A 57,671-nucleotide genomic window follows, 5' to 3' on the forward strand; every position below is an offset into this window, starting at 1 on the left:
GGGCAGTCTGAAATCGGCGCTCGCCTCGCTGCCTGCCCGAACCCGGTCCGATGTGCTGTCGGACCCCGGTGATGACGCCGCCGTTCTGCAGATCGGCGCGGCGCGGCAGGTCCTGACCACCGACCATCTGCGCGGCTTCACAAACGACCATGCCCTGCAAGCGCGGATTGCCGCCATTCACGCACTTGGGGATTGTTGGGCCATGGGGGCACAGCCCCAGTCGGCGCTGGCGACGCTGATCCTGCCGCGCCTGTCGCCCGAACTGCAAAGCCGCTGGATGGCGGAGATCATGGCCGAGGCTGCGCACGTGTTTGCCGCAGAGGGGGCCGAGATCGTCGGCGGCCACAGCTCCATGGGCGATGAGCTGACCATCGGGTTCACGGTAACGGGGCTGCTGGACGGGCCTGCGATCACGCTGGCGGGGGCGCGGCCCGGGGATCGGCTGTTGCTGACGAAACCGCTTGGCACGGGCGTCATTCTGGCGGCGGAGATGCAGCTTGAAGCACCGGGGCATGTCGTGGCGGGGGCTTGGGCACAGATGGCCACAAGTTCGGGCAATGCCGCGCGTATCCTCGCCCCGCATGCGACCGCAATGACCGATGTGACCGGCTTCGGGCTTGCCGGGCATTTGTGGAACATCTGCGAAGCGTCGGGCGTCGCGGCCCGGCTGGATCAGGCCAGCGTCCCGGTTCTGCCCGGCGCGAACGACCTGCTGGCCACGGGCCTGCGGTCAACCATTCACGGGGCGAACGAAGCGGCGGTTCTGGGGGCGATCAATGGGCTTGCCGACCCGATCCTTTTCGATCCGCAAACCTCGGGTGGATTGCTGGCAGCGGTGCCGGCCGACAAGGCGGATCAGGTGTTTCGCGCCTTGCAGGATATCGGGGTTCCGGCTGTCGAGATCGGAGAGATCACCGAGGGGTCATCCCGGATCGATATCGCCTAACACCCGCGCCAGCCGGTCGGCCAGATCCGGCAAGGCGTCCTCGGTCAGCTCTGTGGCCTCGACCACAGCGGCGGTTGGCGCATCGTCGCGCTTGCGGGCGCGGGAATAGGCGGGATCGTAGTGGTGCACGACCAGCCCTTCTGCAAGCGCATGCCAGTTCTGCGCCGCGATCATTTTTCCCCACTCTGCCACACGCTCTGCCCCGACAAGGGCCCGCAGACCCTCCAGCAGGCGCGTCAACTCGTCGGGATCGGCCAACAGGTCCGCATAGGCGCGCGCCAGATAGGCCGCGCGGACCGGCACGGGGGCCCCGATCTCGACACGAGGCGCGCGGATCATGGCGTGCCATAGGGCCGGCGGCAGGCGCAGCGCGCCGATGCGGGCCGATTCCGCCTCCACCACCACGGGCCGGGCCGGGTCGAGGCCCTGGAACGCGGTGATCAGCCCCGATTCAAAACCCTTCTGGGACGGCTGCCCGCAAGTGACCGCCCCCAGGATCGACCCGCGATGACCGGCCAGCCCCTCAAGGTCCACGACCTGCACCCCTCGATCCTTCAGGAGGGGCAGAAGCGCGGTCTTGGCGGTGCCGGTATTGCCGTCGAGCCGGATCAGCCGGAAGGGCAACCCCTTGTGGTAAAGCGCATCAACCACCGCGCGGCGGTAGCTGCGATAGCCGCCCTCCAGCACCTCCACCCGCCAGCCGATCTGGCGCAGGATCGTCGCGAAGGAATTGGACCGCTGTCCGCCGCGCCAGCAATAGACCAGCGGTTGCCAGCCGCCGGGCTTGTCCATGAGCTGGCTTTCGATATGCGCCGCGGCATTGCGGGCGACCAAAGCCGCGCCGATCTTGCGGGCATCAAAGGGGCTGACCTGCTTGTAGATCGTGCCCACACGGGCGCGTTCCTCATCCGACAGGACAGGCAGGGTAATTGCGCCAGGCAGGTGGTCCTCGGCGAACTCGGCGGGCGCGCGCACGTCGATCACGGCATCGAACCCGTGCCACGCCCCATCCCACAGATCGCCCAGATTGACGCTCACGCTGCCTTGTCCTTTGCCCGTGGTCTCAGATCTCTTCGCCGTTCATCTTGCGGAACCGCTGGATCAGGCTGGAGGTGTCCCAACGGCCACCGCCAAGCTGCTGCACCTCGGCATAGAACTGGTCGACAAGCGCCGTGACCGGCAGCGAGAGGCCCATCTCCTTGCCCTGTTCCAGCGCGATGCCCAGATCCTTGCGCATCCAGTCGACGGCAAAGCCATGCTCGAAATGATTATCCACCATCGTTTCGGCGCGATTGGCCAGCTGCCACGACCCGCCCGCGCCCTGGGAAACCAGATTGGCCACCTTCTTGGCGTCGAGACCCGCCTTCATGGCAAAGTACAGCCCCTCGGAGATGCTCTGCACCGCGCCCACGATACAGACCTGATTGACCATCTTGGTGATCTGGCCGGACCCGACAGGTCCGAAATGCTCGATCGCCTTGGCATAGGCATCCATCACCGGAACCGCCGCCGCATATGGCACGTCATTGCCGCCGCACATGATGGCGAGCTGGCCGTTCTCGGCCCCCGCCTGCCCGCCCGAGACCGGCGCATCGACCCAGGCGATGCCTTTTTCGGTGCCAACCTCGGCCAGCTCGCGCGTCACGATGGCCGACACCGTGGTGTGATCGACGAAGATCGCGCCCTCTTTCATGCCCGCAAACGCCCCGTCCTCTCCCAGGACCACGGACCGCAGGTCGTCGTCATTGCCGACACAGGCCATTACGAAATCGCAACCGGCCACGGCTTCGCGCGGGGTCGCGCCATGGGCGCCGCCATGCTGTGCTGCCCATTTTTCCGCCTTCGCGGTGGTGCGGTTATAGACTGTCACCTCATGCCCCGCCGCCTGCAGATGCCCCGCCATCGGGTAGCCCATCACACCCAGACCCAGAAACGCCACTTTCGCCATGTCTCATCCCTCCTGATGCGGCGCGCGTGCGCCTTTTCCCCTTCATCGCGGGATATCGCGGCGGGGGCAAGCCCGGCCCGGCTTGATATCCGTCAAGGTGCCGCGCCGCGCGACACCCTAGCCTGCCCCGGACCGCAGAGGACCACGCGCCATGACCCAGCCCGCCCCCACCGGCCTGACCAGTGCCGAGGCCGCCCGCCGCCTGGCGGAGCACGGCCCCAACCGGCTGGCCGAGGCGCAGGCGATTTCGCCTCTGCGCATCTTCGCGCGCCAGTTCACGGGGTTTCTGGTGCTGGTGCTGATCGCGGCCATGATCATCGCAGCGGCGCTAGGCGAGGTGATTGACGCGCTGGCCATCGGGTTGGTGGTTGTGCTGAACGGCGTCCTTGGTTTCGTTCAGGAATGGCGGGCCGAAACCGCGCTTGCCGCGTTGCGCCGAATGCTGGACCCCAAGACGCGGGTGGTGCGCGACGGTCAGCAGCAGATGATCGAGACATCGGCCATCGTGCCCGGCGACCTGGTGGTGATGGAGGCAGGCGACCGGGTGCCGGCAGACATTGCCCTTCACATCGCGTTGCAACTCAAACTCGATGAAAGCGTGCTGACCGGGGAATCCCTGCCCGTCGACAAATCGGGCGAGGATGCGACGGTCCACATGGGCACCTCGGTCGTGGCAGGCCGGGCCGAGGGGATCGTGACCGCCACCGGCAGCCGCACCCAGTTCGGCCAGATCGCGGAACTGACGGGATCGGTTGGCGAAAAGCAGACCCACCTGACCCGGCAACTGGGCGTTCTGGCCCGGCAGATGGGATTCGCCGCGATCGCGCTCGGCGCGGCGGTCATCACGGCGGGGCTGGCTGTGGGGCAAGACCTGCTGGACATGTTCATGACCGGCCTGTCGCTGGCCGTCGCCATCGTGCCGGAGGGCCTGCCCGCCGTCGTCACGATCACCCTGGCGCTCGGGGCTGCGGCCATGGTCCGCCATCACGCCTTGGCCCGGCGCTTGCAGGCGGTCGAGACGCTCGGCGCGGCATCCGTCATCTGCACCGACAAGACCGGAACCCTGACGGAAAACAAGATGACGGCAGCAAGAGTATGGTTGCCAGACGACCGGGTCTTGAAGGTCTCTGGCACCGGCTACGACCCATCTGGCAGGATCGAAGGGCGGGACGGCCCCCTGCGCCATGGCGCTGACCCGGTTCTGTCCGAGCTGCTGGACTGCGCGATGGTCTGCAACCATGCCAGCCTGCGGCAGAAGGCCGGGCAGTGGCAGATGGTGGGCGAACCCACGGAAGGCGCGTTGATGACGCTGGCCTACAAGGGGTGGGCGCCCCTGCCCGACCCGGCCTGCGTGTTGTCGGAACAGGCGTTTTCGTCCGAGCGCAAGCGGATGAGCGTGGTCTCCACCTGCAATGGCGGCCCGGTGCTCTACGCCAAGGGCGCGCCCGAGGCGATCCTCGACGTCTGTTCCCATGTGGCGGGGCCGGACGGCCCGGTGCCCATGACCGACCCTAACCGACAGATAATCGAAACCGCCTATGCGGACATGGCGGGCGAGGGGCTGCGGGTCATCGCGCTGGCCTCTGCCCCCGTCGCGGGCGAGGGCGCGGCGGAGGAAGACCTGACCTTTCTGGGCCTCGTGGGCCTGATCGACCCGCCCCGGCCCGAAGTGCCCGCCGCCGTCTCTGCCTGCCGGTCCGCCGGTATCCGTGTGATCATGATCACCGGCGACAGCCCGGTCACGGCGCAGGCCATCGCGCGGCAGGTCGGCTTGCCGGTTGCGCAGGTGGTGACGGGTGACCGGGTGGACGCAGCGAGCAATGACGACCTGCGCGCCTTGCTGGCGCAGGACGTGGTCTTCGCCCGTACCGCGCCTGCCCACAAGATGCGGCTGGTCGAGGCGTTGCAGGCCGAGGGTCAGATCGTGGCCATGACGGGCGACGGAGTGAACGACGCGCCCGCCCTGAAACGCGCCGATATCGGCGTCGCCATGGGCATTCGCGGCACCGACGTGGCCAAGGACGCCGCCGATCTGGTGCTGCTCGACGACAATTTTGCCACCATCGTTCGGGTTGTCCGCGAAGGGCGGCGGCAGTTCGAGAACGTGCAGCGCTTCGTGCGCTATCTCCTGTCCTCCAACGCGGGCGAGGTCGTGGCGATCCTTGTCAACCTCTACCTCGGCGGCCCTCTCATTCTGCTGGCCACCCAGATCCTGTGGATGAACCTCATCACCGATGGCGTGACCGCCGTTGCGCTCGGGCTGGAGAAGGCCACCAAGGACCAGATGGAGGACCCGCCCCGCCCGATGAAGGCAGGGATCGTCGGGCCTGCGGGGCTGGCCATGATCCTCGCCTTCGGGGCCTATGCGGGCACCGCCGGGCTGTGGGTGTTCTACACGCTCTTGCCGCAGGGTGAGGACCTCGCCCGCACCGCCGCCTTCACCGCCATCGTCGTTTTCGAGAAGATGAGCGTCTTCGCCTTCCGGTCGTTCCGGCAACCCTGCTGGAAGATCGGGCTGGTCTCCAACCCGCTGCTGCTGCTGGCGCTTGTGGCGATGCTGGCCGCGCAGGTCGCCGCCGTCTACTGGCCGCCCCTGCAACTGCTGCTTGGCACCGTGCCGCTCGGGGTCGCGCACTGGCAGATGATCGGCCTTCTGGCCCTGCCGCTGGTCCTGATCCCCGAGGCGGTGAAATCGGTGATGGTGTGGCGGGGCCGCTAAGGCCCCACCCGTCAGCTTGCCGCCGCCAGAAGCGAGGCATTGCCCCCCGCCGCCGTGGTGTCGATGCAGACATGCCGTTCCAGCCGGCACATGGCGGCCAGATCGGCGCGGGAGGCAAGCGGGATAAGCCGCCCCTCGCGCGCCGCCAACGCCGTGCGGATCGCGCGGGCAGGCTCCTCCGGCCCATCATAGGCAACGACGGCGAAGCCTTGCAGATCGGTCAGCGCCTCGGCCTGCAACACCCCGTCGATTTCCGCACCGGGGGCCACGGCCACGGCCTTGCATCCCGCCCATTCGGCAATGCGCACCTGTTCGGCCGCCGCTTCCTCGGTCGGGCCAAGGCACAGGACCGTGCCGCGCGGGAAGATCGACAGGCGGTTCGATTCACCCGTGGGGCCCGGCAGGCTCTCGGTGTTGCGTCGCTTCAGCGTGTCCGTCACCGCCCTGTCCAGCGCCGCCTGTACCTGCACGGGGTCCGCACCCTTGCCGCCCCGCGCAGGCGCCGTGGGGGTGCTGACCGCACGGAACCGGGCCACATAGGCAGGCCCGCCCGCCTTGGGCCCGGTGCCCGACAGCCCCTCGCCCCCGAAAGGCTGGCTGCCCACGATGGCCCCGATCTGGTTGCGGTTGACGTAGATATTGCCCGCCTTCACCGCCTCGGTGATGTGCTGCACGCGGTCGTCAATGCGGGTGTGCAACCCGAAGGTCAGGCCGAAGCCCTTGGCATTCACGTCGGCAATCACCCGGTCGATCTCGGTCGCCTTGAAAGTCGCAACATGAAGGACCGGGCCGAACACCTCTTTCTCCATCTCTGCGATGCCGTTGACCTTGATCGCAACCGGGGCAAGGAATGACCCCTCTTCTGGCGCTGCAACCTCGTGCAACACCCGACCCTCGGCACGGGCTTTCGCCACGTATCCCGCAATATCATCGCGCGCCGGGACCGAGATGATCGGTCCCACATCGGTGGCCGGATCCCATGGGTCGGCAACCGTCAGCTCATCCATCGCGCCCTTCAGCATCTTCAGGAACGATGGCGCGATATCCTGCTGCACGTAAAGGCAGCGCAGAGCCGAACAGCGCTGGCCTGCCGACTGGAAGCTGGACGCCACGATATCGCGCACCGCCTGTTCCGGCAGCGCGGTGGAATCCACGATCATCGCGTTCAGACCACCCGTTTCAGCAATCAACGGCGCATGCGGCGCGACCTTGTCCGCCATCGCCCGGTTGATGCGCTGCGCGGTGGCGGTCGAGCCGGTGAAGCACACCCCCGCCACGCGGCTGTCGCCCGTCAGCAGCCCGCCGATACGGCTGCCCTTGCCCGGCAGCAGTTGCAGCGCGTGGACGGGAACGCCCGCCTCATGCATCAACCGCACGCCGATGCTGGCCATCAGCGTCGTGGTCTCCGCCGGTTTCGCCAGCACCGCATTGCCCGCCGCCAAGGCCGCCGCGATCTGACCGGTAAAGATGGCCAGCGGGAAGTTCCAGGGGGAAACGCAGGTGAAGATGCCTCGCGGGGCGTCCTCTGTCGCCTGCTCCGCGTAGTAGCGCAGGAAATCCACCGCCTCGCGCAGCTCGGCCACGCCGTCCATCAGGGTCTTTCCGGCCTCTCGCGTCAATACCGCGAAGATCTCGCCAAAATGCTCTTCATAAAGATCGGCGGCTTTCAGCAGCGCGGCCCGGCGATCTGCCGCTGGCGCGTCCCAGATGCGCGCGGCGTTGAGCGCGGTCTCCACATCCGCCTCCGTCGCCTCGGACACGCGGCCCACGATATCGCCCGGCTTGGCGGGGTTCACCACATCCATCGCGGCCTCGCCCTGCACCGGCCCGGCCAGCAGCGGTTCGGCCTGCCACTGACGATCCGCGAAAGGCGCGCGCGCGGCCTCAATCGCGGCAAGATCATCGCGGGAATGCAGGTCGAACCCTTTGGAATTGCGCCGCTTTCCGAAAAGCTGCGGCGGCGCGATGACACCCGGCGCAGGGGTTTTCGCGGCTTCCTCCAGTTGCTCGAACGGGTCGGCACCGACCACCTCTGCGGGTACATCCTCGTCCACGATCTGGTTGACGAAGCTGCTGTTCGCCCCGTTTTCCAGAAGCCGCCGGACGAGATAGGCCAGCAGATCCCGATGCGCACCGACCGGCGCATAGATCCGGCAGCGGGTGGCGTTGCGCTTGTGCAGGATGTCATGCAGCGCCTCGCCCATGCCGTGCAGGCGCTGAAATTCGAAGGCGTCGAAATCCTCGGCCATGTCGAGGATCGCCGCCGCCGAATGGGCGTTGTGGGTGGCGAATTGCGCATAGATGCGGTCGGAATAGCCAAGCAATTTCCGCGCGCAGCACAGATAGGCCACGTCGGTCGCCGGTTTGCGGGTGTAGACAGGGAAACCCGGCAACCCCTCGACCTGCGCGCGCTTGATTTCCGTGTCCCAGTAGGCACCTTTCACGAGGCGGACCATGATCTTGCGGTCAAGCTCACTGGCCAGCGCATGCAGCCAGTCGATCACACCCGGCGCGCGCTTGCCATAGGCCTGTACCACCACGCCGAACCCGTCCCATCCGGCGAGGCTTTCGTCGCGCAGAACCGCCTCGATCACGTCGAGCGAGATATCCAGGCGATCCGCCTCTTCCGCGTCGATATTGAGGCCCATACCGGCGGATTTGGCATCCTGCGCAAGCTCCAATACACGGGGGACCAGTTCGGTCATGACCCGATCCGACTTGTTTTCCTCATAGCGCGGATGCAGCGCCGACAGCTTGATCGAGATGCCGGGATTGGCGCGGATGTCATCATGTTTGGCTTCGGTTGCCAGCTTGGCGATGGCCTCCTTGTAGGCGTCAAAGAAATGGTCGGCGTCATGGGCCGTCATCGCGGCCTCACCCAGCATGTCATAGGAATAGGTGAAGCCCTGCGCGGTGCGGGTCCTGCCGCGCTTGACGGCCTCGCCGATGGTTTCGCCCAACACGAATTGCTGGCCCATTTCCTTCATCGCACGACCCACGGCGACACGGATCACCGGCTCGCCCAAGCGCTTCACGGCCCCGCGCAGGGTCGCGGTCAGGCCGGGTTCGGCGTTTTCTTTCAACACCTTGCCGGTCAGCATCAGCCCCCAGGTCGACGCGTTGACCAGTGAAGACGTGGAGCGGCCCAGATGCTTGCCCCATTCCGACGGTGCGATCTTGTCTTCGATCAGTGCATCCATGGTGTCCGCGTCGGGCACCCTGAGCAGCGCCTCGGCCAGACACATGAGCGCGACGCCTTCTTCGGTCGACAACCCGTATTCGGCCAGGAACACCTCCATGAGGCCCGGTTTGCTGTCATTGCGGATGGCATTGACAAGCTCGGCTGCAGAAGCGGCCATGCGGGCGCGGGCGGCTTTGTCGGGCGCGTGGGCGCGGGTCAATCGGTCGATAAGCAGGGCCTCATCGGCCAGGTGGTCGGCACGGATGGCCTGACGCAGATCGGCAAGGGGAGACATGGCGAACCTCAAGGTGAAGGGATGGCCAAATCTAGCATCTTCGTCAAAGTCAGGTTGCCTTTCCTTGTTGAATAATCCGACGGATCGCCCTATTGCGGTGGCAATTTGAGGCCGAAAAATCGCAAGAGGGCACATGGAAAGTCAACTTGACCGCTTCGACAGAAAGATCGTTTCCCTGCTGCTGAGCGACGGGCGCATGCCGGTCACCGAGATCGCCCAGAAGATCGGGTTGTCCAAGACACCGTGTCAGATGCGGGTGAACCGGCTGCGCAAGGATGGGGTGATCCGGGGGTTTCGGGCGGTGGTGGATCCGGCGAAGCTGGGGCAGGAGCATGTGGCCTTCGTGGAGGTGCGGTTGACGGATACGACGGAGGATGCGCTGAAGGCGTTCAATGCCGCCGCGCTGAAGGTACCGGAGATCGAGCAGGCACATATGATCGCAGGCGCCTTCGACTATCTTCTGAAGGTGCGCACACGTGACATCCGTGACTATCGGCGGGTTTTGGGAGAGGTGATTTCCACCCTGCCCTTCGTTGGTCATACTTCGACCCATGTCTCGATGGAGGCAGTGAAGGATCAGGCGTTCTGACCTGAGATCAGGGGGGCGCCGGGCGTACACCACTTGTACACCCCCCGTACACCCCTCGTGCAGACAAAGCCCGGATTCCGGAGACGGGGCCGGACCTGTTGCAAGACCTTGCCGCTTGCGGGGGAAGAGGTTTCGAAACCTCTTTGAAAGGGCCTTCGAAGGCCCTTCCCCCGCGCGGGGTGAGAGGTGGGCGCATCGGATCGGAGGGGATCGGGGTTGGCCTGCCATCACTGGCGGTTGAACTGGTGGATGGGGAGGGATGCCTCCGGCGGAGGTATTTGTCGCCAAGATGAAAGGCGGGGCGCGTTAAGGTTAATCGGTGGTGAAGGCGGTTCAGATCGGCGATGACGCTTCGGGAGGGGCGTGGTTTCGCCTGGAGAGTTGACGTGAGACCTGCAGCCTGCGGACCAGATCCGCCACCCTTGCGGCGTTATCCGGCGCGCGAGTGCCGTCGGGGCCTATGAGGTTGTTTTCGAAACCGATGCGGGCTTTGCCACCCGCCCTGATCGCCGCAAGGAGGCAGGCGGTTTCGCCGGGACCGAAGGCGCAGGTGGCCCAATCGGGAATATCGGGTAGCGTTCGGACAGCGCGCAGGAACCCGGTCAGCATGTCCGGGATGGCGGGCTTCGGTGGTTGGTAGCGGCCGAGCACGAAGAGCAATTGCAGGGGCGTGGGGATTGCGCCTGCTGCCACGCGCTGTGCCAGACGCGTCACGTCGGCGGGGCTATAGAGGATATGCTGCACCGGGATGCCGGCCTCTGCCGCCCAGTGATAGAAACGGCTGGCATCCGGGTCGTGACCGGAGTCAGGCCACATTTCGCCAAGCGCAACAGAGACACCTTCGGGGCGCACAGCCCGGACCACGGCGCGCTGATCGGCGGGGCTGTAGCGGCCTGCGGCCTCGGTGGTGATCTGCACGGGCATATCGGGAACGGCGCGGGCCATTTCGGCGATGAGTTCGCGGTAAAGCCCTGCGTCGAGGCTGTGGCCGCCCTCCGCATCACGCACATGGGCGTGGAGCGCGCCTGCGCCTTCGGCATGGGCGGCGCGGGCGGCGGCGACCGTCTCGGCGATGGTCATCGGCAATGCAGGATGGTCGGCCTTTGTCTTGCGGGCCCCGTTGGGGGCCAGCATGATCTGCGGCAGCGATGCGAGGCGGGTCATTGGTTGAGCGCGGTTTCCACGGAGCGGGAAAGCTTGCCCACCAACTCGCCGATCTGATCATCGGAAATGATGAAGGGGGGCGCGAGCAGGATGTGGTCACCTTCGCGCCCGTTCACGGTGCCGCCTGCCGGATAGCAGATGAGACCCTCGGCCATGGCGGCCTTCTTGACCTTCAGGTGCAGCTTTCGGGCCGGATCGAAGGGGCGTTTCGTGGCCCGGTCCTCGACCAGCTCCACCCCCCGGAAGAGCCCGCGTCCGCGCAGGTCACCAACATGGGCGTGCTGGCCGAAAGTCTCGTGCAGGGCAGCCTGCAGCACCTCGCCTTGCGCTTTGACCCGGTCGCAGAGGTTGCGGGAGACGATGGCATTGACCACAGCCTGACCGGCAGCGGCGGCGAGCGGATGGCCGTGATAAGTATGGCCGTGCTGGAAACTGCCGGAGCCCTGTTCGATGGCCTCATAGATCTTGGAGGACGCGAGCATCGCGCCGATCGGGGCGTAACCCGCGCCGAGACCCTTGGCGATGGTGACGATATCGGGGGAAATCCCATCTGCCTCGCAGGCAAACAGGTGTCCGGTCCGGCCCATGCCACACATGACCTCATCGAGGATCAGCAGCACGCCATACTGGTCGCAGATCTGCCGGATGCGCGTGAAATAACCGTCTACCGCCGGAACCGCGCCTGCGGTGGCGCCCACCACGGGTTCGGCGATGAAAGCCATGACGGTTTCCGGCCCCTGGCGCAGGATTTCCTCTTCCAGCGCATTGGCAGCACGCTGGCCGAAATCCCATTCGCTTTCGCCCTCCTGCCGCTCACGATATTCGAAGCAGGGCATGATGTGGTGGGTTTCCACCAGAAGGGGCGCGTATTTTTCCCGCCGCCAGGCATTGCCGCCCGCCGCCAGCGCACCGAGCGTGTTGCCGTGATAGCTCTGCCGCCGTGCAATCAGCTTGTGGCGCTGTGGCTGGCCGGTTTCGAGGTGGTATTGCCGGGCGAGCTTGATCGCGGCTTCCACCGCCTCTGACCCGCCGGAGAGAAGGTAGACCTTGTCGATGCCTTCGGGGGCATGGGCGATCAGCAGGTCGGCCAGCGCCTCTGCCGGTTCGGAGGTGAAGAAGCCGGTATGGGCAAAGGCGATCTTGTCCAGTTGCGTATGGATGGCGGCGCGCACGTCGGCGTCCGAATGGCCGAGGCAGGACACCGCCGCGCCGCCCGAGCCGTCGAGATAGGCGCGGCCTTCTGAGTCATAGATATAGCAGCCTTCGCCGCGCACAGCCGTGGGAAGGGGTCCGGGGCCACGCCCGAACATGTGGGATGTCATCGGTCTATTCTCCGCGGACGACGAAAACGGATTGGGTGGCATGGCGCACGACGCGGGCGGCGTTGGGGCCAAGCAGGTAGTCTTTCAGTTCGGGCCGGTGAGAGCCCATGACGATCACATCGGCGCCGACGCGATTGGCGGCCTCGATGATCTGGTCGTAGACGCGGCCATGCAGGACATGGGGATGCACCTCGATCCCGTCAGGGACATGCTGGTTGACGAAACCGGTCAGCCGTTCGCCCACCTCGTGCATTGCCTTTTCTTCGAACCCTTCGGGGAAGTAGCTGCCCACAACGGACATGCCGAAATCGGGGACGACGGTGGCGATATGGAGCGTTGCGCCCTCGTATTGCGCCAGCTTCACCGCGGCGGGCAGGGCCTTGGACCAGGTGGCCTCGTCGGACAGGTCGATGGGCAGGAGGATGGATGTGAACATGGGTCTGGTCCTCAGAAAGCCGGTTTGGTCTGGCGGCGGCGTTGCAGAAGGATAACCAATCCGAGCAGCAGCAGGGCCGGGATGTAGAAAATCTGTGCGGGCAGGCGGTCGGCGGCGGTCTGGACCGAGGCGAGGCGCACGGGTTCATCGGCGTAGAAGTCGAAATTGGCCAGGGTCTCGGCGGTTTCCGAACCAAACATCGGTTCATCGAGCCGCACCACATCGCCATCGGGGAAGAGCAGCAGGCCGCTGGCGTCGATGCGCTCTGCCGCGCTGCCCTCGCCCTCGATCTGCATGACGAGGGTGGTGGAGGTCATGTCGCCGGTGTTGAAGTCCGGCCCCTCGATCAGCAGGCGCAGGGACGATCCGTCATGGGCGGCCTCGACGGCGGCTTCGAACTCGGCTGGCGGCACATCGCGGAACGGCGGTTGCACCATGTCGAGCCAGACATTCGGCACGAAGAGGGTGAAGGCCACAAGGAGGAGCGCGGCGCTTTCATGGATATGGCTTTTCGCCAGGAAATAGCCCTGGGTTGCGGCGGCAAAGAGCAGCATCGCGAAAGTGGCGATGACGAAGATGAACGCCGCCTGCCCGAAGCCCGCCCAGGTGCCCAGATCGACGCCATAGAGGATCAGTGTCGGGTTGAAGATGAACAGGAAGGGCAGCGCCACGGTGCGCAAGCTGTAGAAGAAGGCGGTGAAGCCGGTCTTGATCGGATCGCCCCCGGACACGGCGGCGGCGGCGAAACTGGCCAGCCCGACGGGTGGTGTCACATCGGCCATGATGCCGAAATAGAAGACGAAGAGATGCGCCGCGATCAGGGGCACAATGAGCCCCTCCTGCGCGCCGAGCGAGACAACGACCGAGGCCATGAGGGAAGACACGACGATATAGTTGGCGGTTGTCGGCAGGCCCATCCCGAGAATGAGCGAGAAGATCCCGACGAAGACCAGCATCAGGATCAGGCTGCCACCCGAAAGCTGTTCCACGAGCCCGGCCAGTTCGGTGCCAATCGGCGTCTTGGTGACGATGGCCACGATGATGCCTGCGGCTGCCGTGGCAACGCCGATACCGATCATGTTGCGCGCGCCTGCGATCAGCCCGTCGATCAGGTCATCGAAGCCCCCCTTCAACTCGGCCATCATCTGACCGCCCTGCCCCCGGAAAATCGCCTTCAGGGGGCGTTGCGTGATGATGATGAAGAGCATCAGGCCGGTAGCGTAGAAGGCCGATTTCGCGGGGCTTTGGCGTTCCACCATCAGGAACCAGACCAGCACCACGATGGGCAGGATGTAGTGCAGACCAGTCGCATAGACCTCTGCCACCGTGGGCAGTTTGATCTCCTTGGCATTGGGATCGTCGACCTCCAGATCCGGGCGCTTGGCCGCGATGGAGACGAGCCACAGGTAAAGCACCGCCAGAACCGCCATCATGATCGGGCCGGACAGGGCGGGCGTTGCGGCCTTGAGCGCGCCGACACCGTAGATCAGCGCGGTGAACCCGGCACCCGCGACGGCGAAGCCGATGAAGAACTTGACGATCATGCCGGTGAAGCTCTTGGCCTCTCCCAAGGCTGGCATGTCCTTTTTCAGCGCCTCCAGATGCACGATATAGACCAGCGCGATGTAGGAGATCACCGCCGGGATGAAGGCGTGCTTGATGACCTCGACATAAGAAATGCCGATGAATTCCACCATCAGGAAGGCGGCGGCGCCCATGACGGGTGGCATGATCTGGCCGTTGACCGAAGAGGCGACCTCGACCGATCCGGCCTGTTCATTGGTGAAACCGACCCGCTTCATCAAGGGAATGGTGAAGGTGCCGGTGGTGACCACATTGGCGATGGACGAGCCGGAAATCAGGCCGGTCATGGCAGAGCCCACAACCGCCGCCTTGGCAGGCCCGCCGCGCAAATGGCCAAGCCCCGCGAAGGCCAGCTTGATGAAGTAATTCCCCGCGCCCGCCTTATCGAGAAGCGAACCGAAGAGGACGAAGAGGAAGACAAAAGCGGTGGAAACGCCAAGCGGAATGCCGAAGACGCCAGCAGTATCAAGCCAAAGCGCGTTCATCAGCGAGGTGAAGGAGATGCCTTCATGCTCAATCAGTTCCGGGATCAGCCAGCCCTGCCCCATGTAGCCATAAAGCGCGAAGACCGATCCGACGATGGTCAACGCCGGGCCAAGCGCGCGGCGGCTGGCCTCCAGCAGGCACATCATGCCGATCGCGCCGACGATCACCTGTGTCTGTGTGGGCAGGCCGGATCGGGCGGTCAGCGCCAGTTCATCGGAGAACCAGAAGACGTAAAAGGCGGTGCCCCCTGCCGCCAAGGCCAGCAGCCAGTCGACAATCGGAATGTGATGGCGGGGCGAGGATTTGAAAGCCGGGTAGGCCATGAAGGCCAGCAGAACGGCGAAAGTCAGGTGGATTGGCCGGGTCTGCGAGGAGTTGAGGACCGGCAGATATTCCCCGAACCAGAGCTGCGGTTGCGCAATCCAGAGCTGGAAGAGCGACCACGTAAGGGCCAGGCCCGAAATCAGCAGCGCGATGGAACGATTGGATGGATCGCGTGCACCGCTGTCGGTGCTGGCGACCAGATCCTGTAGTTCCTCGTCAGAGAACTGGCGCCCTTCGCGCCCCTCGGTCGGTTCGGTCATCGCGCCACCCTCATCACTTCCTTGAAACGGAATTCTTTTTGGGCCCCGCGGCACGCAGTGGCACCGCGGGACAGATCAGATGGGGCCGATCACTCGATCAGGCCAGCCTCGCGGTAGTAGCGCTCGGCACCGGGGTGCAGGGGCGCGCTGAGACCGTCATTGGCCATTTCCGCCGGGTCGAGATTGGCGAAGGCCGGGTGCAGGCTGCGGAACTGGTCGATGTTTTCCATCACCGCGCGGACGATTTCATAGACCACGTCATCGGGCACATCGGCGGAGGTGACGAAGGTCGCGCCGACACCGAAGGTCATCGTGTCTTCGTCATTGCCGCGATACATGCCGCCGGGGATGGTGGCGGTGCGGTAGAACGGGTTTTCCGAAACCAGCATGTCCACCGCGTCGCCGGTCACGTTCACGAGGACAGAGTCACAGGCGGTGGTGGCTTCCTGGATGGACCCGGAGGGATGGCCGACGGTGTAGACCATCGCGTCGATGTTGTTGTCGCACAGCGCCTGGGACTGTTCCGCGGCCTGAAGCTCTGACGCGATGGCGAAGTCGTCCATCGTCCAGCCCATGGCCTCCATCAGCACTTCCATCGTGCCGCGCTGACCGGAACCGGGGTTGCCCACATTCACGCGCATGCCCTGCAGGTCCTCGAAGCTCTCGATCCCGGCATCGGCGCGGGCGACCACGGTGAAGGGCTCGGGATGCACCGAGAAGACGGCGCGCAGGCCCTCGAAGGCGCCCTGCTCTTCAAAGCGCGAGGTGCCGTTATAGGCGTGGTACTGCCAGTCGGACTGGGCCACGCCGAATTCCAGCTCACCGCCACGGATGGCGTTGATGTTGTAGACCGAGCCGCCGGTGGATTCGACGCCGCAGCGGATGCCATGCTCGGACCGGCCCCGGTTCACCAGACGGCAGATCGCGCCGCCGGTCGGGTAGTACACGCCGGTCACGCCGCCGGTGCCGATGGTGACGAAGGTCTGATCCTGTGCCGATACAGCGCCCGCACCAAATGCAGTCGCGGCCGCCACGACGGCGCCAACCAAGTGTTTGTTCATGAATTCTCTCCCAATTGATCCGAAGTGAAACACGGATGCGGGTCAGGTGAAACAAATCATTGAAATTCGTCAAGACATAAATCAAACGTTCCAGAATGAAACAGTAACGGTCCCTTCGACATGACTCTCGACGATCTCAGGCAGGCTTTGGCCGAACAGGTTCACACCGCGTCCCCCAAGGTTTCACGCCTTGCTGCATGGGCTTTGGATCATCCGCAGGAGATGGCATTTCACTCGGTCCGGGCGCTTGCGAAACGGGCCGATGTCAATGCAAACACGGTGTTTCGTCTGGCCGTAGCGCTTGGGTTTTCCGGTTACGAACCTTGCCGAACCGCGTTCCAGGCGGCCCTGAGAGGCGAGGGTGGCATGTACGGATCGCGGGCAAAACAGCTCCGGTCCGGGGGAACGGTGGCCCTGACCGCCCGGATTCGCGAATCAGCCCACAAGAACCTCGACGCGCTGTTTTCCGAGGCGAATATCCAGCGGGTGAGCGAGGCGGTGGACCTGCTGGAAGCGGCAGAACGGATTTTCGTTGTCGGGGTGCGCAGCTGTTTTTCGCTGGCCCATTACCTCAGCTATTCGGGGCGCATGGCCTTCGACAGTTTCGCACCGCCCCTGAACGAACCGGGCGGCATTGCCGATGCGATCACGTCCACCGGACCGAATGACGTGGTGATCGTGATCACCTTCTCGCTCTATTCCTCCGAGGTCGTGCGCGCCTATGAGGCGGCTCTGGCGCGCGGGGCGCGGGTCATCGCCATCACCGACAGCTATGTTTCGCCCATTACGCGGGGGGCTGATGTGGTCTTTTGCCTGCCGATGGACGGGCCGCAGCCCCTGCCCTCGCAAGGCGCGTCCTTCGCTTTGGCCGAGGTTCTGGTGGGCGAGATGATCGCGCGCAGCGACACCGCTGCTCAGCGGATCGCCGATTACGAGGACCGGATGCTGGAATTCGGCGGTTACGTGCAGACCGCGCCCGGGGCGCGACCCGACGGCTCAGGCTGAGCGTTTGCCGTAATAAAGGCCGACCACATGCTCGGCCTCGGCGAAGAACAGCCAGCGCGAGGTCACAAGGCCCGCCACGTGGCTGATGACCGCGAGCAGCCCCAGCACATGGCCCGCGCCGGGGATGATCAGCAGGACAACCGGCAGGCCATAGCCCAGGGTCAGCGCGATCATGCGCAGCTTGCGGGAATGCTTGCGGCCCACCACATGCACGAATTCCTTCAGCAGGTAGTTTGTGCCGGTATGGGGCGGCTCGAAGGCCCGGATATTGCCCGGCGTGCCGAGACCCGTGGCCGTGGCGAGGTTTGTTCCCGACTCCTTCAGTGCACTGTCGCCCACCTGCCAATGGGCGACCTGCACGGCGGCGGCCAGGGCCAATAGCGCGGCGGCGGCGGTCATCTGGCCCGCCAGCAGCGCGCCGCCCGCGATGGACAGTGTCAGCAGGTGCACCGGGGTCAGCGGCTGGTTCCAGCGTGGCACGGTCCTGAGCTGGCCGTAGATCATCGAGGTGGAATAGACCGTGAGCAGCGATAGCGCCGCGCCGATCCAGCCAATCACCGTCAGCCGGGTGTCTAGGAAGACGGCGCAGAAGGCATAAACCGCCATGACCAGAAGCGCCGCGACCGACAGCCACGCCTCTCGGCTGAGCCAGCTGGTTTTCCATTGGGTAAACGCCTTCAGCGCGCGCTGCGGATTGCCCAGGTGGAAGGTGGAGGCCAGCAGCCCGCCCACGGCAAGCGCATAGGCGATGGCGTAGAAGACGAAGGCGACCCAACCGGTGACAGGCGGAAAGCCGAGGCCGAGGAACAGGAGCAGCCCGAAACCGAGGCCCGAGAAGCTGGTGAAGATGATGACGGAAGGTGCGGGATGCATCAGAGGCGCTCCAGTGCCTTGTCCAGCCAGCCGAGGAAGCCCTTGGGGTCTTCGGCCACCGGTTCGAGGAAGGGGGCGAGGATGTCGAATTCCTCAGCGCGGTCCTGTTTGGGACGCGGCGGCAGGTACTTGTTGACGGGCTTCGTGCCCTGTTCGGGCATCAGGTCCATCCCGCCACGTTCGGCTACCAGTTTCGACACGTCGCTGTCGGGATCGCCCAGGTCGCCGAAGTGGCGCGCGCCCGCCGGGCAGGTGCGCACACAGGCGGGCTGGCGGTCCACCTCTGGCAGGTTCTCGTTATAGATGCGGTCCACGCAGAGCGTGCATTTCTTCATCACCCCTTCCAGCGCGTCGAGTTCCCGCGCGCCGTAGGGGCAGGCCCAGGCACACAGCCCGCAGCCGATGCAGGCGGTCTCGTTCACCAGAACGATCCCGTCTTCCTGCCGCTTGTAGCTTGCGCCCGTGGGGCAGACGGTGACGCAGGGCGCGTCTTCGCAATGAAGGCACGACTTGGGGAAATGGACCAGCTGCGCGGGGCCTTCGGCTGGCGTGATCTCGTAGCTGTGGACCCGGTTGAGGAACGTGCCCGCAGGGTCGGCGCCGTATGCGTCAACGTCGGACAGAGGCGCGCCGTAATTCTCGGTGTTCCAGCCCTTGCAGGAAATCACGCAGGCATGGCAGCCGACGCAGGTGTCGAGATCGATCACCAGCCCGAGTTTCTTTTGCGTGCTTGCGGGAAGCTCGGTCATGCGGCCTGCTCCTTGCGGATGTCTTGGATAAAGGCGGAGAGGTCGGCGGCGAACCTTTCCGGGTCTTCGAGGAAGGGGGCGTGGCCGATGCCCTCATAGGGCAGGTAGCGGCCATGGGGCATGGCCTTGGCCGCGGCTTCGCCCGTTTGGGGGGAAACGACCGTGTCGGCGGTTCCGTGGATCACGAGGCCCGGGCAGGTCATGGCCGCATAGGTCGGGCGCATGTCCCAATTGGCGGCGAAGAGCGCGCGGCGCGCGGTGGCCGGGCAGAGCATGTTGGCCGCGACCATGCGGCCATAGGTTTCCCGGTCGAGCGGCTGCGCCGTGCAGGCATCGACGAAGCGCACCGTGGCGGGGATGAGGCGGGCCAGATCGGTGGTGTAGAGATCGCGGTCAAGGCCGGGGCTATCCGCGCCGACCATCCAGTCTTCCCGCGCGGTACCGATGGCAAGGATACCGCCCGCCAGCACCACGCCAGAAAGGTTGCCATCGCCATGGGTGGCAAGGTAGCTGGCGATGACGCGGCTGCCATAGGACCAGCCGACGAGGGTGACATTGCCGAGGTCATGCAGCGCCATGACGGCGGCGACATCGTCGGCCCAGAGGTGCGTGTCGGTATAGGCCGCCGGGTCTTCGGGCTTGTCGGAGGCCCCATGGCCGCGCAGGTCCATGGCGACGATATGGAAGCGGTCCTTGAGCCTGTCGATCAACGGATCCCAGCACAGGGATTGCTGCGCCCATCCGTGGATCAACAAGATCGCAGGGTTGGCGGGGTCCCCTGCCGAATAGGTCGCGATGCGGGTGCCGTCGCTGCTGGCGATTTTCGCGGCGCTCATTTGCCCACCTTCCACGCGAGGTTCTGCGGCCCCTGCCCCACGGGTGATTTGATCGGCGGATAGGCGGGTTGTGCCTCTTCAGGGGCGGCGACCTTCTCGATCTTCACGCGCAGGTCGAACCAGGCGGCCTGACCGGTCACGGGGTCGGAATTTGCCCAGCGCATGCCGTCGCCCTTGGGGGGCAGAAGCTCGTGGATCAGGTGGTTGAGCAGGAAGCCCTTGGTGGCCTCCGGTGCGTGTTCATCCAGCGCCCAGGCCCCTTTGCGCTTGCCGATGGCGTTCCACGTCCAGACGGTGTTTTCGTTGAGTGCGGCCATGTGGGCCACGGGGACCACGATGGAGCCATGGGCCGACGTGACGCGCGCCCAATCGCCCTCGCAGAACCCGTTCGCCTCCCAGATCTTTGTGGGCACGTAAAGCGGGTTGCGGCCATGCAACTGGCGCAGCCACGCGTTCTGGGTGCCCCAGGAATGATACATCGCCATCGGCCGCTGCGTCAGGGCGTGGACCGGGTATTCCTCGGGGTCGACATGGCCATCCTCGAAGGGCGGATACCAGATCGGCAGTGGGTCCATGACCGTCTTCACCCTCTCGCGCAGGTGTTCGGGCGGCTGGCGGTCGCCATGGCCCTCGGCGGCCAACTGGAACCGGCGCATGGGTTCGGCGTAGAGGCTGAAGAGATAGGGCTGCGGGCTGTCATATAGCCCCATGCCGACGGCCCAGTTCTGGTAGTCGGCGTTCCACGGTTTGTAATAGAGCGCCGCGTCGGGGATGTGTTCCACGAAGAAGCCGCCATTCTCGATATAGCGGTTCAGCTGTTCGGGGTTGGGCGCGCCCCTGCCCTTGTCGCTGCCATCGCCCCGGAAGCCCGCCAGAGGCCCGATGCCGGGTTTGCGTTCGTGGTTCACGATGTAGTCGGCGTAATCCTTGTACTTGGCGCTGCCATCCTCGTTGACGAAGGCGGGCATGCCGAGCCGCGCGCCAAGATCCACCAGCACCGACTGGAAGCCGCGCACGTCGCGGTCGGGTTCGATCACCGGCCAGCGGATCGCGTCGGCGGCGGCATCGGCCTCGCAGATCGGGCGGTCGAGCAGGCTGATACAGTCATGCCGTTCCAGATAGGTCGTGTCGGGCAGGATCAGGTCGGCATAGGCCACCATCTCGGAACTATAGGCGTCGGAATAGATGATGCGCGGGATCACGTAGTCGCCGTTTTCGTCCTTGTCCGTCAGCATCTTCATGACGCCCGAGGTGTTCATCGACGAATTCCACGACATGTTCGCCATGTACATGAAGAGCGTGTCGATCTTGTAGGGATCGCCCGCGTAAGCGTTGGAAATCACCATATGCATGAGGCCATGGGCGCTCATCGGGTTTTCCCAGGTATAGGCCTTGTCGATCCGGGCCGGGCTGCCGTCATCCTTGAGGCACAGATCATCCGGCCCCTGCACATAGCCCAGATGCGGGCCGTTCAAAGGCTTGCCGGGGGTCACGCCGCAATGGGGTTTCGGGTGCGCCTCGGTCGGTTTCGGATAGGGCGGTTTGAAGCGGAAGCCGCCGGGCACTTCGACACTGCCCAGAAGGATCTGCAGCACATGCAGCGCGCGGCAGGTCTGGAAGCCGTTGGAATGGGCGGAGATCCCGCGCATTGCGTGGAAGCTGACCGGGCGGCCGATCATCTTGTCATGTTTCACGCCGCGGAAATCGGTCCAGGGCTGGTCGATCTCGATCTCTTCCTCAAATGCGACGCGGGCCAGTTCCGCTGCGATATGGCGGATGCGTTTGGCGGAAATACCGACGCGGTCGGCCACGGCTTCGGGGGCGTAGTCGTCGGACAGGTAGCGATCTGCAAGAAGCTGGAAGACCGGGCGGTGCGTAATGCCCGCGTTGCGCCAGGTGCCGGCAAGGTCCGGCACCACGTCGGGATCGTCGAAGGGCGCGGGCTTGCCGGTGCGGCGGTCGAGAACCAGCATCTTGCCGTCTTCGTCGCGCAGCAGCAGCCCGTGTTCCGGCGAGCTTTCGTCGCCATTCACCAGAACCGGCGCATTGGTGTAGCGGCGCAGGTAATTGAGGTCGATCCGCCCCGCCTTCAGCAGGCAATGAATGAGCGACAGGATGAACAGCCCATCCGTGCCGGGGGTAATCCCCACCCATTCATCGGCAATCGCGTTATAGCCCGAGCGGATCGGATTGACACCGATCACCTTGGCGCCGCGCGCCTTTATCTTGCCCAGGCCCATCTTGATCGGGTTCGAGTCGTGATCCTCGGCCACGCCGAAGATCATCAGCAGTTTCGTATGATCCCAGTCGGGCTGCCCGAATTCCCAGAAGGCCCCGCCCATCGTGTAGATGCCGCCCGCCGCCATGTTGACGGAGCAGAAGCCGCCATGTGCCGCGAAATTGGGGGTGCCGAAGTTCTGCGCCCAGAGGCCCGTAAAGCTCTGCGACTGGTCGCGGCCGGTGAAAAACGCCAGCTTCTCGGGGTCATTCTCGCGGATCGGCTTCAGCCAGGACACGGCGATCTCCAGCGCCTCGTCCCAGGTGATTTCCTCGAACTCACCCGACCCGCGCGGGCCGACGCGTTTCAGTGGCGCGCGCAGGCGCGAGGGCGCGTTGACCTGCATGATCCCCGCGCTGCCCTTGGCACAGAGCACGCCCTTGTTCACCGGGTGGTCGCGGTTGCCCTCGATATAGGCAACCTTGCCGTCCTTCATATGCACATTGATGCCGCAGCGGCAGGCGCACATGTAGCAGGTCGTCTTGCGGATCTCGTCCGACACTTTCGGGGAGAGATCAATCGCCGGTTGAGTATGGGCCATGTGCTGTCCTGTACCTTCCTGCAGGAATTCCTGTTCTTCAATTCCGCCGCTCCGGGCGACCGGATCACAAAAGATTGCCTCTTGCCAGAACGTTTTGCCGGATTTTTGGTAACGATGCTTGACCAGTCAAGCGAGGGCCAGTCTTTTAGGGGTGATATGGCCAGATTTTTTGTAAGCGCTTACATTATGTCGCAGCGGGCGGCCCTGATCGGGGGGCTTCTGGCGCTGTCATCCTGTGTGCCGACGAGCGAATCGCCCGGCAGCCGGGCCTGTATTCCCGCAAGTGGCAGCACTCCCATGGTGCAACGAGAGGTCTTTCGGCCCGGGGCGGTGACAGTAGCAGCGGTCGGCGACGTACTGATGCATATCTTCCTTCAGGAAGAGGCCGCCGCTCAACCGGAAGGATTTGCCGACCTGCTGCGCCCCACAGCCCCCTATCTGGCAATCGCCGATCTGACCGTGGCCAATCTGGAAGGCCCCGCCGCGCGCAACGTCCTGCCGGGAGGCGGCGAACGCGTGCTGCCGGATCACGTTCTGACCGACGGGGTGGTCTATTCCGGCTACCCGACCTTCAACTTTCACCCGTCGCTGGTCACCGACCTGCGCGATAGCGGTGTCGACGTGATCCAGACCGCGAACAACCACGCGATGGACCGGGGGCCTCTGGGGGTGGACAGAACGCTGGAGGCCCTCGATGCCGCTGGCTTGCCCCATACCGGCACAAGATCCCGCGCCGCCCCAGACGCCCCGTGGCACACCGTCGTCAGCGCCGGGGGCGCGCGGATCGCCTTCCTCGCCTGTTCCTATTCCACAAATGGCCGGGCCGATCCGCATCACCAGGTTCTTCTGTGCTACCGAGATGAGACCGAGCTTCTTGCCACCATCCGCACCCTGCACGCAGAGCCCGCCATTGATGCGGTGATCTTCCTGCCGCATTGGGGCAATGAATATGTCCAGACCCCCGATGCCAACCAGCGTCGCCTTGCCCGCGCCGCGATGGAGGCCGGGGCCGCCGCCGTCATCGGCACCCATCCGCATGTGCTGCAACCGATCGAAGCCATCACCACCTCTGACGGGCGGCAGGGTTTCGTGGCCTATTCGCTTGGCAATTTCATCTCGTCGCAATGGGCGCTGCCGCAGCGGTCTTCGGCCATTCTCTACTTCGACCTGATGCCCGGTCCCAATGGGCTGGAAGCGCAGATGCCCGCCTATCTGCCGACCCGCGTGACCCGCTATGTCTCGGGCACCTATGTGCAGCCCGCCGAACAGGCCGTGGACGGACAGCAGAGCCTCGCCCATGTGGCGCAGGTTCTGGGGCGCGAGGGTGTTCTGAGCCTGGCCGATATCGCACGCCTTCAGGGCCGCCCGATCTGCGCAACAGGCGGCTGACGCGACGCAGGTGCTTGCACCGCCGCGCGACCCATGTAACCCTGACCATCTGATCAAAAACGGACCCGACGGGATGACCCAGACGACCCTAGACACGACCGCTACCGCAACCGCTGCAGGGCTGCCCCAGGTCAGCCACGCGCGAAACCCGATTATGCCGCTGGACATGGACTGGGTGATGGGCGCGCAGGCCAATACCTCGGCTATTGAGCGCCGCTGCGCCACCCTGCCCGGCCGCCGCACGGTGAAGAAGGAATATCAGGCCGCGTGGCTGGCCCGCGCGATTTCGTGCATCGACCTGACCACGCTGGCGGGCGACGACACGCCGGGCCGGGTGAAACGGCTCTGCGCCAAGGCGATGCAGCCGGTGCGCGCGGACTTGCTGGAGGCGATCGGCCTGCCGACGCTCACCACCGGCGCGGTCTGCGTCTATCACGATATGGTGCCCGTGGCGGTCGAGGCTTTGGCCGGGTCGGGTATTCCGGTCGCCGCTGTCTCCACCGGCTTCCCGGCGGGGCTGTCGCCCTATCACCTGCGGGTGAAAGAGATCGAGGAAAGCGTCAAGGCCGGGGCCGAGGAAATCGACATCGTGATTTCCCGCCGCCATGTGCTGACCGGCAACTGGCAGGCGCTTTATGATGAGATGAAGGACTTCCGCGCCGCCTGTGGCGAGGCGCATGTGAAGGCGATCCTTGCCACCGGTGAGTTGGGCACGCTGCGCAACGTCGCCCGCGCTTCACTGGTCTGCATGATGGCGGGGGCGGATTTCATCAAGACCTCGACCGGCAAGGAAAGCGTCAATGCCACCCTGCCGGTGTCGCTCGTCATGATCCGCGCGATCCGGGCCTATCAACAGGCGACCGGCTACCGCGTCGGCTACAAGCCTGCGGGCGGGATTTCGAAGGCGAAGGACTCGTTGGTGTACCTCTCGCTGATGAAAGAGGAACTGGGCGACCGCTGGCTGCGCCCCGACCTCTTCCGCTTCGGGGCCTCGTCCCTGTTGGGCGATATCGAACGGCAGCTGGAACACCACGTAACCGGGGCCTATTCCGCCAGTTGGCGGCACGCGATGGCGTGAACGGAGTTTGCACAAGATGACCATCCCCGAGATTTTTGAAACCATGGAATACGGCCCCGCGATGGAAGACGCGTCCGAAGCCCGCGCGTGGATCGCCAAGCATGCGGGCCGGTTCGGCCAGTTCATCGGGGGGGCCTTCACGGCACCGGGCGAGACCTTCGCCACCAAGAACCCCGCCACGGGCGAGGAACTGGCGCAGGTCACCCAAGGCAGCGCGGCGGATGTGGAGGCAGCGGTGGACGCCGCCGCCAAAGCCTTCCCCCGCTGGTCCAAGCTGTCCGACCACCAACGCGCCCGGCATCTCTATGCGCTGGCCCGGCTTCTGCAAAAACACAGCCGCCTGTTCGCCGTGCTGGAGACGATGGACAACGGCAAGCCGATCCGCGAAAGCCGCGATATCGATGTGCCCCTCGCGCAGCGGCATTTCTACTATCACGCCGGGCTTGCGCAGCTGCGCGACAGCGAACTCCCCAGCCACCAGCCGCTCGGCGTCTGCGGGCAGGTGATCCCGTGGAACTTCCCGCTGCTCATGCTGGCATGGAAGGTCGCGCCCGCATTGGCGGCGGGCAATACGGTGGTGCTGAAGCCTGCGGAATACACCTCGCTGACAGCGCTTCTCTTCGCCGATATCTGCCGCGAGGCGGGCTTGCCCAAGGGCGTCGTCAATATCGTGACCGGCGACGGCGCGACCGGGGCGGCACTGGTCGATCATCCGGGCGTCGCGAAAGTGGCTTTCACCGGCTCGACCGAGGTCGGTCGCAAAATCCGTGAAGCCACGGCGGGCAGCGGCAAGGCGCTGACGCTCGAACTGGGGGGCAAATCGCCCTACATCGTTTTCGACGACGCCGATATCGACAGCGCCATCGAGGGGCTGGTGGATGCGATCTGGTTCAACCAGGGGCAGGTCTGCTGTGCAGGGAGCCGTCTTCTTGTACAAGAAAACATCGCCGACGATTTCCACGCCCGGCTCAAGGCCCGCATGGCCAATCTGCGCGCGGGCGATCCGCTGGACAAATGCATCGACATCGGCGCGGTGGTGGACCCGGTGCAGCACGCGCAGATCAGCCGGATGGTGAGTGAGAACAATGCAGGTGAAACGTATCACGCGCCGATCGAGATGCCATCCGGGGGCTGCTTCTACCCACCTACCCTGATTACCGGGCTGGAACCTGCGGACCGGCTGATGCAGGAGGAAATTTTCGGCCCCGTCCTCGTGTCCTCCACCTTCCGCACGCCGGGCGAGGCGGTGGCACTGGCCAACAACACCCGCTACGGGCTGGCCGCGACACTCTGGACCGAGAATATGAACCTCGCTTTGGACGTGGCCCCCAAGCTGGCGGCGGGCGTGGTCTGGGTGAACGCCACCAACCTTTTCGACGCGGCGGCAGGCTTCGGCGGGGTGCGTGAAAGCGGTTTCGGGCGCGAAGGCGGGTGGGAGGGACTGCTGGCCTATCTCAAGCCTGCGGATGCAGGGAAACCGGTGAAACCCGCGAAGGTCCACGCGCCGGGCGAGACGGATTTCGACGGCATCGACCGCACCGCGAAATTCTATATCGGCGGCAAGCAGGCGCGGCCCGATGGCGGCTATTCGCGGCCCGTTCATGTCCCGCGCGGCGTGCTTCTGGGCCATGTGGGGATTGCCAACCGCAAGGATATCCGAAACGCTGTGGAGGCCGCGCAGAAGGCCGCCGGATGGGGCAAGACCACCGGGCATCTCCGGGCGCAGATCCTTTATTACATCGCCGAGAACCTGGGCGCGCGCGCGGCCGAGTTCGCCGACCGCATTCGGGCGCAGACCGGACGGTCGGCTGCCTCCGCCCGCGAGGAGGTGGACACCGCCCTGTCGCGGCTCTTCTCCTACGCGGCCTGGGCCGACAAGTTCGATGGCGCGGCCAAATCGGTGCCCATTCGCGGCGTGGCGCTGGCCATGAACGAACCCGTGGGCGTGATCGGGGCCTTCTGCCCGGAAGACGCGCCGCTGCTTGGCCCGGTCTCGCTGCTGGCGCCTGCGATGGCCATGGGAAACCGGATCGTGCTGATCGCAGGCGAAAGCGCGCCTTTGACGGCGACCGACCTTTACCAGGTGCTCGACACCTCGGACGTTCCGGGGGGCGTGGTGAACATCCTAACCGGGTCGCATGCCGAATTGGCCAAGCCGCTGGCCACCCATATGGACGTGGACGCGGTGTGGTGCTTCTCATCCACCGATATCTCGGGCGTGATCGAGGCGGGCAGCGCCGGGTCGCTGAAACGGACCTGGGTCAATAACGGGCGCAACCCGGACTGGGCCGGGCCGACTGGCGAGGGCAAAGCCTTCCTGCGCGCGGCAACCGAGGTCAAGACGATCTGGGTGCCCTACGGAGAGTAAGGCACCTCCCGCATCCAAGCCAGACCGGGCGCCGATATCCCGTGACAAAACGGCATCAGGCTGGCCCCGAGACGGCTTGAACCGGTTTGCCCCGGACAGACGCAGCATTACGGCGAACCCCCGTTTCGTATGCACGGGGGGTGTACAGGGGGTGTACGGGGGGTGTACGCATGGCACCCCCCTGTTTTCGGGATCGCGTGGCGGCGCTCCGCGCCGCGCGCCTTTGGTCAGATTCCGTCGATGCAGACGTATTTGGTATCGAGATAATCGGTCAGCCCCTGGCTGCCGCCCTCCTTGCCCATGCCGCTTTCCTTCACCCCGCCAAAGGGCGCTTCCACGGTGGTGATGAGGCCCGAGTTGATCCCGATCATCCCGTATTGCAGCCCCTCGTTCAGCCGGAAAGCCCGCGCAAGATCAGAGGTATAGGCATAGCAGGCCAGACCGTATTCGGTGTCATTGGCCATCGCGATGGCCTCCTCCTCGGTCTCGAATTTGAAGACCGGTGCCAGCGGCCCGAAGATCTCCTCCTTCGCGAACATCATGTCCTGCGTCGCGTTCCTGATCACCGTCGGCGCGAAGAAGCTGCCGCCATTTCCATGCCGCGCGCCGCCGGTAGCGATTTCGCCACCCTTCGCCGTGGCGTCGGCAATGAATTCCTCAACCTTTTCAACGGCATCAACGTCGATCATCGGCCCCTGTTCGACGCCCGGCTCCAGCCCGTTGCCGACCTTCAGTGCCGCGGTTTTCTCCACCAGTTTGGCGACGAAGGCATCATAGACACCCGACTGCACATACATCCGGTTCGCGCAGACGCAGGTCTGCCCGGCGTTGCGGAATTTTGAGACCATCGCCCCCTCAACCGCCTTGTCGAGATCGGCGTCATCAAAGACGATGAACGGCGCGTTGCCGCCCAGTTCCATCGAAACTTTCTTAACGGTATCAGCGCTTTGCCGGATCAGCTCCTTGCCCACTTCGGTCGATCCGGTGAAGGTCACCTTGCGCACCACCGGGCTTTCCATCATCGCGCCCGCGATCTTGCGGGCGGAGCCCGTGACCACGTTGACGACGCCCTTGGGGAAACCCACCTCTTCGGCCAGCGCCGCCCAGGCCAGGCCGGAATAGGGCGTCGCGGTCGCAGGTTTCGCCACCACCGTACAGCCCACGGCCAGCGCCGGCCCGATCTTGCGTGCCAGCATGGAGGACGGGAAGTTCCACGGCGTGATCATGCCCACCACGCCAACGGGATGATGGGTCACGAGGATGCGACGGCCATTCACCCCTGCGGGCACGATTTCCCCCTTCGCACGGCGCGCTTCCTCGGCAAACCAGCGGACATATTGCGCGCCGATGGCAATCTCGCCCATGGACTCTGCCAGCGGTTTACCCATCTCGACGGTCAGCAGTTCCGCCAGATCCTTCTGATTGTCCATCAGCGCGTCATGCAGCTTCCACAACAGGCCGATACGGCTCATCAGGTCCATCGCGGCAAAGCCGGGGAAAGCGGCCTCGGCAGCAGCAATCGCGCGCCTGGTTTCCACGTCGCCCGCATTCGGAATGGTGCCGATCACCTCGCCCGTGGCCGGGTTGGTCACGTCGATCGTGGCGCCGCTATCGGCCCCAACCCATTGACCATCAATGAAATTGCGTTCGCGCAGCCAGGTCGTGTAGCTCATCTTCTCTCTCCCATCTCAGGCGAAACTGCCCATCCGCCGGGCCACGTCGAGCATCCGGCAGGAAAATCCCCATTCATTGTCGTACCAGCCGAAGACGCGCAGCATGCCGCCTTTCGACCGTTTGATCTCTGGCCCTGCCACAATGAGGGACTCGGGCCTTTGCCGCAGGTCTGACGACACTAGCGGCCTGTCGGTATATCCAATCACGCCCCCCGATGAGGCCAGAAGCGCGCGGGCCTCCTCGGCGCTCGGTCGGGCGCGGGTGATGACGGCCATATCCACGCAAGACACGCTGGCCGTGGGCACCCTGACCGCCGAGCCGGTGATCCGGCCCGCCAGATGCGGCAGCACGATATCAACCAGCTGCTCGGCGCTCGTCGTCGTGGGCACCATCGACAGCGCGGCGGCGCGGCTGCGGGCCGGGTTGGCCATCGGCATATCCACGGTCGGCTGGCTGCCGGTATAGCAATGCACCGTTGTCATCAGGGCGGTTTCCAGCCCATAGGCATCGTCCAGCACGCGGGCCAGAGGAGCCAGCGCATTGGTGGTGCAGGAGGCGTTTGAAACGATCCTGTGATCCGCGCTCAGGCACGCGTCATTGGCCCCCAGAACCACGGTCAGATCGGCATCGGGCGACGGGCCGGAGACCAGCACCCGTGTGGCCCCTGCCTCCAGCCCCTGTTCCGCAATCGCCCGGTCCTTGGCCCGGCCCGTGCATTCCATCAGCACATCGACGCCCGCAAGGTCCAGTGCGCCCAGATCCCGCTGCTGTGTGAAGGGAATGCGCCGTCCGGCTGCGATCAGCGCCCCCGGCTCTGTCGCCACGCCACCCGGAAACGGGCCAAAAACGCTGTCGAATTCAAACAGGTAGGCACAGGTTTCCAGCGGCGCGATGTCATTGACGCCGACCACCTCGACCCCGTGCCACGCGTCGGAGGTCAGCCAGGCGCGCAGAACCGACCGGCCGATCCGCCCGAACCCATTGATCACGACCCGTGTCATTCCCGTTCCCCCACGCTGAAGTTGCGCGCAGTGATGCACGGGCGCAGGGAAGGTTCAAGCCATGCTCTGTGCGGCTTTCAGTCTGGCCAGAGGCGCAGCTAGGCGAAAGTTTCGCAAAGGCTCCGATAGGCGTGTTTCAGACCCGCAAGCGTCATTGTGTCCGAGTCGCAGGTCAGGACCGCAGCATCCTGCCCGGACAGGGCCTGTTCATAGAGGGACGACCAGGGGGACGAATTGACGATCATGACCTGCTTCCCTTGCCAGGCTGCCCTGGTGCTGGCCAGTTCCATTCCGATCAGCACCCCCTTCAGCCGCGCCTTGGCGGGGTCACTGTCGGACCGGGCGGATATCAAACGTTGCGCCGCCATTTCCGGCTGGTTCAGGGCCTCCGAGACCGCGCCATGAAAAACACCCATATCCAGAGCGGGTTCGGGCATGACACCTGTCCGTTCCCCCTGCGGGGCCAGCAGACCGAACAGCTCCAACGTCATGAAAAGCTGCACCTTGCGGACCTCTCCGGCATGGATCTGCACCCATTGTGTCTGCAAATCGGGGATGCAGATCGCGCCATTGAATGCTGGCATTTTGGCAGCGATCCCGCGGATCAGGCCATGATGGGACAGCGTCTTTTCGGGCCCCTTCGCCGCCCCGAGGCCCGGAAGCGCATGCAGGGTCAACCTGTCGTCAGAGGTGGCGACCGGCTTGATCGGGGCATCTGCCGGGCGGCGGGACGTCCCCACCGTTTCCGGCGCGTATCCTGGCAGCCCGCTGACAATCACCGGCGTCTGTTCGCGGATCAACCAGGGACGCACCAGGTTGAGCAGCACGATCTCGAAAGCATCGACGGCCACCTGCGCCAACCCTTGCGCCGAGCGGACCTTCATAAGGACCGACCCATTCCGATCCATGGCCCAAGCCCGCATTCCGCCCGCACATGAATCCACCGCGATCCAATGCGGTGCCGCATTCTGGTTTCTCATTTCTTTTCCGCCCCCAGTAGTCCGGGCAGAGAATTGACCAATCTATCGGTTTCAATCCCCAACCCGCCAATCTCTAATAGGGTCGTTTTATTTCCAGGTCGACAAAAATCTATGAATTGAGCGTTCACCCCATATCGAAAGGGTCATATGCAACGCCAAACCGGAACGAGGGGTTTCTGACGTCTCGATTGGTTTTGGCCAATGCAACAGTTCAGGATATCCGGCCCCTTTGGCTGCCCGGCGCCACCCCGAAATGGGACTTGTAGCTTCGCGCGAAATGGCCTGAGCTCTTGAATCCACAGGCAAACGCAACCTCTGTCACAGGCATTTCGGTTTGCAAAAGCAGGTGCCGGGCCTTCTGAAGGCGGATATCGACCTGGTATTTCTTGGGTGAACAATTCAGGTAGCGCCCGAATAGTCGCTCCAATTGCCGCACCGATATTCCAATCTCCGCCGCGATCTCGGCTGGCGAGATCGGGAATTCCACGGTTTCATTCATTCGGCGAATAGCGTGGCTCAGGTGGCTGTTCCGAATTCCGTGCCTTGCCTGGAAGGACAGGCGCTGTTCCGCGCTTGCATTGCGAACCGTGTTGTAAACCATCTGGTCGGCGACATCTGCTGCAAGCGTATTTCCGTGCCGGGCCTCTATCAGGTGCAGCATCAGATCGGCGGTTGCGGTGCCCCCCGAAGAGGTAACGGTCTTTTCATCTGCGACGAAGACGCTGCGTTGCAGGTTCACATCCGGAAACTCTTCCATGAAGGCGTCATGATAGTCCCAATGGATCGCGGCGCGTTGCCCGTCCAGCATCCCCGCGCGCGCCAGAATCCATGTGGCCGAACAGAGACCCCCGATTTTCACTCCCCGACGCGCCTGCCGCCTGATCCCGTTCATCAGACTGCGGGTCGCGCGGCCCTGTACCCCAATGCCGGACAGGACGAACAGGCGGTCCACCGGGGGCAGTTCGTCCAACGTGCAATCGACTTGACTGACGATCCCGTTGGAACACGCAACGGTCGAGCCGGTCTCTGACACCAGCGTCCATTCATAGAGCGTCTCGCCGCTGATCAGGTTGGCAATGCGCAAGGGATCAACGGCGCAGCCGAACGCCATATGGGTCAAATCCTCGACCAACAGGAAAGCGAAGTGTTCAGGGCGTGGCATGGTCATATCCTCAGGATAGCGCAGTTTTGGCTTGAACACGATTTGTATGCAATATGTATTTTCTTTGCGCACGATATTTGCTAGGCAAGCCGGGCAACGAAGGAAACCGCGATGCCCGATTCGACCCCAAGCCCCAAGGATACCTGCTATCAGGCCCTGAAAACCGCGATCCTGACGCTGGAGCTTCAGCCCGGCGCCGATCTGGACGAGGCAAGCCTGAGCGCGGAGTTCGGCCTGTCGCGCACCCCATTGCGGGAAGTGCTGCGGCGGCTGGCAGGCGAGGGCTATGTCGATCTGCGCCTCAATCGCGGCGCGCGGGTCAGCGAGATGTCGCACACCACCCTGCGCGACTTCTTCCTGGCCGCCCCGATGATCTATGGCGCGATCCTGCAACTGGCCGCGCAGAATGCCCGGGGCCCGCAGATCGAGGACCTGAAGCAGACGCAGGCCCGGTTCCGCGAGGCGCTGCGCAAGGGCTCGGCCCGGGAGCGGGCGCTGGTCAATAACCGGTTCCACGAGATCACCGGAGAGATGGCGGGCAATGTCTACCTGCTGCCGTCCTTCCGGCGGCTGCTGATCGATCACGCGCGGATTTCGATGACCTTCTACCGCCCGCGCGACGACGACATGGCCCGCAACGTCAGCGAGGCCGCCGACCAGCACGACCGGATCATCGCCGCGATCGAGGCGGGCGATGCCGACAAGGCCGCCACGCTTGCGATTGATCATTGGAACCTGTCCCGCCACCGCATCGAACTGTTCGTGATGCCGGGCGGGCTCGACCTGCCGCTTGGCGCGCCGCCGCGCGCCGCAACCGCCTGAGGAGAGGCCCATGACACCCATCTTCCGGTTCGAGGGGATCTATACGCCCGTCGTGACCCCCTTTCACGATGACTACTCCGTCAACTGGGACGCGCTGGCCGATGTGATCGAAAGCCTGATCGAGGCCGGAGTTCACGGCTTGATTTCCGGTGGCTCCACCGGCGAGAACTATGCGCAGACGGTCGAGGAACGGCTGGAAATCGCCCGCTTCACGCATGAGCGGATCAAGGGCCGCCTGCCGCTGGTCGTGGGCACCGGCGCGATGCTGACCGCCGACTCCGTCGCACTGGCCATCGGCGCGAAAGATATGGGCGCCGACGCGATCCTGCTGGCTTCGCCCCCCTACGCGGTGCCGACCGACCGGGAAAATGCGCTGAACGCGCTGGCCATAGACAAGGCCGCGAACCTGCCGATCATGCTTTACAACTACCCCGGCCGCACCGGCACGATGATGGGCGAGGAATTCCTCGACCGCGTCGGGCGCAGCCGCAATTTCTGCGGCATCAAGGAAAGCTCTGGCGATATCAACCGGGTGCACCTGCTGGCCCGCGACTACCCCCATATCCAGCTTGGCTGCGGCATGGACGATCAGGCGCTGGAATTCTTCGCCTGGGGCAGCCGGTTCTGGGTCTGCGGCGGGTCGAACTTCCTGCCTGCCGAACACATCGCGCTCTACAACGCCTGTGCAGTCGAAGGGAATTTCGACAAGGGCCGCCGGATCATGTCGGCGATGATGCCGCTGATGCGGGTGCTGGAACAGGGCGGCAAGTTCATCCAGACGATCAAGTATGGGGTGGACCTGAACGGGATCACCACGGGGCCGATGCGCCCGCCGCTCAAAGGGTTGAACAAGGACGACAAGCGCGCGCTGGAACAGGTGGTCGGCGTGCTGAAGCGCACCATTGCGCAAATTGAGGCGGAGGACTGAGAGATGGACCTGCTGACACGCGACGAATACAAGGCGCTGGCCGCCGAGATGGACTTCCCCAATGCCGCCTATATCGACGGGGCCTACCGCCCGGCGATCTCGGGCAAGACCTTCGCCACCGTGAACCCGGCCACGGGCGAAACGCTGACCGATGTGGCCGCCTGCGGCGCCGAGGACGTGGATTTCGCGGTGGCGAAGGCGCGCGAGGCGTTTGACGATGGCCGCTGGTCGCGGATGCACCCGGCAGAGCGCAAGGGCATCCTGATCCGCTTCGCCAAACTGCTGACCCGCAATGCCCGCGAACTCGCGGTGATGGAAAGCCTCGACAGCGGCAAGCCGATCTACGATTGCGAAACGGTCGATATCCCCGAGACGATCAACTGCATCAAGTGGCATGCGGAGGCGATCGACAAGATCTACGATCAGGTCAGCCCCGCCTCTGACGATCACATCGCCATGGTGGTTCGCGAGCCGATTGGCGTCGTGGGCCTCGTTCTGCCGTGGAACTTCCCGCTTCTGATGCTGGCGTGGAAGATCGGCCCGGCACTGGCCGCGGGCTGTTCCGTCGTGGTGAAACCGGCGGAGGAAACCAGCCTGACCGCTTTGCGCGTGGCGGAACTGGCGAGTGAGGCGGGCCTGCCGCGCGGTGTGCTGAACATCGTTCCCGGCAGCGGGCCGGAGGTGGGTGAACCTATCGGGCGGCACATGGATATCGACGCGGTGTCCTTCACCGGATCGACCGTCACCGGCAAGCGGTTCCTGACCTATTCGGGCGAGTCCAACGCAAAGGAAATCACGCTGGAGATGGGCGGCAAGAACCCTGCTATCGTCATGGACGACGCAGAAAATCTCGACCGGGTCGCCGCGCATATCGTGCAGGGCGCGTTCTGGAACATGGGTGAGAACTGCTCGGCCTCGTCCCGGCTTATTGTCCACAAGGACGTAAAGGCGGAGCTGCTGGAGCGCATCGCCCATCACGCGAAACAGTGGAACACTGGCGACCCGCTGGACCCCGAAACGCGGCTTGGGGCGCTGGTCAGCGAGGTGCATTTCAACAAGGTCTGCGGCTATGTGGAAAAGGCGGAAAGCTTCGTGATCGGCGGCAAGGCCGAGGGGGGCTTCGTTGAGGCCACCGTGGTGGAAATCCCCGACAACGATCACGTCCTGGCGCGCGAGGAAATCTTCGGACCGGTCCTTTCCGTGATTGCCGTGGACAATTTCGACCAGGCGATCCGCGTGGCGAATGACACCGATTACGGGCTCTGCGCCTCGCTCTTTACCGCCAATGCCAAACGCGCCATTCGCGGCGCGCGGATGCTGCGGGCGGGGACCGTGACGGTGAACAGCTTTGGCGAGGGCGATGCAACGACCCCCTTCGGTGGCTTCAAGCAATCGGGTTTCGGCGGGCGCGACAACGGCATTCACGCGCACGATCAGTACACGCAGCTGAAAACCATCTGGCTGGATCTCTCCGACGATGCGGATGAGGCGGTGGAGTGAGCGCATATCACGCCCGGCGCCTGCCGGTTCACAAAGGGCCGGCGGCATGGTCGGCCATCCTGCCGGGGCAGCCGGCCCCTGTGCCGCTGACCGAGAACATCACCGCAGATGTGGCGGTGGTGGGGGCTGGCTTCGCGGGACTGTCCGCCGCGCGGCGGCTTCTGCAACTGGACCCGTCGCTGAAGGTGGTGGTGCTGGACGCAGGCCGTGTGGCCGAAGGCGCGGCGGGCCGCAATTCCGGCTTCATGATCGATCTGCCCCATGATCTGGCGTCTGACGACTACGCCGGGTCGGGCGATGACCGCACGGTGACCGCGCTCAATCGGCAGGCCATCGCTTTCGCCCTGTCGGCAGCCGAGGAATACGCCATCCCCCGCGATTTCGCGGACCCCGTGGGCAAGGTGAACGGGGCGGCCAGCGTCGCTGGCCATTCGCACAACGAGAGTTATTCCCGGCACCTCGCTACGCTTGGCGAGGCGTCCGAAATGCTCGACGCCAAGGCGATGGAGGAGCTGACAGGCAGCGGCTACTACCTCTCGGGCCTCTACACGCCGGGCACTGTCATGCTGCAACCGGCGGGATATATCCGGGGGCTTGCGGAGGGGCTGAAAGCCAGGGCCGCGATCCATGAAAACAGCCCCGTCACCGGCATCGCCCGGATCGGTAATGATTGGCATGTCAGCACCACGCACGGCTCCGTCACCGCGCCCAAGGTGCTCATGGCCAATAACGGTCAACTGGAAAGCTTCGGCCTCGCGCGCGGGCGGCTGATGCATATCTTCCTCTATGCCTCGATGACGCCGGTCCTGCCCGAGGGCGCGGTGAGGGGCGCGGATCGGTGGGGCGTGACGCCCTCCGACCCCATGGGCACCACCATGCGCAAGATCAGCGGCGCGCAAGGCGGCAGCCGGATCGTCACCCGCACGGCAGCCAGTTTCAAACCCGGCATGGTAGCGAGCGACGCGGCCCTGAGACGCGCCCGCCGCATCCATGACCAGAAATTCGGCAACCGCTTCCCGGACCTGCGCGGGATCGACATGGAGCTCACCTGGGCGGGGCATCTCTGCCTCAGCCGCAATTCAGTCTCGGTGACGGGGGAACTGGAGGAAGGGCTTTACGCCGCCTGCTGCCAGAACGGGCTTGGCACCGCGCGGGGGACGCTCACCGGCATGGGGGCGGCGGAGATGGCCCTGGGGCACGAGAGCGACATCACGCGTGCGCTGCGGGCGGAACCGGAGCCGACGCGCCTGCCGCCCCGCCCGTTTTCCGACATCGGGGCGAATGTGTTTCTGCGCTGGAAGGAATGGCGTGCGGGGGCGGAATAGGCTGCGCTCAGCCAATTGCATCCCGAGCGACGGACCCTAGAAACCGGTCAAGTATGGCCTGCGTCATGGTCGATACCGCCTCCCGCGCCTGCTCTGGCCCCGCACCGGCCACATCCAGCAGCGCCGTCATCGCCTCGATCCCGGTCGCGGGTGCGAGGGCCCGAACCAACGCATCCTGATCTTGCCGCGTCAGCCCGCCGTCGTCATCTGCCAGCGCCTGCCGGTACATGCTGATACGGCGCGCGCCCCGGCGGACATCGCCCGTACCCGACGCCGAAACCGTCAGCGTCCGCCCGAGGAACTGGCGAAAGCCCATTTCGTTTTCGAGCGCGAGATCGAGGAAATAGAGGTTGATGGCGAGTAGACACTCCCGCAGGCCCGCTGTGCCTAGCGTGATCTCCTCATAGGATTTCACCTCGATATCCAGCATTGCCTCCGACACGAGAATATCGGGGTCCGAGAAGTAGCGGTAGGCCGTGGCCTTTGACACGCCATGCCGCTCTGCCGCAGCCGCAACAGTGACAGGAGCGCCCTCGCCCAACAACTGGCGGGCGCCGTCCAGTATCGCCTTTCGCGTGCGTTCCCTCTGGGAGTGTCTGGTCATGGTCATCCCGATCTTTTTGTGAGACACTTGTCTCATAATGGGATTACTGTATCATTCACTTGGGAATCACGCAAAGGAAATCTCTAATGACCAATCGTGCACGGACATATAACGTCTTGAACATCCTGATGAAATTTCACGCCTTCCCAGATGAAGTGGACGGGAAATACTGTCTTGTGGAATGCACCGTTCCGCCAGGTGCCGGGGCACCCCCCAACCATCACGCTGGCGAAACGGAAGGGTTTTTCGTCCTTGGCGGGCAGATCGGATTCATGATCGATGGAAAGGAAATTCTTGCCGGCGAGGGGGATTTCATCTCGATCCCTGACGGGGCTGTTCACGCCTTCCAGGCCGTGGGTGACACGCCCGCGCGGCTTCTGATCCTGAACAGCCCCGGTCGCATGCACGAAGATTTCTTCACTGGGATCGGCACGGCCCTACCGGACGGCCAGACCGAATTGCCGACCCCGTCCGAGCCCGACATCCCCGCGGTTCTGAAGAAGGCCGAGGCGGTCGGCATGACCATCATGGCCCCGGCATAGGCGACCTGACCGCGCGCTGGCGGAACGTCGCTAGCGCGCCACCGGTACCCGGCGGCTGCGGCGCAGGGCAATGAGGTTCGACACCAGAAGTGCCCCGATCACCACCGCGCCGCCGAAAAGCGCCCAGATGCCCGGGTCTTCCCCCACCACGGCCCAGACCAGAAGCGGCGCGAGCACCGATTCCAGCAGGATCAGAAGCGCCACCTCCGCCGAACTCAGGTAGCGCGGGCCAAGGACCAGAAGGCAGGAGGAGGCGCCGATAATGGCGCCATGGGCCAGGAAGAGCGGCCATTCCGTCCGCAACGGTTCCATCGGGTCTGCGAAGAAAGACATCATAAGTGCGGCAAGGAAATAGGCCACCGGCACCGCCGGGATCATCGAGGTTTCGCGCAGCCGCCGCACCGCCGTCAGCGCGGCAGCGAAGGAGGCGGAGGTGTAAAGCGCCCAGAGATCGCCCTTCCAGGACGCCAGCTCGTTCTCGCCCGAGCCATAGGCGATGATCCCGAGCCCCGCCAGAACGGCGGCGATGGTCCACAGCATCCGCCGCGTGATCGGCTCGCCCAGAAAAACGCGGCTGAAGACGGCTGCGAAGATGGGCATGGAGGCAAGGATGAACACCACATTCGCCACGCTCGTATGGGCCACCGCCATGACGAAACCCGGCGCGGTCGAGGCCAGCAGAACGGTGTAGATCACCCCCGGCCAGCCGGTGCGCAACACGGCGCGAAAACCGCTCAACCCCTGGAAGGCCAGCACGGCGGAGGCGACCAGAAGCCCCGCGATCAGCCCGCGCCAGAAGACGATCACCGTGGGTTCGGCCACGATAAGCCGCACGAAAAGCGAATCAGGCACCACCAGCAGGACGCCGCAGGTAGTGATCAAAAGGCCCTTGAGATGGTCGGTCATGGCGGTGACAGAGCGGCAAAGCGCGGGAAAAGTAAATCCCTCATAGGGACTTGCAGACCCTCAGCGCATCGTAAACGGCGGCATGGATGTTTCGCCCCGCCACCGCATCCCCGATCCGGGCCAGCCGGTAGCGGCCTTGCGGGTTCAGTGGCCGGAACGGGTCGGTGCCCGCGATCATGGCGGCTTGGTCAAGCTGGCCGAGGTTGGACGAACCTTGCTTCAGCGCGTGGTAAAGCGCGTCCGACGGCGTCAGCCCATGTTCCACCACGACGTGATCAACGCTCCGCGTGACTGTCTCTCCGGTCAGCACGTGGCGCAGCGTGGCGATGCGGGTTGGGCCATCCGCCTCGACGCGGGTCAATTCGTGCAGGCAGGTCATCCGCAACCCGTCGCGGGCCAACTGGCGCAGGGCAACGGCGGAGGTCGTGGGGCCGAGATCGTGCAGCGGGCTGCGGTCGGGCGTGACCAGTTCCACTGCGCATCCCATCTCGGCCAGCGCATCGGCGGTGACGGCACCGGGCTGGTCGCCTGCCTCGTCCATCAGCAGGACCGCGCCGGTGGGCCGGGCCGCGCCGGAGAGCACATCCCAACCGGACAGGGTCAGGTCGCCCCCGGGGATCGCGGGCGGCTCCGGCCAGCCGCCGGTGGCGATGATGACCGTATCGGGCGCTTCTGCCAACACGTCCCCAGCCTCGGCATAGCAGTTGAGGCGGGTCTCGACACCGAGCCGCTCCACCTCCGCGATCAGCCAGTCGGCCACGCCCCGAACCTGCCGCCGCACCCTGCCTTTGCACGCGAGCAGCAACTGCCCGCCAAGGCGATCCGCCGCTTCTAAAAGCACCACGTCATGACCGCGAAGCGCGGCAACCCGCGCCGCCTCCAGCCCGCCGGGGCCGCCGCCCACGACGACCACCTTGCGACGGGTGTCAGCGGGGGCAATCACATGCGGCATCACGGCTTCGCGCCCCGTTGCGGCGTTGTGCCCGCAGACGGCGGGTTTGCCCTGGTTCACGCGATCCACACAAGCCCCGAGGCCGACGCAGGGGCGGATCCGATCCTCCTCCCCCCGCATCAGTTTCGCCACCAGATGCGGATCGGCGATATGGGCGCGGGTCATGCCGACAAGGTCCACATGCCCTTCGCTGACCGCATGGCGGGCGGTGGCCAGATCGGCGATGCCACCGGCATGGATCACGGGCAGCCCCGTCGCCTGCCGGATGCGGCCCGCAATGGGCAGATGCGGGGCGGAGGGCATGCCCATGGGCGGCACCCACCCGGCAAGGCCGAGATCGTCATAGGGCGCACCGGCGAGGATATTCAGAAAGTCCACCTGCCCCGTATCCACCAGCATCCGGGCGACCGCCACGCAATCATCGGCGGACAGCCCGGCCTCGTCCAATTCATCCCCGGTCATGCGGATGCCGAGGATCATCTCGGGCCCCACGACGGCGCGCACGGCATCCAGAACCTCCAGCGTCAGGCGCAGCCGGTTTTCCAGCGGCCCGCCATAGTCGTCCTGCCGGTCATTCACCAAGGGCGACAGGAACTGCCCCAGAAGATGCGAATGCGACAGCAGCTCGATCCCGTCGAACCCGCCCTCCTGACAGCGGCGGGCAGCGGCGGCAAAGTCGCCCACCACCCGCGCGATATCCTCCCGTTCCATCACTTTCGGAAACGCCCGGTGCGCCCGTTCGCGCCGCCCGGAGGGTCCCATCACCGGCAGCCAATGGCCATCGTCCCAGGCGGTGCGCCGCCCCATATGGGTGATCTGGCACATGATCGCCGCGCCGTGCGACTTCACACCATCGGTCAGCCGCCGGAACCACGGCACGATGCTGTCATCGCCCGCGTAAAGCTGCCCAAAGACCGAGGGGCTGTCGGGCGCGATATTGGTCGACCCGCCCACCATGGTCATGCCGATCCCGCCTTTCGCCTTCTCTTCGTGATAGAGCCTGTAGCGGTCGCGCGGGTGGCCATCCTCGACAAGGTTCGGGGCGTGCGCGGTCGAGATGATCCGGTTGCGGATCGTCAGGTGGCGCAGCTGGTAGGGTTCCAGCAGGGAGTCGGCCATGCGGTCAGAACTCCTGATTCAGGGCGTCCGCAGCGGGAATTTCCCGCTCGCGCCGGGCAATGTACTCCAGAAGTGCTTCGTTCTTTGCCGGATCGAGCATTGGTTCCTCATATTCTCGCAAGAGCTTCCGCGCATGGGTCAGGGCCCGTTCGGTGATCTCTTTCGAGCCTTCTGCAACCCACTGCTCGATGGAGTTGTTATCGAAAAGCTCCGGCATGAAGAAAGCGCGCTGAAAGTTCTCCTGCGTATGCGGGTGGCCGAGGTAATGCCCCCCCGGCCCGATATCAGTGACCGCCGCGATGCCTTCGTCGAAATCGTCCCACCTTGGTCCTTCCGCCATGCGGTAGGCCATGGCGCATTGTTCCGCGTCCACCACGAACTTGGCGACGGAACAGTGCATCCCGGCCTCGTTCCAGCCTGCCGAATGCCAGATGTAGTTGGCCCCCGCATGCATGACTGCCGACAGGGTCGTCGCACTTTCATAGCCTGCCTGCGCGTCGAAGGTCTTGGCCCCGCCAAGCGTGTTCGACGTGCGCCAGGGGACGCCATAGAACCGCGCCATCTGGCCGATCATGAAATTCATCAGGCTGATCTCTGGCGTGCCTGCCATGGGGGCACCGGATTTCATGGACACGGTCGAAAGGTAATGCCCATAGATCGCCGGGCAGCCCTTACGGATCACCTGCGTGTAGGCCAGTGCTGACAGCGCCTCTGCGTTCAGCTGCGCCACGGCGGGCGCGACCGATGCGGGCGTGTTGGCCCCGCCAAGCACGAAGGGGGAGCACAGAACCGGCTGGTTGCGGCGGCAGAACGCCCGCATCGCGCCAAGCATGGTTTCGTCCCACACAAGCGGGCTGTTGCCGTTGCAATTGCCGGTGGTCACAGGGTGGGTTTCGAGGAAGTCCTCGCCGAACAGGATCGCGCACATCTCCATCACGTCCTCGGCATTCTTCGGGCTGGTGGTCATGCCCATGAAGGTCTTGTCCGAGTGCTTCATCGAGGAATAGGTGATCCGCAGATGCCGCTGGCTGATCGGGTGGTCGTAGGGTTCCACGATGTGATGCGCGCTGGAATGCAGCGCAGGCGACATATGGCTGAGCTTGTGGAACATCGCGAGATCGGCCAGCGTGGGGTTTCTGCGCACATCGTCAAGGTCGCGCAGGAACGGAGCGCCTGTCATCGGCACGAAGATCGAATGCCGCCCGCCAAGCCGCACATTGTTCGCCGGGTTGCGGGCGTGATAGGTGAAGTCGGACGGGATCGTCGCAATCAGCTCTCGCACCAACCCGCGATCCAGGTGAACGCGCTCTCCCCGCACATCCGCGCCCACGCGTTTCCAATCCGCCAGAGCAATAACATCGCGGAACACAACGCCGACGTTTTCGAGGATGTCCATCGAGGCGTTGTCGATGCGTTCCACCTGCGCGCCGTCCATCACTTCGCAATGCGGCAGCACATTGGTCAGGCCCGGCAGCATCCGGCTGTCGGTCATCATCCGCTGGCTGCGGCGGGCGTTGCGGCCACCGGCACGGGCGCGGGGCTTGAGGGCGGTATCGGACATGGGCGGTCTCCATCCTGAGGGTGGATCAACTTGACCGCGCTTCGCCCCGCAGCACCTGCCCGAATGCGAAACGCCCTTGCAGGATACGACATGGGCGTGCATCGCCAACGAAAAACGGCGGCCCCATGGGACCGCCGCCTTGCTGAACTCTCGCCCCTTGTCAGGCGGCGTTTTCATGCGGGTGCTTGCCGAGGATGATCATGCCGAGAAGGTCGTCATCCGTCACCTCGTTCACATTGACCGTGCCGACAAGCTGACCGTTCTTCATCACGCTGGCCCGGTCGCAGAGGTTCATGACCTGATGCACATCATGGTCGATCAGGAAAATCCCGATCCCTTCTGCCTTCAGCTGCTGGATCAGCTCCGCCACCATCTGGGTTTCGTGGGGGCCAAGCGCCGCGGTCGGTTCGTCCATGATCAGGATACGCGCGTTGAAGTAGACGGCACGCGCAATGGCGACCGACTGGCGCTGACCGCCGGACAGGGCCGACACGGGCGCGTTGAACTTCTGGAAGTTCGGGTTGAGACGCCCCATGATCTTGCGCGTCTCCGCCTCCATCGCCGCATCGTCGACCAGCCCGAAGGGGGTCACAAGCTCCCGCCCGAGGAACAGGTTGGAAGCCGCATCGAGGTTATCGGCCAGCGCGAGCGTCTGGTAGATGGTCTCGATATTATGCGCCCGTGCATCGCGTGGGTTGTTGATGGTGACCTTCTCTCCGTTGATGAAGATCTGGCCGCCATCGGGCTGATAGGCGCCCGACAGCATCTTGATCAGGGTCGACTTGCCCGCGCCGTTATGGCCAAGCAGGCCCACGACCTCACCGGGTTGCAGGTCGACCGTGACATGATCGACCGCCTTGATCCCGCCGAAGGAGATCGACATGTCGCGCATTTCTACGAGTGGTGCAGTCATATCAGTGATCCCCCGTGCGCTTGCGATAGATGATATCGATCAGCACGGCTGCAACCAGCACGACACCGACAACGATGTTCTGGTAGGGCGCATCGACGCCGACCATGGCCATGCCCGATTGCAGCGACTGCATGATCAAGGCCCCCAGGATCGCCCCGTGGATGGTGCCAAGACCGCCAGAGAGCGCCGTACCGCCAATGACCGCCGCCGCGATGACGCGCAGTTCATCGAGCGTACCGATATCGTTGGTGTGGTTGGCCAGACGGGCCGAGGCCACAACCGCCGAGATCGCGCAGAGCGCGCCCATCAGGGCAAAGATCTTGACCGTCAGCATGCGGGTGTTGATGCCAGAGAGTTCCGCTGCGTCTGGATTGCCGCCGGTGGCGAAGATATAGCGGCCAAGCCGGGTGCGGCGGGCCAGAACCGTCATCGCGATGGCGATACCGATAAGCAGCAGCACCGAGATGGGCAGGCCATAGGTTGTGGTGAACCCTTCGGGCATCACCTCGCCCCGCGCCTCGAACATGCGGCGCAGGCGGGCGGTGGGGATCTCGTAAGAGTTCAGAACCCAGATGAAGCCCATGATGGCAGAGGCGATGATTGCCGACAGGGTCAGTTCGGCCCAGACCGGCTTGACCGGGAAGCCATGGCTCGCCTTCGACCGGCGCCCGTTCCACATCGCGGCAATGGCGGCAACCGTCAGAACCCCGCCGACGATCCACGAAAGGCTCGGCCCGAGCGTGCCGTTGATACCGCCAAAGGCCATGAAGGTTTCGTCAAGCGGGCCGATGGTCTGACCGCGGGTCAGGAACCAGCCGACATTGCGCCAGACCAGCAGACCGCCAAGCGTCACGATAAAGGCCGGGATGGTCAGGTAGCCGACTAGATAGCCGTGGAAGGCCCCGATCAGGGCACCGGCGGCGATGCCGACGACAATCGTGATCGGCGCGATCAGCGGATGGCCAAGCCCCAGCCCCATCATGTTGGGCAGGATATCGGTCTGGGTCATCGCCATGATCGCCGAACAGGTGGCCAACAGCGCACCGACGCTCAGGTCGATATGGCGGGTGACGATGATGAAGACCATGCCACAGGCCATGATGGCCACGGATACGGTCTGAATCGTCAGGTTGAAGATATTGCGCGGGGTCAGGAAGCGACCTTCCGTGATGAAATCGAACCCGATGCAAAGGATGATGAAGGCGCCAACCATACCCAATAGACGCGTATCCAGCTCCAGTTGCTGGACGAAACTCTTGCGCTGCGGGGGAATTGGCTGAGACGTGGTGTCGGTCATGTCCGGACTCCAGAGTTCAGCGTGTCTGGTGGTGATACGCCCCGGCGGGGCGGGGCGTATCGGGTGCTACACTATGCAGTGTATCACAGGATTAGCTGCAAGGCGCGGGGCCGTCGGTAACACCCTGGCAGAGCGTTTCCAGATCGATCCAGCCAGCATCGACAACGACGCTCAGGTTGGCTGCGGTGATCGGAACCGGTGCAAGGAACATCGAGGTCATGGTGGTGCCAGACGGGCTGGTCCATTCCTGTGCGCCTTCGACATCGGCCATTGCGGTGCCCTGTGCCAGTGCGACGGCGATTTCACCGGCTGCACGGCCCAGATCACGGGCGTCTTTCCACACCGACACGGTCTGGGTGCCAAGGGCAACACGGTTCAGCGCGGCGTGGTCGCCATCCTGGCCGGAAACCGGGATACCTTCCATGCCCTGCGCGGTCAGAGCGGCGACAACACCACCTGCGGTGCCGTCATTCGAGGCCACGACAGCGTCAACGCCGTTGTCGGTCGCGGTCAGGATCTGCTCCATGTTGCGCTGTGCGTTGGCGGGCAGCCAGCCATCGGTGTAGGCCTCGCCCACGATCTCGATCTCACCGGCGTCGATTGCGGCTTGCAGGACTTCCTGCTGACCGCCGCGCAGGAAGTCTGCGTTCGGGTCAGTGGGCGAGCCCTTGATCATGACGTAACGGCCAGAGGGCGCTGCCTCCAGAACCGCGCGGGCCTGCATCCGGCCCACTTCGACGTTGTCGAACGTCAGGTAGAAGGCGCGGGGATCTTCGATCAGGCGGTCATACGCGATGACCGGGATGCCTTCGTCGGCAGCGGCCTGAACGGCCGGGCCAATGGCTGCTGCGTCCTGGGCCAGGATGATCAGCGCGTCAACGCCCTGAGCGATCAGGCTTTCGATATCCGACAGCTGCTTGGATGCGGACGACTGCGCGTCGGCCGAGATGTATTCGGCGCCAGCGGCTTCCAGAGCGGCGACAATGGCCGCTTCGTCGGTTGCCCAACGTTCTTCCTGGAAGTTGGACCAGCTGACCCCAACGGTGATGTCCTGCGCAAAGGCAGCGGTGGTCATGGTTGCCGCAAACACCGTTGCTGCGGCTGCTTTGAGAAACTTCATGCTTTCCTCCCTGTGATACCTGGCCGGGTCCCGTTCAACCGAGAGTCCGCCATGTGAATCTGTCCTAGCACTATTTTTTTCAAAGATCAAATTAAATGATGAAGCCAGTGCCAAAGTCCTGCCCAACACTTCCCTTGCTGAATTATTTTTTTTAGTGAATTATACCTGCGGGAGGACTCCGTGGCAGGACATCAACGCATATCGACCGCGAATGATCAGCGCGAAAACGGACGCCAGCAGGTGTTTGAAGCCATCCGCCAGGCGGGGCGAATCGCCCGAATCGACATCGCCCGCGAAACGCAGGTCAGCCCGGCCACCGTCACCGCCATCACCTCGGAACTGCTGAGCGCCGGGCTGATCGAGGAAATTACCCCCGAAGGCGACCGCACGGGTGCCAAACGAGGCCGCCCCCGTGTCGCGCTCAAGGTCCGCGGCGCGGCGCATCTGATCGCGGGTATTAAGATCTCGGACCGTTCGGCCACCGTGATCCTCGTCGATTTCGAAGGCCAGACTGTGGGTGAATACGATCACGAGCTTCCCGGCCCGGTCATGTCGCCCGAAGAGATGGTCTCGCTCGTCATGCGCGCCCTTGCCGGGGCCTGCAATGCCGCCGGACGCGACATCAGCGAAGTGTCCGGCGTCGGCCTCGGCATTGCCGGGCTGATCGACGCGACCCGCAATTTCGTGCACTGGTCCCCGTCCCTCGATCAACGCAACGTGGAACTGGGGCGCATGCTGTCCGATGCCATGCCGGTTCCGTTCTACATGGACAATGACGCCAATCTGGTCGCCAAGGCCGAGCAACTGTTCGGAGAAGCGCGCAACGTGTCCGATTTCATCGTCATCACCATCGAACAGGGTGTCGGCATGGGCATCGTGATCGACGGGCGTATCTATCGGGGCGAACGCGGCTGCGGGGCGGAGTTCGGCCACACCAAGGTGCAGCTCGACGGCGCGCTCTGCCGTTGCGGGCAACGCGGCTGCCTGGAGGCCTATGTGGGGGACTATGCCTTGTTGCGCGAGGCCAATATCCGCGGCAGCGCGCAGCCGGAGGACGATCTGTCGGCGCTCTACGCCCGTGCCAAGGCAGGCGATGCGATGGCGCGGTCCATCTTCGACCGGGCGGGTCGGATGTTCGCCATGGGGCTGGCCAATGTGATCAACATTTTCGACCCGAGCCTGGTGATCCTGTCCGGCGAACAGATGACCTTCGACTTTCTCTACGGGTCCGACGTGCTGGACCGGGTGAAATCCTCGGTGGTGCAGGTCGACGCGCCCCTGCCGGAGATCCGGGTGCATAAATGGGGCGACCTGATGTGGGCCAAAGGGGCCGCCGCCTGCGCGATGGAGGGGGTGTCGGAACTGACGATCCGCAACCTCGGTGCCGATGCGGCCTGAGCTATGCTTTGCGACCCTTCTGGTCTTGGCCGGACCTGCCGTGGCGGACCCGCTTTTTGCCCCGCGCCAGATTGCACCCCACAGCTACGAAGGCGGGTGGGAACATTTCGTGGGCGGCGGCGTGGCAGCCTTTGACTGTAGTGGCGATAGCCTGCCAGAGCTCTACGCGGCCGGTGGTGAAAACCCGGCGCAGCTCTTCCTGAATCGATCCGACCCCGGCAGCGATCTGGTTTTCGATGCGGTGGACAGTGCCCTGTCCCTGACCGGCGTCATCGGGGCCTACCCGCTCGATATCGACAGCGACGGGGTCATGGATCTCGCCATTCTGCGGGTTGGCGATAACGCCCTGATGCGCGGGCTTGGCGAGTGTCGCTTTGCCCCGTTCGAGGGGATCGGCTTTCAGACCGACGCACGCTGGACCACGGCCTTTTCCGCCACATGGGAAGCGGGCCAGACCCTGCCCACGCTCGCCTTCGGCAATTACGTGGACCGCACAGACCCCGAGGGCCCGTTCGAAGCCTGCGATGTGAACCATCTCTACCGTCCGCAGGGCGACAGCTACACCTCGCCGATGTCGCTTGAACCGGGGTTCTGCGCCTTGTCCATGCTGTTCACAGACTGGGGACGGCAGGGCCGCGCCGATCTGCGCGTCTCGAATGACCGGCACTACTACGTGCGCGGCGGCGAGGAACAGATGTGGGCGATGGAGCCTGAACCGCGCCTCTATGGGCCTCAGGACGGATGGAACAGCCACCAACTCTGGGGCATGGGCATTGCCTCGCGCGATCTGGATGGTGATGGGCTGTCAGAGGTCTACCTAACCTCCATGGGCGACCAGCGGTTGCAGGCGCTAGGCGAGGGGGCGGACGGCCCCAGCTATCTCGACGCCCCCTACGAAAGCGGCGCCACCGCGCACCGGCCCTATACGGGCGGCGACGGGCGGCCCTCGACCGGCTGGCACGCGGTGTTTGGCGATGTGGACAATGACGGGTGGGCCGATCTGTTCGTGGCAAAGGGCAATGTGGAACAGATGCCGGGCAGCGCCATGGAGGACCCCAACAACCTGCTTATGGGCAGCCCTGAGGGGCGCTTCACCGAAGCGGGACTTCAGGCTGGTGTGGCCAGCCTGCACCGAAGCCGGGGCGCGGCGCTTGCGGATCTGAACGGGGACGGGCTGCTGGATCTGGCAGTGCTGAACCGGCACATGCCACTGGAACTATATCAGAACGTCACGCCGGGAGCCGGTGCCTGGCTGCTGGTCGACGTCATCCAGGCGGGACCGAACCGCAATGCCATCGGGGCCTTCGTCGAACTGCGCATAGCGGACAGAACCTGGACCCAGGAAATCACCGTGGGTGGCGGCCATGCCGGCGGCGTCGCAGGGGCGCTGCATTTCGGCCTTGGCGACGCGGAGACGGCTGAGATCCGGGTGATCTGGCCGGATGGAGAGAGCGGCGATTGGCAGCCGGTCGAGGTCAATCAAAGGCTCACACTCGCACGCTGACGGTGGAGCGGCGCCAAGGATTTTCCAAAATCCTTCCAAGGGTCTTGCAAGACCCTTCCCCGCTACCGATCCACCGGCAAGCCGCTTGGCACGCGTTCTGGCACCCCCAAACGCCCCTCCGCGCCTGCCGTATCGGTCAACGACTCCAGAAACGCCACCAGGGCGGCAAGCTCATCGTCGCTCAACTGCACCGGCTCCAGCTCGTTCGCCGCCGCAATCGCCGCCATCTCGGCCGGATCATCCAGAATCCGCCAATCCTCCACCCCCTGCAAGACGGGCAATACCGCCTGGCTCCGATCATAGGCGTAGAGCGAACCGACCGGATCGAGATGATGCCGGATCACTCCCTCCAGCGTCGCATAGGCCCCCGCATGTCCGTAAGGCGCGGTGAGAGCCACGTTGCGCAAGGACGGCGTGCGGAAGGCATAGGCATCCTCCGGATCGCCAGTGACCCGCATCCGTCCCTCGTCGCGGGCATGGGTCTCGAACCGCGCGGCCTTTCCCGGGCCGATCTGCACCATGGCGATGGCGTGGAAATCGTGGTCGGTCTGGAAGCGGCCTGTATGGCAGTCTGCACAGCCAGCTTCGCCGTAGAACAGCGCCATCCCTCGCGCCGCTGCCTCGGGCAACTCGGCCTCACCGGCAAGATAGAGGTCAAACGGGCTGCGATCCGCCCGCCATTCGAAGCGGATGAAATCGGCGACGACGTTGGAAATGTCGGTAAAGTGGATCGGGGCGCCTTCACCCAAGACCGCGTCGAACCGGGCCCGGTATTCGGGGATCGCGGCAACGCGGTCTGCGATCTGGTCCCAGGCCCCGCCCGCCAGCGACAGATGGCCCATGCGCACCGCGCGGCTGATCGGGTTTTCCGAGTAATGCCCGGCCATTTCATCGGGCGAGAGCACCGGGAACATCGCCTGCGCCGAGAGGACGGAATCGAACCCTTCCGCCATCGCGTCGCCAAGCGGCGTGCGGATGCCGTTGGGCCGCGTCGGGTCCGCCTCCAGCCGCCCGTCATGGAACATATGAGTGAATTCGGAGGCCCCAAGGTTGAACAGCCCCGGCGCGTTCCGGGGAATACGCTGTTCGGGCAGGTTCTCGGGGTCCGCCACCCGATCCGGCCCCAACCCATGCGCCCCGTCGCCAAGCGACAGCGACACCCCGTCAGAGGTGCCGAAGCGCGGGTGGTGGCAGGTGGCGCAGGACACCTCCTGATTGCCCGACAGGATCGGATCGTAGAACAGCAGCTGCCCCAGTTCGACGCGGGCGGGGTCGGTCTCGACAAACTCCGCGGGCGGGAACGCAGGTTGTGACAGCACGGGCAACGCAATGAGCGCCGGGATCAGGGCCACAGGCAACCGTTTCATTCTGGAACCTCCATGATCTCGACCGTCAGCCGCTGATGATAGGGCTGCTCCGGCGTCACGATGATCGACGGAAATGTGGGGCAGTTGACGGCATTGGGAAAGCCCTGCGGCTCCAATGCGATCCCGGCCCAGGGGGCGATGCGCTGGCCCGCATGGGCACTGCGCAGATTGGGCAACCCATGCCCGGTATAGACCTGTAGTCCCGGCTGATCCGACCACATGCGCAGGTGCAAACCGTTCGGGGCCAGAAGCTCCGCCACCGGCCTTGCCGGGTCGCGACCCTCGGGCAGCACGAAGTTGAGGTCGGTTCCCATACCCTCCGGGTCAGCCTCGACCAGCACGGCCCCGGCGCGGAAATCGTGGCGGGTGCTCTTGACCGGGGCGATGTCCCCGGTCGGGATCAGGGAGCTGTCTACGGGCGTATAGCGGTCGGCCGGGCAGGTGAAACGCGCGGCACGTGACAGATGCTCGGTGCCGAGGCTGTAATAGCTGTGCTGCGCCATGTTGATCGGCGTGGGCCGGTCCACGGTGGCCGCCATGTCATAGGTCACGCGCGCGCCGTCGAGCCGCACGGTCACCTCGAAACTGGCCCGGCCCGGATAGCCTTCCTCGCCGTCGGGCGAGACATAGGTAAAGCGCACGGCCCGCGCGCCTTCCGTCTCTGCCTGCCAGATGCGGGAATGCAGCCCGCCCGCGCCGCCATGCAGCTGGTTCGCGCCTTCGTTTGCGGTCAGCCGATGGTCCCGACCGTCAAGCGAGAACCGCGCCCCGCCGATGCGGTTGGCCACACGCCCCGCGATCACGCCCATATAGGTGGGGTTCTGCAGGTACTCCGCCGGGTCGTCGAAGCCCAGAACCACCGGCACCGAGGTTCCGCCAAGCGGCACCCACCAGCCCCGCGTGATGCAGCCCAGGTTGAGGAGCGAGAGCGCAACGCCCCCGTCCTCCAACCTGAACTCTCGGATGTCCCCGGCGCGTGGCATGTCCCCCTCAGACGAAGCGGTTCACGACGTTTTCAAGGTATTCCTGCTTGCCGGACACGGGCGCGGGGTTGATCCCCTCGGCCTCGACCCGCGCGGCAATATCCTCCAGCGAGCGGTCGCCGTTCAGCATCGCTTGCGCCTCAGGATCAGACCACCCTGCATAGCGATCCTCGACGAAGCCCGGCAGGGTGCCATCCTCGATCATCGCGGCGGCGGCTTTCAACCCGCGCGCGCAGATATCCATGCCGCCGATATGGGCGATCAGCAGGTCTTCCGGGTCCAACGACTGCCGGCGCAGCTTGGCGTCGAAATTGGTGCCGCCTGTGCTGAAGCCGCCGCCCTGCAGGATGTGGTAATAGGCCAGCGCCACCTCTGGCACGTTGTTGGGGAACTGGTCGGTGTCCCACCCGGACTGGTAGTCGTTCCTGTTCATGTCGATCGACCCGAAGATGCCAAGCGCCTGCGCCAGTGCGATTTCGTGCTCGAAGCTGTGGCCGGCAAGGATCGCATGCCCCTGCTCGATATTCACCTTCACCTCGCCTTCCAGCCCGTGGCGCTTGAGGAAGCCATAGACCGTGGCGACGTCGTAGTCATACTGGTGCTTGGTGGGTTCCTGCGGCTTGGGTTCGATCAGGATCGCGCCGTCGAAACCGATCTTGTGCTTGTACTCCACCACCATGTTCAGGAAGCGCCCGAACTGCGCGTCTTCTTGTGCAAGATTGGTGTTGAGCAGCGTCTCATAGCCCTCTCGCCCGCCCCACAGAACATAGTTTTCGCCCCCCAACCGGTGCGTCGCATCCATGCAGGATTTCACCGTCGCGGCAGCGAAGGCGAAGACATCGGGATCGGGGTTCGTGGCCGCCCCCGCCATGAAGCGGCGGTTCGAGAACATGTTGGCCGTGCCCCAGAGCAGCTTGACGCCGGTCTGATCCATCTTCTCGGCGAAGTAATCCGCGATCTGGTTCAGCGTGTCGCGGTTCTCGGCAAAGCTCGCACCATCGGGGCGGATGTCGAAATCGTGGAAGCAGAAATAGGGCACCTTCAGCAGGCTGAACATCTCAAACGCCACGTCGGCCTTGAGCTTCGACAGCGCCATCGTGTCGCCGGGAAACCACGGGCGTTCAAAGGTTTGCCCGCCGAACGGGTCGTTCCCCGGCCAGACAAAATTGTGCCAGTAGCAGGCCGCGAAGCGCAGGTGATCTTCCATGCGCTTGCCCATGACGATCTCATCCGGGTCGTAGTGGCGGAAGGCCAGCGGGTTGGCGCTGTCGGCGCCTTCGAACGGGATTTCGGTGATGTCTTTGAAGAATCCGGTGCTCATGTCATTGCAGCCTTGATAGAGGGGTAAAGGGCGCGGTAGCGGGCGTAGCTGTCGTCATAGGCCGCCTGCAGATCGCCGCGCGGGTCGATGGTGTCCGCCACATCAGGTGGCGTCATGGTGTCGTGAAGATCGGCCCCATCCGCGACCATAGCGAGCCGCGCCGCGCCAAGCGCCGCGCCGAATTCGCCCTTGGCGGGCAGGCGCAGGGGCAGGCCGAGAATGGTGGCGAGGCTTTCCAGCCAGAACCGTGATTGCGTGCCGCCGCCGATGGCGAGAACGGAGGACAGATCGGTGCCCGTGGACTTGAGCGCCTCCAGCGAATCCCGGAGCGCGAAGCTGACGCCTTCCATGACCGATTGGGTCAAGTTTTGTTGGTCCGATCCGATGTCGAGCCCGACAAATGCACCGCGTATATCGGCGTCATTGTGGGGCGTCCGTTCGCCAGACAGGTAAGGCAGGAAGAGCGTGCCTGAGGGGCCATTGATGCTGTCCGGCAAGCGGCCTGCAAGCGTGGCGGGGCTATCGTTCAGCGTCTTGGCCAGCCAGTTCAGGCAGTCGGTCGCAGCCAGGATCACACCCATCTGGTACCAGGTGTCCGGCACCGCGTGGCAGAAGCTGTGGACGGCGGTTTCGGGGGCGGGCGCGAAGCTGTTCTTCGCGGCCAGCAGCACGCCGGAGGTGCCGAGAGAGACGAAGCCGTCGCCCTCGCGGAAACACCCCACACCGCAGGCCGCGACGGCGTTGTCGCCGCCGCCACCTGCCACGACGACGGGGCCGGAAACGCCCCAGTCGGCGGCCAGATCGGCACGCAATTGGCCCGATGCTTCGCTGCCTTCCACAAGGCGCGGCATCTGGTCGGCACGCATATGACCGGCCTCCAGCAAGGCGGGAGACCAGTCGCGCTTGCCGACATCGAGCCAGCTGGTTCCGGCAGCGTCAGACATGTCAGATGCGTGCTCGCCGGTCAGCCAAAGCCTGAGATAATCTTTTGGAAGCAGCACCTTGGCCACCTTATCGAAGATCTCTGGCTCGTGCCGTTCGACCCATAAGAGCTTGGGCGCGGTAAAACCGGGGAAAACTATGTTGCCTGACAGATCGCGCACGTCGGGGGTTGCATCCAGCGCCGCCGCCTCTGCATGGGACCTTGTGTCGTTCCACAGGATACAGGGCCGCAGCACATTGTCCGCAGCATCCAACAGCGTCGCGCCGTGCATCTGGCCGGACAGGCCGATGCCGCGCAGGGCGGACAGGGCCTCTGGCACCTCCGCTTTCAGCTTGGCCATGGCGGCGCGGCATCCGTCGACCCAGTGGGCCGGGTCCTGCTCGCTGTGGCCGGGCGCGGGATGGCTGACGGGGGCGGCCTGCTCTGCCGAGGCGACAAGCGTTCCATCCGCATCGACGAGCACCGCCCGCAGGCCTGACGTGCCCAGATCCAATCCGAGATACATGGGTCCTCCCATGGTGTCCTCCCCGAACACCATATTTATTTTGATAGCTAAATTAATTTCATGGAGCGCGGCGTGAGTCAAGGCCCCGCATCTCGCCCCAACGCCGAAAACAGGGGGGTGCCATGCGTACACCCCCTGTACACCCCCCGTGCACCCCCCGTGCATACCAAACGCGAAAACGGCGACCAGGGATATTCCTGGCCGCCGCCTCCAATTCTTATGCAAGATCAGGTTACATCTGGCTCGGCAGCCACAGCACGATCCACGGGAACGCGACGAGGAGCGCAATGGTGATCGCGTCGGCGATGAAGAAGGGCGTCACCCCCTTGAACACGTCCTGCACGCTGAGGTCATCGCGCACCCCGGCCACCACGAAGCAGTTCAATCCGATGGGGGGTGTGATCAGGCAGAACTCTGCCATCTTCACCACGAGGATGCCGAACCAGACCGCGCACATGGTGCCGGACATGCCGAAGGTGCTGGCCTCTGCCGTCACGTTCATGCCGCCGTTCAAAGCCATGACCGCCGGGAACACCACGGGCAGGGTCAGCAGCAGCATCCCGATCGCATCCATGAACATGCCAAGGACGGCATAGGCCAGCAGGATGCAGATCAGGATCAGCATCGGCGACATGTGCAGCGTCGTCAGCCAGTCAGCGAAGGCACCGGGCAGGTCGGCAAAACCCAGGAAGCGGACATAGATCAGCACGCCCCAGATGATCGTGAAGATCATGACGGAGAGCTTGGCGGTTTCCAGCAGCGCCTCCTTCAGCTGCGGCCAGCGCATGCCCCGGTAGAGCGCCATCAGGAAGACGATGAACGCCCCGATCGCGCCGCCTTCTGTCGGGGTGCCCCAGGCGTCGCCGCCGAAGGGGTTGTAGACGAAGAAGATGATGATCACGACGACCGCCACGATGGGAAGCGCCGGCGGCAGGGAGGTGAAGCGTTCCTTCCAGGTGAAGCCGGTCACGGGCGGGCCGAAATTCTTCAGCGTCATGGCCATGCCGACGATCAGCAGCGTGTAGACCACCGCAGAAAACACACCGGGGATGAAGCCCGCCAGCAGCAGGCGGCCCACATCCTGTTCCACGATGATCGCGTAGATCACGAGGATGGCCGATGGCGGGATCAGTGAGGCGAGCGTGCCCGCCGCCGCCACGACGCCCGCCGCAAAGCGCTTGTCATAGCCCACGGCCAGCATCTCCGGGATCGCGATGCGGGCGAAGACGGCGGAGGTTGCAACAGACGCCCCCGACACGGCGGCAAAGCCCGCGGTGGCGAAGACGGTCGAGACAGCCAAGCCGCCGGGCACCCAGGCGAACCAGCGTTTGGCGGCTTCAAACAGCGCCTTGGTCAGCCCTGCGTGATAGGCGAGATAGCCGATCAGGATGAAGGTGGGGATGAGGCTGAGCGCCTGGCTGGAGATTTTCGAATGGGGCACCTGCCCCGCTGTCTTCACCGCCACGGTCAGCGCCCAGAGGAAATCCTCGGGGTCATAGCCCCGGCGGCTCCAGAAGATCCAGATCAGGCCGACGAGGCCCGAGAGACCAGCGGCGAAAGCCACGCGCATCCCGAGGATGACAAGCACCAGCATGCCGCCCGAGACGATGAGGCCGATTTGAATGGGTTCCATGTCTCTGCCCCCTCAGTCGTCGCTGCCGGAAACCTGGGCGGCTTCCATCGCGGCTTGGGTGGCGGCATCTGCGTGCAGAGGAACTCCCACGGGTTGATCCTCGCCCCGGATCAGCGCCCGGCCATAGACGAACACCTGCAACGCAAGACGCAGGCAGATGACGAAGAAGGCCACCGGCACCACCAGCTTGGCGGGCCAGAGCGGCAGGCGGATATCCATGGAACTGTCACGGCTCCACCACGGTTCGTTGAAGTCGAAACTGCGCTGGAAATGCGCCCAGGAGCCCCAGACGAGCAGCACCATCAGGATGAGGATGGCGAGCGTGGTGACGAGCTCCGCCGCCCACATGGGACGGCCGCGCAGATTGCCGACCAGCAGGTCCATGCGGATATGGCCACCTTCACGCTGCGTATAGGCGATGCCCATGATCGCAATCAGCGGCATCGCCTGTTCGATCCAGTCCACGTAACCGGGGATCGGCTGCGAGAAAAAGTTGCGCCCGCCGACCGAGATCACGGCGAGGATCATCAGCGAAAAGACCGCGAGGCCACTGACGAGCGCCATTTTGCGCTCCAGCCACAGCAGGGATTGGTCGAGACGGCTGACGAGGCTGTCATCGGACAGCACGAGGGAAGCTCCGGCCATTGATGGCTCTCCTTGAATGGATGTTCCCGAAAGAAAAACCCCGCCCGAAGCGTGTCCGGGCGGGGTTGTCAGGCGCGCGGGCTCAGTTGCCCTCGGCGATCAGGCCGGTGACGAAATCGTAGAGCTCCTGCGCGGGCAGGCCGCGGGCATTGTTTTCTTCGATCCAGGCAGCAGCGGCGGGGGCGGCGGCGGCCTCACGGAAGGCGGCAAGTTCAGCGTCCCCGAAGGTGATCCGCTCGATCCCGCGTTCGTCCAGCGCCGGGCCCCATGCGGCCATGGTCTGATCGTTGTAGTAGTCCAGATAGTGCTGCATCGCCTCGTCCACGGCACCCATCAGGATCTCGCGCTCGCCATCCGACAGAGCGTCGAGCGCGTCGGTGTTCACCACAACCGGGCAGTTCACGGTGCCGGGGTTGAGGTTGGTGGTCCACCACTCGCCGGATTCGATGGTGCCGAAAGACATATGGGCGTGGGGCGCGAAGCTGACAGCCTGAACAACACCGCTATCGAGCGCCTGGCGCACTTCGGTCGCGGTCATCGAGGTGGGGACGGCGCCGATCGCGGACATGGCCGCGCCGATACCACCGGTTGCACGCACGGCCATACCGGCGAAGTCCTCGACCGACGACGGCGCGTCGCCCCGACCGACGAAATTGTACTGCGGCAGCGGAGACGGCATCAGCAGCGTCGCGTTCCAGCGGGCGAGGTCAGCCACCACGGCGGGATGCTGGTAAAGCGCCATGGACACCTCGGCCTCCTGCTCCAGCGAGCTCATGCCAAGGAATGGCAGCTCCAGCACAGTGATCGAGGGGTTCTTGTCGGCGTGGTAGCCGGCACAGAACTGAGCCATCTCGAAGGCGCCGATGGAGATGCCGTCGAGGTTCTCGCGGTTGCCCGACAGGCCGCCATAGGAAATGTTCATGGTGAATTCACCGCCGGAACGTTCGGCGACCAGCTCCGCCAGCCGTTCCACATGTTCAGTGAAGGCGCGGCGCGCGCCCCAGACGGATACGTTCCATTCGGTGGCGAAAGCCTCGGCTGCAAAGCCAACGGTCAGGGCGGCCACTGCGGTGGCCGTGAGTGTCTTTTTCATGATGTCCTCCCAATTGATCACACGTTGCGTGGATGAGGGGAGTATGGGGGACCGCCCGCGCGCCTGCCTATGAAGGAAACCGCGCGCATGGGCGGCCCCGGTCTGCGGAATTCCGCAGGGTCAGGTTTCGGGCAATCGGGCGCGGGCAATGGCAGCGTGGACCTGCGCCCCGTGGATCAACGCCGCATCGTTGAAATCGTAGTCCGGGGCGTGCAGGGGGGCGCTGCTTTCGCCATTGCCAATGAAGGCGAAGCAGCCGGGGACGTGGGTGAGGAAGCGGGCGAAATCCTCTGATCCCGTCATCGGTTCGGGGCGCGTCTGCGTGGCGGAGGAGATGGGCGCGACGGCCTGCATCATCGCCTCGGCCAGTTCCGGGTCGTTGATGGTGGGCACGAATTCGCGGTCGTATCTGACCTGCGCGGTGACGCCGTACTGGGTGGC

45 protein-coding genes (1 of these 45 running past the window's edge) are annotated in these 57,671 nt (G+C 64.7%); 14 read left to right on the plus strand and 31 right to left on the minus strand.

The window, feature by feature from the left end; translation table 11 throughout:
- Positions 1-946: selenide, water dikinase SelD (gene selD / locus RBB16_RS10405; protein ID WP_306046103.1), on the plus strand; the 946-nt coding region annotated here is incomplete at its 5' end.
- Here selD and mnmH read toward each other — a convergent pair.
- Positions 923-1,984 (minus strand): tRNA 2-selenouridine(34) synthase MnmH, encoded by a 1,062-nt coding sequence (mnmH, locus tag RBB16_RS10410; RefSeq protein ID WP_306046104.1) that lies wholly within the window; start codon positions 1,982-1,984, stop codon positions 923-925. The two genes, selD and mnmH, sit on opposite strands and share 24 nt — an antisense overlap.
- Positions 1,985-2,009: 25 nt before the next feature.
- A complete protein-coding gene (locus tag RBB16_RS10415) occupies positions 2,010-2,894 on the minus strand; it encodes an NAD(P)-dependent oxidoreductase (RefSeq protein WP_306046105.1) in 885 nt (294 codons plus the stop codon).
- A 151-nt stretch (positions 2,895-3,045) separates the two neighbouring features.
- On the opposite strand from RBB16_RS10415, the gene RBB16_RS10420 reads away from it, so the two are divergent.
- Complete coding sequence (locus RBB16_RS10420) at positions 3,046-5,613, plus strand: cation-transporting P-type ATPase (protein WP_306046106.1); 2,568 nt, start codon at positions 3,046-3,048, stop codon at positions 5,611-5,613.
- An 11-nt stretch (positions 5,614-5,624) separates the two neighbouring features.
- Here the strand turns inward: RBB16_RS10420 and putA are convergent, their stop codons facing one another.
- Entirely contained in the window at positions 5,625-9,089 is a 3,465-nt protein-coding gene (gene putA, locus RBB16_RS10425) for a bifunctional proline dehydrogenase/L-glutamate gamma-semialdehyde dehydrogenase PutA (RefSeq protein ID WP_306046107.1), read from the minus strand.
- 133 nt (positions 9,090-9,222) lie between these two features.
- On the opposite strand from putA, the gene RBB16_RS10430 reads away from it, so the two are divergent.
- Positions 9,223-9,678, plus strand: a complete 456-nt coding sequence (locus tag RBB16_RS10430) for an Lrp/AsnC family transcriptional regulator (RefSeq protein WP_071689187.1) — start codon at positions 9,223-9,225, stop codon at positions 9,676-9,678.
- A 333-nt stretch (positions 9,679-10,011) separates the two neighbouring features.
- On the opposite strand, the gene RBB16_RS10435 is transcribed toward RBB16_RS10430, so the two are convergent.
- The 5 genes from RBB16_RS10435 to RBB16_RS10455 form a co-directional block, all read right to left on the minus strand.
- A complete protein-coding gene (locus RBB16_RS10435) occupies positions 10,012-10,842 on the minus strand; it encodes a 3-keto-5-aminohexanoate cleavage protein (RefSeq protein ID WP_306046108.1) in 831 nt (276 codons plus the stop codon).
- Entirely contained in the window at positions 10,839-12,164 is a 1,326-nt protein-coding gene (locus RBB16_RS10440; RefSeq protein WP_306046109.1) for an aspartate aminotransferase family protein, read from the minus strand. The genes RBB16_RS10435 and RBB16_RS10440 overlap by 4 nt, the downstream gene beginning before the upstream one ends.
- A gap of 4 nt (positions 12,165-12,168) precedes the next feature.
- The gene (locus RBB16_RS10445) at positions 12,169-12,600 is read right to left on the minus strand and encodes a universal stress protein (protein WP_306046110.1); all 432 of its coding nucleotides are present in this window, start codon (positions 12,598-12,600) and stop codon (positions 12,169-12,171) included.
- 11 nt (positions 12,601-12,611) lie between these two features.
- On the minus strand, positions 12,612-15,254 hold the full coding sequence (locus tag RBB16_RS10450) for a TRAP transporter permease (RefSeq protein WP_306046111.1): 2,643 nt from the start codon (positions 15,252-15,254) through the stop codon (positions 12,612-12,614).
- Positions 15,255-15,343: 89 nt separating this feature from the next.
- The gene (locus RBB16_RS10455) at positions 15,344-16,315 is read right to left on the minus strand and encodes a TAXI family TRAP transporter solute-binding subunit (protein ID WP_306046112.1); all 972 of its coding nucleotides are present in this window, start codon (positions 16,313-16,315) and stop codon (positions 15,344-15,346) included.
- A gap of 120 nt (positions 16,316-16,435) precedes the next feature.
- Between RBB16_RS10455 and RBB16_RS10460 the strand changes: the two genes are divergently transcribed.
- Positions 16,436-17,320, plus strand: a complete 885-nt coding sequence (locus RBB16_RS10460) for a MurR/RpiR family transcriptional regulator (RefSeq protein ID WP_306046114.1) — start codon at positions 16,436-16,438, stop codon at positions 17,318-17,320.
- Here the strand turns inward: RBB16_RS10460 and RBB16_RS10465 are convergent.
- The 4 genes from RBB16_RS10465 to RBB16_RS10480 are packed head-to-tail and all read right to left on the minus strand — an operon-like array spanning position 17,312 to position 22,597.
- Positions 17,312-18,193: a DmsC/YnfH family molybdoenzyme membrane anchor subunit gene (locus RBB16_RS10465; RefSeq protein ID WP_306046115.1), complete on the minus strand. Its 882-nt coding sequence runs from the start codon at positions 18,191-18,193 to the stop codon at positions 17,312-17,314. The genes RBB16_RS10460 and RBB16_RS10465 overlap by 9 nt on opposite strands.
- A complete protein-coding gene (locus RBB16_RS10470) occupies positions 18,193-18,942 on the minus strand; it encodes a 4Fe-4S dicluster domain-containing protein (protein ID WP_306046116.1) in 750 nt (249 codons plus the stop codon). The genes RBB16_RS10465 and RBB16_RS10470 overlap by 1 nt, the downstream gene beginning before the upstream one ends.
- Complete coding sequence (locus tag RBB16_RS10475) at positions 18,939-19,778, minus strand: alpha/beta hydrolase (RefSeq protein WP_306046117.1); 840 nt, start codon at positions 19,776-19,778, stop codon at positions 18,939-18,941. The genes RBB16_RS10470 and RBB16_RS10475 overlap by 4 nt, the downstream gene beginning before the upstream one ends.
- Positions 19,775-22,597 carry a molybdopterin oxidoreductase family protein gene (locus RBB16_RS10480; RefSeq protein ID WP_306046118.1) on the minus strand — a complete coding sequence of 941 codons (2,823 nt, stop codon included), beginning with the start codon at positions 22,595-22,597 and terminating at the stop codon, positions 19,775-19,777. Before RBB16_RS10480 ends, RBB16_RS10475 begins: the two co-directional genes overlap by 4 nt.
- A gap of 297 nt (positions 22,598-22,894) precedes the next feature.
- Here RBB16_RS10480 and RBB16_RS10485 point away from each other — a divergent pair, with 297 nt between their 5' ends.
- From RBB16_RS10485 to RBB16_RS10495, 3 genes are all read left to right on the plus strand, one after another.
- Positions 22,895-23,986: a CapA family protein gene (locus RBB16_RS10485; RefSeq protein WP_306046159.1), complete on the plus strand. Its 1,092-nt coding sequence runs from the start codon at positions 22,895-22,897 to the stop codon at positions 23,984-23,986.
- A gap of 73 nt (positions 23,987-24,059) precedes the next feature.
- On the plus strand, positions 24,060-25,064 hold the full coding sequence (gene deoC, locus RBB16_RS10490) for a deoxyribose-phosphate aldolase (RefSeq protein ID WP_306046120.1): 1,005 nt from the start codon (positions 24,060-24,062) through the stop codon (positions 25,062-25,064).
- Positions 25,065-25,080: 16 nt separating this feature from the next.
- On the plus strand, positions 25,081-27,432 hold the full coding sequence (locus tag RBB16_RS10495) for an aldehyde dehydrogenase family protein (RefSeq protein WP_306046121.1): 2,352 nt from the start codon (positions 25,081-25,083) through the stop codon (positions 27,430-27,432).
- 227 nt (positions 27,433-27,659) lie between these two features.
- Here the strand turns inward: RBB16_RS10495 and RBB16_RS10500 are convergent, their stop codons facing one another.
- From RBB16_RS10500 to RBB16_RS10515, 4 genes are all read right to left on the minus strand, one after another.
- Positions 27,660-29,105, minus strand: coding sequence for an NAD-dependent succinate-semialdehyde dehydrogenase (locus RBB16_RS10500; RefSeq protein ID WP_306046122.1), 1,446 nt, complete (start codon positions 29,103-29,105; stop codon positions 27,660-27,662).
- Between the two features lie 15 nt (positions 29,106-29,120).
- The gene (locus RBB16_RS10505) at positions 29,121-30,107 is read right to left on the minus strand and encodes a type I glyceraldehyde-3-phosphate dehydrogenase (protein ID WP_306046123.1); all 987 of its coding nucleotides are present in this window, start codon (positions 30,105-30,107) and stop codon (positions 29,121-29,123) included.
- Positions 30,108-30,205: 98 nt separating this feature from the next.
- The gene (locus RBB16_RS10510; RefSeq protein ID WP_306046124.1) at positions 30,206-31,087 is read right to left on the minus strand and encodes a 2-dehydro-3-deoxygalactonokinase; all 882 of its coding nucleotides are present in this window, start codon (positions 31,085-31,087) and stop codon (positions 30,206-30,208) included.
- 211 nt (positions 31,088-31,298) lie between these two features.
- Complete coding sequence (locus tag RBB16_RS10515; protein WP_306046125.1) at positions 31,299-32,249, minus strand: GlxA family transcriptional regulator; 951 nt, start codon at positions 32,247-32,249, stop codon at positions 31,299-31,301.
- A 111-nt stretch (positions 32,250-32,360) separates the two neighbouring features.
- Between RBB16_RS10515 and RBB16_RS10520 the strand changes: the two genes are divergently transcribed.
- The 4 genes from RBB16_RS10520 to RBB16_RS10535 are packed head-to-tail and all read left to right on the plus strand — an operon-like array spanning position 32,361 to position 36,824.
- Positions 32,361-33,071 carry a GntR family transcriptional regulator gene (locus RBB16_RS10520; RefSeq protein WP_306046126.1) on the plus strand — a complete coding sequence of 237 codons (711 nt, stop codon included), beginning with the start codon at positions 32,361-32,363 and terminating at the stop codon, positions 33,069-33,071.
- 10 nt (positions 33,072-33,081) lie between these two features.
- Positions 33,082-33,999 carry a dihydrodipicolinate synthase family protein gene (locus RBB16_RS10525; RefSeq protein WP_306046127.1) on the plus strand — a complete coding sequence of 306 codons (918 nt, stop codon included), beginning with the start codon at positions 33,082-33,084 and terminating at the stop codon, positions 33,997-33,999.
- A 3-nt stretch (positions 34,000-34,002) separates the two neighbouring features.
- Positions 34,003-35,499 carry an aldehyde dehydrogenase gene (locus RBB16_RS10530; protein WP_306046128.1) on the plus strand — a complete coding sequence of 499 codons (1,497 nt, stop codon included), beginning with the start codon at positions 34,003-34,005 and terminating at the stop codon, positions 35,497-35,499.
- Positions 35,496-36,824 carry an FAD-binding oxidoreductase gene (locus tag RBB16_RS10535; RefSeq protein WP_306046129.1) on the plus strand — a complete coding sequence of 443 codons (1,329 nt, stop codon included), beginning with the start codon at positions 35,496-35,498 and terminating at the stop codon, positions 36,822-36,824. Before RBB16_RS10530 ends, RBB16_RS10535 begins: the two co-directional genes overlap by 4 nt.
- 7 nt (positions 36,825-36,831) lie before the next feature.
- Here the strand turns inward: RBB16_RS10535 and RBB16_RS10540 are convergent, their stop codons facing one another.
- Positions 36,832-37,428: a helix-turn-helix domain-containing protein gene (locus RBB16_RS10540; protein WP_306046131.1), complete on the minus strand. Its 597-nt coding sequence runs from the start codon at positions 37,426-37,428 to the stop codon at positions 36,832-36,834.
- An 86-nt stretch (positions 37,429-37,514) separates the two neighbouring features.
- Between RBB16_RS10540 and RBB16_RS10545 the strand changes: the two genes are divergently transcribed.
- Entirely contained in the window at positions 37,515-37,970 is a 456-nt protein-coding gene (locus tag RBB16_RS10545) for a cupin domain-containing protein (RefSeq protein WP_306046132.1), read from the plus strand.
- A 30-nt stretch (positions 37,971-38,000) separates the two neighbouring features.
- On the opposite strand, the gene RBB16_RS10550 is transcribed toward RBB16_RS10545, so the two are convergent.
- The 6 genes from RBB16_RS10550 to xylF all read right to left on the minus strand — a co-directional run bounded on the left by RBB16_RS10550 (position 38,001) and on the right by xylF (position 45,838).
- A complete protein-coding gene (locus tag RBB16_RS10550) occupies positions 38,001-38,876 on the minus strand; it encodes a DMT family transporter (RefSeq protein WP_306046133.1) in 876 nt (291 codons plus the stop codon).
- A 40-nt stretch (positions 38,877-38,916) separates the two neighbouring features.
- On the minus strand, positions 38,917-40,947 hold the full coding sequence (locus RBB16_RS10555) for an NADH:flavin oxidoreductase (RefSeq protein WP_306046134.1): 2,031 nt from the start codon (positions 40,945-40,947) through the stop codon (positions 38,917-38,919).
- Between the two features lie 4 nt (positions 40,948-40,951).
- Positions 40,952-42,508, minus strand: coding sequence for a trimethylamine methyltransferase family protein (locus RBB16_RS10560; protein ID WP_306046135.1), 1,557 nt, complete (start codon positions 42,506-42,508; stop codon positions 40,952-40,954).
- Positions 42,509-42,668: 160 nt separating this feature from the next.
- Complete coding sequence (locus RBB16_RS10565) at positions 42,669-43,421, minus strand: ATP-binding cassette domain-containing protein (protein WP_306046136.1); 753 nt, start codon at positions 43,419-43,421, stop codon at positions 42,669-42,671.
- Position 43,422: 1 nt separating this feature from the next.
- A complete protein-coding gene (locus RBB16_RS10570) occupies positions 43,423-44,718 on the minus strand; it encodes a sugar ABC transporter permease (protein WP_306046137.1) in 1,296 nt (431 codons plus the stop codon).
- Between the two features lie 91 nt (positions 44,719-44,809).
- Entirely contained in the window at positions 44,810-45,838 is a 1,029-nt protein-coding gene (gene xylF, locus RBB16_RS10575; RefSeq protein WP_306046138.1) for a D-xylose ABC transporter substrate-binding protein, read from the minus strand.
- Between the two features lie 180 nt (positions 45,839-46,018).
- Between xylF and RBB16_RS10580 the strand changes: the two genes are divergently transcribed.
- On the plus strand, positions 46,019-47,236 hold the full coding sequence (locus RBB16_RS10580) for an ROK family transcriptional regulator (protein ID WP_306046139.1): 1,218 nt from the start codon (positions 46,019-46,021) through the stop codon (positions 47,234-47,236).
- Positions 47,226-48,740 carry a CRTAC1 family protein gene (locus RBB16_RS10585; protein ID WP_306046140.1) on the plus strand — a complete coding sequence of 505 codons (1,515 nt, stop codon included), beginning with the start codon at positions 47,226-47,228 and terminating at the stop codon, positions 48,738-48,740. The genes RBB16_RS10580 and RBB16_RS10585 overlap by 11 nt, the downstream gene beginning before the upstream one ends.
- A 62-nt stretch (positions 48,741-48,802) precedes the next feature.
- On the opposite strand, the gene RBB16_RS10590 is transcribed toward RBB16_RS10585, so the two are convergent.
- From RBB16_RS10590 to RBB16_RS10625, 8 genes are all read right to left on the minus strand, one after another.
- Entirely contained in the window at positions 48,803-50,107 is a 1,305-nt protein-coding gene (locus RBB16_RS10590; protein WP_306046141.1) for a cytochrome-c peroxidase, read from the minus strand.
- Entirely contained in the window at positions 50,104-51,090 is a 987-nt protein-coding gene (locus RBB16_RS10595; RefSeq protein ID WP_306046142.1) for an aldose epimerase family protein, read from the minus strand. Before RBB16_RS10595 ends, RBB16_RS10590 begins: the two co-directional genes overlap by 4 nt.
- A 7-nt stretch (positions 51,091-51,097) precedes the next feature.
- Positions 51,098-52,411: a xylose isomerase gene (xylA, locus tag RBB16_RS10600; protein ID WP_306046143.1), complete on the minus strand. Its 1,314-nt coding sequence runs from the start codon at positions 52,409-52,411 to the stop codon at positions 51,098-51,100.
- Positions 52,408-53,859 carry a xylulokinase gene (gene xylB, locus RBB16_RS10605; RefSeq protein ID WP_306046144.1) on the minus strand — a complete coding sequence of 484 codons (1,452 nt, stop codon included), beginning with the start codon at positions 53,857-53,859 and terminating at the stop codon, positions 52,408-52,410. The genes xylA and xylB overlap by 4 nt, the downstream gene beginning before the upstream one ends.
- A 232-nt stretch (positions 53,860-54,091) precedes the next feature.
- Positions 54,092-55,492, minus strand: coding sequence for a TRAP transporter large permease (locus RBB16_RS10610; protein WP_306046146.1), 1,401 nt, complete (start codon positions 55,490-55,492; stop codon positions 54,092-54,094).
- A 12-nt stretch (positions 55,493-55,504) separates the two neighbouring features.
- Positions 55,505-56,137 carry a TRAP transporter small permease gene (locus RBB16_RS10615; RefSeq protein ID WP_306046147.1) on the minus strand — a complete coding sequence of 211 codons (633 nt, stop codon included), beginning with the start codon at positions 56,135-56,137 and terminating at the stop codon, positions 55,505-55,507.
- An 82-nt stretch (positions 56,138-56,219) separates the two neighbouring features.
- Positions 56,220-57,230: a TRAP transporter substrate-binding protein DctP gene (dctP, locus tag RBB16_RS10620; protein WP_306046148.1), complete on the minus strand. Its 1,011-nt coding sequence runs from the start codon at positions 57,228-57,230 to the stop codon at positions 56,220-56,222.
- A gap of 120 nt (positions 57,231-57,350) precedes the next feature.
- Positions 57,351-57,671, minus strand: the 3' portion of a protein-coding gene (locus RBB16_RS10625) for a M20 aminoacylase family protein (protein WP_306046149.1). The gene runs 819 nt beyond the window's last position; only the last 321 of its 1,140 coding nucleotides appear in the window; the start codon falls outside the window, past its right edge — the gene reads right to left on this strand; its stop codon occupies positions 57,351-57,353.

The sequence above is a fragment of the Nioella sp. MMSF_3534 genome, assembly GCF_030732985.1.
Lineage (GTDB): Bacteria > Pseudomonadota > Alphaproteobacteria > Rhodobacterales > Rhodobacteraceae > Nioella.

Coding starts and splice junctions, on each gene's coding strand:
- RBB16_RS10415 (WP_306046105.1), bottom strand. CDS start 2,894: ATGGCGAAAGTGGCGTTTCTGGGTCTGGGTGTGATGGGCTACCCGATG.
- RBB16_RS10420 (WP_306046106.1), top strand. CDS start 3,046: ATGACCCAGCCCGCCCCCACCGGCCTGACCAGTGCCGAGGCCGCCCGC.
- putA (WP_306046107.1), bottom strand. CDS start 9,089: ATGTCTCCCCTTGCCGATCTGCGTCAGGCCATCCGTGCCGACCACCTG.
- RBB16_RS10430 (WP_071689187.1), top strand. CDS start 9,223: ATGGAAAGTCAACTTGACCGCTTCGACAGAAAGATCGTTTCCCTGCTG.
- RBB16_RS10435 (WP_306046108.1), bottom strand. CDS start 10,842: ATGACCCGCCTCGCATCGCTGCCGCAGATCATGCTGGCCCCCAACGGG.
- RBB16_RS10440 (WP_306046109.1), bottom strand. CDS start 12,164: ATGACATCCCACATGTTCGGGCGTGGCCCCGGACCCCTTCCCACGGCT.
- RBB16_RS10445 (WP_306046110.1), bottom strand. CDS start 12,600: ATGTTCACATCCATCCTCCTGCCCATCGACCTGTCCGACGAGGCCACC.
- RBB16_RS10450 (WP_306046111.1), bottom strand. CDS start 15,254: ATGACCGAACCGACCGAGGGGCGCGAAGGGCGCCAGTTCTCTGACGAG.
- RBB16_RS10455 (WP_306046112.1), bottom strand. CDS start 16,315: ATGAACAAACACTTGGTTGGCGCCGTCGTGGCGGCCGCGACTGCATTT.
- RBB16_RS10460 (WP_306046114.1), top strand. CDS start 16,436: ATGACTCTCGACGATCTCAGGCAGGCTTTGGCCGAACAGGTTCACACC.
- RBB16_RS10465 (WP_306046115.1), bottom strand. CDS start 18,193: ATGCATCCCGCACCTTCCGTCATCATCTTCACCAGCTTCTCGGGCCTC.
- RBB16_RS10470 (WP_306046116.1), bottom strand. CDS start 18,942: ATGACCGAGCTTCCCGCAAGCACGCAAAAGAAACTCGGGCTGGTGATC.
- RBB16_RS10475 (WP_306046117.1), bottom strand. CDS start 19,778: ATGAGCGCCGCGAAAATCGCCAGCAGCGACGGCACCCGCATCGCGACC.
- RBB16_RS10480 (WP_306046118.1), bottom strand. CDS start 22,597: ATGGCCCATACTCAACCGGCGATTGATCTCTCCCCGAAAGTGTCGGAC.
- RBB16_RS10485 (WP_306046159.1), top strand. CDS start 22,895: ATGGTGCAACGAGAGGTCTTTCGGCCCGGGGCGGTGACAGTAGCAGCG.
- deoC (WP_306046120.1), top strand. CDS start 24,060: ATGACCCAGACGACCCTAGACACGACCGCTACCGCAACCGCTGCAGGG.
- RBB16_RS10495 (WP_306046121.1), top strand. CDS start 25,081: ATGACCATCCCCGAGATTTTTGAAACCATGGAATACGGCCCCGCGATG.
- RBB16_RS10500 (WP_306046122.1), bottom strand. CDS start 29,105: ATGAGCTACACGACCTGGCTGCGCGAACGCAATTTCATTGATGGTCAA.
- RBB16_RS10505 (WP_306046123.1), bottom strand. CDS start 30,107: ATGACACGGGTCGTGATCAATGGGTTCGGGCGGATCGGCCGGTCGGTT.
- RBB16_RS10510 (WP_306046124.1), bottom strand. CDS start 31,087: ATGAGAAACCAGAATGCGGCACCGCATTGGATCGCGGTGGATTCATGT.
- RBB16_RS10515 (WP_306046125.1), bottom strand. CDS start 32,249: ATGCCACGCCCTGAACACTTCGCTTTCCTGTTGGTCGAGGATTTGACC.
- RBB16_RS10520 (WP_306046126.1), top strand. CDS start 32,361: ATGCCCGATTCGACCCCAAGCCCCAAGGATACCTGCTATCAGGCCCTG.
- RBB16_RS10525 (WP_306046127.1), top strand. CDS start 33,082: ATGACACCCATCTTCCGGTTCGAGGGGATCTATACGCCCGTCGTGACC.
- RBB16_RS10530 (WP_306046128.1), top strand. CDS start 34,003: ATGGACCTGCTGACACGCGACGAATACAAGGCGCTGGCCGCCGAGATG.
- RBB16_RS10540 (WP_306046131.1), bottom strand. CDS start 37,428: ATGACCAGACACTCCCAGAGGGAACGCACGCGAAAGGCGATACTGGAC.
- RBB16_RS10545 (WP_306046132.1), top strand. CDS start 37,515: ATGACCAATCGTGCACGGACATATAACGTCTTGAACATCCTGATGAAA.
- RBB16_RS10550 (WP_306046133.1), bottom strand. CDS start 38,876: ATGACCGACCATCTCAAGGGCCTTTTGATCACTACCTGCGGCGTCCTG.
- RBB16_RS10555 (WP_306046134.1), bottom strand. CDS start 40,947: ATGGCCGACTCCCTGCTGGAACCCTACCAGCTGCGCCACCTGACGATC.
- RBB16_RS10560 (WP_306046135.1), bottom strand. CDS start 42,508: ATGTCCGATACCGCCCTCAAGCCCCGCGCCCGTGCCGGTGGCCGCAAC.
- RBB16_RS10565 (WP_306046136.1), bottom strand. CDS start 43,421: ATGACTGCACCACTCGTAGAAATGCGCGACATGTCGATCTCCTTCGGC.
- RBB16_RS10570 (WP_306046137.1), bottom strand. CDS start 44,718: ATGACCGACACCACGTCTCAGCCAATTCCCCCGCAGCGCAAGAGTTTC.
- xylF (WP_306046138.1), bottom strand. CDS start 45,838: ATGAAGTTTCTCAAAGCAGCCGCAGCAACGGTGTTTGCGGCAACCATG.
- RBB16_RS10585 (WP_306046140.1), top strand. CDS start 47,226: ATGCGGCCTGAGCTATGCTTTGCGACCCTTCTGGTCTTGGCCGGACCT.
- RBB16_RS10590 (WP_306046141.1), bottom strand. CDS start 50,107: ATGAAACGGTTGCCTGTGGCCCTGATCCCGGCGCTCATTGCGTTGCCC.
- RBB16_RS10595 (WP_306046142.1), bottom strand. CDS start 51,090: ATGCCACGCGCCGGGGACATCCGAGAGTTCAGGTTGGAGGACGGGGGC.
- xylA (WP_306046143.1), bottom strand. CDS start 52,411: ATGAGCACCGGATTCTTCAAAGACATCACCGAAATCCCGTTCGAAGGC.
- xylB (WP_306046144.1), bottom strand. CDS start 53,859: ATGTATCTCGGATTGGATCTGGGCACGTCAGGCCTGCGGGCGGTGCTC.
- RBB16_RS10610 (WP_306046146.1), bottom strand. CDS start 55,492: ATGGAACCCATTCAAATCGGCCTCATCGTCTCGGGCGGCATGCTGGTG.
- RBB16_RS10615 (WP_306046147.1), bottom strand. CDS start 56,137: ATGGCCGGAGCTTCCCTCGTGCTGTCCGATGACAGCCTCGTCAGCCGT.
- dctP (WP_306046148.1), bottom strand. CDS start 57,230: ATGAAAAAGACACTCACGGCCACCGCAGTGGCCGCCCTGACCGTTGGC.